We start from the raw sequence: 57,671 nt of genomic DNA, 5'->3' as shown, positions 1-57,671 counted from the left end.
CGGGGAATGGGTTGCCGGCGACGCTTCGGCGAACATAAACCCGTCCAACACCCATGACGTCGTCGGCGAATTTGCCCGCGCCAATGCCGATGACGTCAGGGCTGCCATCGCGGCCGCAAAGTCGCCTTTGCCAGCCTGGTCCCAAGCGCCGATCCTGATCCGCCATGCCATTCTGAAGAAGACCGGCGACGAGATATTGGCGCGCAAGGAGGAGCTCGGACGCCTGCTGGCCCGCGAGGAAGGCAAGACCTTGCCCGAGGCAATCGGCGAAGTCACCCGCGCCGGCCAGATCTTCGATTTCTTTGCGGGCGAGGTTCTCAGGCTGTCGGGAGAAACGCTGCCCTCGGTTCGCCCCGGCGTCGGCATCGACATCACCCGCGAACCGGTCGGCGTCGTCGGGGTGATCACGCCCTGGAACTTTCCGATCGCCATCCCCGCCTGGAAGATCGCGCCTGCCCTTGCCTATGGCAATACGGTCGTCCTGAAACCCGCCGATCTCGTGCCGGGCTCGGCCTGGTCCCTCGTCGAGATCCTTCATCGGGCGGGCGCGCCGGCCGGTGTCGTCAATCTCGTCATGGGACGCGGCAGCGTGGTCGGCCAGACGATGCTCGACAGCCCCGATATCAACGCCCTGACCTTTACCGGGTCGGCAGCGACAGGAAAGCGTGTCGCGCTCGCGTCGATCGAGCATAATCGCAAGTTCCAGCTGGAGATGGGCGGCAAGAACCCCTTCGTGGTCCTTGACGATGCCGATCTCGAGGTCGCCGTCGAGGCGGCCGCCAATTCGTCCTTCTTCTCCACCGGCCAGCGTTGCACGGCATCCTCACGGCTGATCGTGACGGAAGGCATTCACGACCGCTTCGTGGCGGCACTTACCAGACGTCTTGAGGGGCTTGTCGTCGACGATGCTCTGAAGAGCGGCACGCATATCGGTCCCGTCGTCGACGAAGGCCAGTTGAGGCAGGACACCGACTATATCGATATCGGCCAACAGGAAGGCGCAAGGCTCGCCTTCGGCGGCAACAGGCTGGAACGGGCGACACCCGGCTTCTATCTCGAACCCGCGCTTTTCACCGAAGCGACGAACCAGATGCGGATCGCGCGGGAGGAAATCTTCGGCCCGGTCGCCGCCGTCATCCGGGTGAAGCATTACGACGAGGCCCTCGCCGTCGCCAATGATACCAGCTTCGGCCTCTCCTCCGGGATCGCCACCACCAGCTTGAAACATGCGACGCATTTCAAGCGCAATGCCGAAGCCGGCATGGTCATGGTCAATCTGCCGACGGCCGGTGTCGATTTCCACGTGCCGTTCGGCGGCCGCAAGGGCTCGTCCTTCGGCCCGCGCGAACAGGGCCGATATGCCGCGGAATTCTACACCTCGGTCAAAACCGCCTATACGCTTGCATAGGGAAAACCCATGAAGATACTCGTCCCAGTCAAACGGGTTGTCGACTACAACGTGAAGATCCGGGTTCGTCCGGATGGCACGGGTGTCGAGCTTGCCAATGTGAAGATGTCGATGAACCCGTTCGACGAGATCTCGGTGGAAGAGGCGCTGCGGCTGAAGGAAGCCGGCAAGGCCGAGGAGGTTGTCGTGGTGTCGATCGGTCCTGCCAAGGCCGAGGAGACGCTGAGGACGGCCCTTGCCATGGGTGCCGACCGGGCAATCCTGGTCGAGACCGACGATGCGGTCGAGCCGCTGGCGGTTGCCAAGATCCTCAAGGCGGTCGCCGATGCCGAACAGCCCGGCCTTGTTATCGTCGGCAAGCAGGCGATCGACGACGATTCGAACCAGACCGGCCAGATGCTGGCGGCACTGCTTGGTTCGGCCCAGGCGACCTTCGCCTCGAAGATCGAGATCGGCGATGGCAAGGCGACCGTCACCCGCGAAGTCGATGGCGGCCTGCAGACGATCGAGATCAAGCTGCCGGCAGTGGTCACCTCGGACCTGCGCCTGAACGAACCGCGTTATGCCTCGCTGCCGAATATCATGAAGGCGAAGAAGAAGCCGCTCGACAAGAAGTCTCCTGCCGATTTCGGCGTCTCCACCACACCGCGCCTCAAGGTGTTGAAGACCGAGGAGCCGTCCGGCCGCAAGGCCGGCGTCAAGGTCAAGTCGGTCGCCGAGCTGGTCGACAAGCTCAAGAACGAAGCCGGCGTGCTTTAAGCCAGAACCAGGGAGCCCTCATCATGACCATTCTTCTTCTGGCTGACCACGACAATGCAAGCCTCTCCGACCAGACCGCCAAGGCGTTGACGGCCGCAACCAAGATCGGCGGCGACGTGCATGTGCTGGTCGCCGGCAAGGGCGCAAAGGCTGCTGCCGATGCGGCTGCCAAGCTTGCCGGCGTCTCCAAGGTGCTGCTGGCCGAAAGCGATGCGCTGGCCAACAATCTGGCCGAACCGCTGGCCGACCTGATCGTCTCGCTGGCCGGCAGCTATGACACGATCCTCTCGGCTGCGACGTCGGTCGGCAAGAATGTGCTGCCGCGCGTCGCTGCCCTGCTCGATGTCGCCCAGGTCTCCGAGATCATCGAGGTGATCTCTGCCGATACCTTCAAACGGCCGATCTATGCCGGCAATGCCATCCAGACGGTGCAGGCAACCGATGCCAAGAAGGTGATCACCGTGCGCACCGCCTCCTTCGCCTCTGCAGCCGAAGGCGGCTCCGCGCCGATCGAGACGGTTGCAGCGGTTTCCGATCCCGCTCTGTCGCGCTTCGTCGCCGATGCGCTGTCGGCCTCCGACCGTCCGGAACTGACCTCGGCGAAGATCATCATCTCCAGGCGGCCGGGCGCTGGGTTCGGCGGAAAAATTCCGGGAGGTCATCCTGCCGCTCGCCGACAAGCTCGGGGCTGCCGTCGGGGCAAGCCGCGCGGCCGTCGATGCCGGTTATGCGCCGAACGACTGGCAGGTCGGCCAGACCGGCAAGGTGGTGGCGCCGCAGCTCTATATCGCCTGCGGCATATCAGGCGCCATCCAGCATCTGGCCGGGATGAAGGATAGTAAGGTGATCGTCGCCATCAACAAGGACGAGGAGGCGCCGATCTTCCAGGTCGCCGACTACGGACTGGTCGCCGATCTCTTCGACGTCCTGCCGGAATTGCAAAAGGCGCTCTGAACAGCGTGGAGGCGCGGCAAGCCAAACACAACGTCGCGCTCACCTCCGCATGATCCGCCTCCGACCACAGGGGAGCGCCGGCTGGTCGCAGGCTGCATTCGAACACTGTCGGCGACAACCTATGCCGCAACAGAAAACAGGCGACTTGGAGGCGCTAAACTGCACTTGGGCCTGACATTTTGATCAACGTGGCGATACGGCGGATCGCCAGCTGGTACCCCTCCGTGCCGAGACCGGCGATAACGCCGTCGGCGCGTAGCGACACGTAGGAATGGTGCCGGAAGCTCTCGCGTTTATGGACGTTCGAAATGTGCACCTCGATCACCGGCTGCTCGAACGCGTTGAGCGCATCGAGGATGGCGACCGAGGTTTGGGTGAAGGCCGCGGGATTGATGACGATACCGGCGCCATCCTCACGCGCCTCATGGATCCAGTCGATAATCTCGTATTCGCGATTGCTCTGGTGAAAGCGGATCTGGTGCCCGAGTTCGTCCGCCACCCGGCGGCAATCCCTCTCCACGTCGGCAAGCGTCTCATGCCCGTAGATATGCGGCTGGCGCTTGCCGAGGAGGTTCAGATTCGGTCCGTTGAGAACGTAGATAGTGCTCATGCTCGAGTCCTTGTCATGTTTGGAGCCGTGTCATCGCCGGGCGCTCGAAGCAGGTTCAGGCCAGCATTTCCGAAACGGCGATGGTGCGGTTCTCCCGGCCGGCCCGGGCGATTGCCAGCACGGTGGCAAGTGTCATCGCGCCATCCCGGGCGGAAATGAGCGGCTCGGCCTTGCTTTCGATGACATCGACGAAATGGTTGAGCTGGTTTTCGTAAGCGCGGCTGCCGTCGAGCGTGATGTGCTGGCGCACCAGGGGATGCTGCCAGTGGCCGGCTTCGGTCTCGTGTCGCCAGACATCCATGCACGGGATCGACAATGCGGCCTTCGTGCCGGCGAGATGGTAGGAATTTTCCGGCTGGTGCGGGAAATAGAGCGCCTGTCCGGCCGCTGTATCCCAATTGAACGGCGACACCGCCGTGTCGCTCATCAGAAGCGTCCCGAGGGCGCCGCCTGCGAAGCGGACGCTGACGCTCGCCGTATCCTCAACCTCGAACGATCGAACGGCGTTGGAGGTAAACGCCATGACCTCGTCGATATCGCCGCAGATGAAGCGCAGGCAATCGATGTCGTGGATGAGGTTGATGAGCAGCGGCCCGCCGCCTGGCTCACGGCGCCATGCCGCGTCGAAATAGGCAGCGGGCTTGTCCGTCATCCACATGGCGTTGACCGCGACCAACCGGCCGAGGATGCCGTCGGCCACGATCTGACGAGCCTTGGCGATATCGGGACTGTGGCGTCGCTGGTGGCCGATCAACACCGGCACATCAGTCTTCTCGGCGGCCGCGACGAGCCGCATCGCAGCATCGAGCGAGTCGGCGATCGGTTTTTCCACAAGGCAGGGAATATTGCGCTCGACGCAGGCGAGCGCCGCTTCCACGTGCAGGGCGTTCGGCAGGGCGATGATGGCGCCGTCCGGTCTCATGCGATCGAGCATTTCGCCCATGTCGGTGAAAAACCGCGCGCCGAACTCGTCGGAAACGGCTTTCGCCGCCTCGGAAACGTCGGCGACGCCGACCAGTTCGACGCGGGGATTGGCGCGCAGCAGCGCGGCATGCTCCCGCCCGATCAGCCCTGCTCCCATCAGCACAATTTTCTGGGACACGAAATTCGCTCCTTGCTTAAGGGCAGACCGCCTCACACCTTGGCGATCGCCCGAAGTTCTTCTGCGGTGGTCGTCGGAAAGCCGAAAAACTCGAGATAGGCGGGGATCTGCTCGAACAGCATGTCGACCCCCACCTGGAATTCACAACCGCGCGCCCGCACCGCGGCCAGGAAGGGCGTTATCTCCTGCTTCAGCACCACCTCCCCCACGAATGCGGAGGGCGAGATGCGCGACACGTCAAGCGGCAGGGGGTCGTTGTCGTTCATCCCGAGCGGCGTCGCATTGACGACGATATCGTAGCCGGCGGGATCGGCCGAACCGGTCGTTACCTTGAGAGTGGGATAGTGGAGACGGAGCCGGTCGGCCAGGCCGTTCATCATCGGCACATGGGCGTCATAGAGCGCGAGTTCGGCAATCTCTGCCTGCGCGAGCGAGGCGGCGATCGCCGAGCCGACGCCGCCCGCGCCGATCATCATCGCCCGGCTGCCGCGGACTTGGCGGCCGCGGCGCAGCACGCCGCGCACGAAGCCTTCGCCGTCGAACATATCGCCGATCAGCGTGCCGTTTGGGCCGAGCCGCACCGCGTTGCAGGCGCCGGCCACCTGGGCGCTCTTCGAGACTTCGCCGAGCAAGGCCATGGTGGAAATCTTGTGCGGCATGGTCACGAGCGCGCCGTGGATGTTGGAAAGCCGGAAGACCAGTTTCAGGAACGCCGGATAGTCTTCCGGCCGGCATCCCATCGGGACCACGACCGCATCGATGTCGTTCTTTTCAAAATAGGGATTGTAGATCAGCGGGGCCTTGAACGAATGCGTGGGATAGCCGAGATGCGCGATGAGCTTCGTGGTGCCGCTGATCATCGGCTTGAACCTTCTGGATTTCGCTTTGGCTGCGGCATGGGAGCACCTTGGGCGGCTTCGAACGCCCGGCCGGCCAACCGGCTGGGCAAAGGCTGTTTTCGTGAGGGCGGCGCGACATGACGCGGCGCCGGCAGGCATTGCGCTGAGATCCGCGACACCTCAGTGCCTGCCGAGGATTTCGCCCAGGAATTTCCGCGTGCGCTCGTGTTTCGGGTTGGAAAAGAACTCGACCGGCGACGCCTCCTCGACGATCGCCCCGCTCGCCATGAAGATGACGCGGTCGGCGACCTGACGGGCAAAACCCATTTCATGGGTGACGCAGATCATCGTCATGCCTTCCCTGGCGAGGTCGATCATCGTGTCCAGCACTTCCTTGACCATTTCCGGATCGAGCGCCGATGTCGGCTCGTCGAAGAGCATCACCTTGGGTCGCATGCAAAGCGCCCGGGCGATTGCGACACGCTGCTGCTGGCCGCCGGAAAGCTGGGCGGGATATTTCTCCGCCTGCTCGGAAATCTTAACACGCTCAAGCAACTGCCGGGCTCTCGCCTCGGCTTCCGCCTTGCCGAGCCTGAGCGCCTTCATCGGCGCCAGCATGCAGTTCTGCAGCACTGTCAGGTGCGGAAAGAGATTGAACTGCTGGAAGACCATGCCCACCTCACGGCGCACCGCATCGATCGTCTTCGACTGATGCCCGAGAAGGATGCCGCCGACGCGGATTTCACCCTTCTCGTATGTCTCCAGGTGATTGATGCAGCGGATCAGCGTCGACTTGCCGCTGCCGGATGGTCCGCACAGGACGATCTTCTCGCCTTTACGCACCGAGATGTCGATGTTGTGAAGCGCCTGGAAGGCGCCATACCACTTCTCGACGCCCGCCATCGTAATCATCATCTCAGCGGCATTTGCCGTAGTCGAGCGGTCGCTCATCGATAAACTCCGTCTTCAGAAATTGTGGGAGGCTTGCGCGTCATGACCGTTGCCTACCGCGCCGATGCCGCAAACCTGCGCTCGAGACGCGCGCCGTAGATCGTCAGGGGGCAGCACATCAGGAAGTACAGGGCGCCGACCACGGCAAAGACCGTCAGCGGCTGGAAGATCTGGTTGGAAACGATGTTGCCGGCACGGGTCAGCTCCGTGAAACCGACGATCGACGCAAGCGATGTGCCCTTGATGAGCTGGACGAGGAAGCCGATCGTTGCCGGAAGCGAGATGCGCAGCGCCTGCGGCAGGATGACATTCTTCATCCGCCAGACATAGCTGAGGGCAAGCGCCTTGGCCGCCTCCGTCTGGCCGCGCGGAACCGCCTCGATCGAGCCGCGCCAGATCTCGCCGAGATAGGCGCTTGCATGCAGCGTCAACCCGACGGAAACAGCGGCCCAGGCGTCGAGCCTGATGCCGATGAGAGCCAGGCCATAGTAAACGACGAAGAGCTGCATCAGCAGGGGCGTGCCCTGGAAGACGGCGATGTAGCCGGCGGTGATCCGCTCGATCCACCGGATGCCCGACGTCCTCGCCAGCGCTATGCCGAGCCCAGCTATGCCGCCGCAGACGAACCCGACGGCCGACAGGGCGACCGTCCATTTCAGGCCCAGGAGCAGGAAGAAAAATTCATCGCGACCCATGAAGCGCCCTCACTTGACCGGATAGCTGAAGTAGCGGGCCGAGAAGAACGCGAAGAGACGCATCATCAGCCAGGAAATGACGAGGTAGAACGCCGTCACGGTGAAATAGACCTCGAAGCTGCGGAAACTGTCGGACTCGATCCGCTGGGAGACGGAGGTCAGCTCATAGGCCGAGATCGCCGACGCGATGCTGGTGGACAGCGTCAGCAGCACGAACTGGCTGGTCAGCGACGGGAAGATTGCCCGAAGCGCCGGCTTCAGGACGATCAGGCGGAAGACCTGGGCCTTGTGCAGGCCGAGCGCCAGCCCTGCCTCCACCTGTCCTTTGGAGATCGACTGCACGCCGCCGCGAATGATCTCAATCGCGTAGGCACCGCCATTGATGCCGAGCGCTATGATTGCCGTCGGCGTCGGATCCAGCCGCACGCCTGCCAGCGGCAGGGCGAAATAGATGAAGAAGATCTGCACCAGGAACGGCGTGTTGCGGATGATCTCGATGAAAGCGATCACCAGCCAGCGGACCGGCTTGAAACGGGACTGGCGGAGCACCACGCCGCCGATGCCGATGATGATCGCCAGGATCATGCCTGAGATGGCAAGCAGGAAGGTGCCGAGACAGGCGGCCAGGAGATCGGGCAGGCCATCGATAACGGGGGTGAAATCCAATGTGTAGTTCATGGTTCTTCCCTGGAGATCAGGATACCCTCGCCATTCCGGCCATCGCCTCGATGGCCAACTCGTAGCCTCGGGCGCCGAAGCCGATCATGATGCCGGTCGCGGTGCGGGAGATCAGCGAATTGTGATAAATGCTTTCGCGGGCATGCACGTTCGAGATATGGAGCTCGATCTTCGGCCCATCGAATGTCTTCAGCGCATCCAGCAGGGCGACCGACGTGAAGGTGTATCCGGCGGGATTGATGATGATGCCACAGGCGTCCTTGCGCGCCTGATGCACGGACTCGACCAGTTCGCCCTCGAAATTGGTCTGTCGAAAATCCACGACAAAACCGAGCGCGCCGGCCTTGGCATGGCACCGGTCCCGGATGTCGGCAAGTGTGGTCGTGCCGTAGACCGAAGGTTCGCGCTCGCCGAGAAGGTTGAGATTCGGCCCGTTCAGGACAAAGATCGTGTTGCTCATTTTCAAGCTCCAGGTGCACCGGTACCGTGCATTGCACAGCACCGGCGCAGGCATCGCGTCGTGCGGATGCCGCCTTGCAAGTGGTCAGTGCGGCCGAGAACCGCGGATCAGTTCACGGTAAACGGAATGCCTTCCAGGCTCGCCGGGAATTCGGGAACCGGGACCTTCATCCACTTGTCGTAGACCTTCTTGAGTTCGCCATTGGCCTTGATCTTGTCGATGAAGGTGTTCAGCTCGGCGTTGAGCTCTTTCTCGCCGAGACGGGTGCAGGCGCCGTTGTAGAGCTTCTGGAATTCGAGCTTGTTCTCGAACTTGCCGGGAACGGCTTTCTCCACGCGGTCCATATAGAAAATATTGCCCCCCAGAGCCTCGACCTGGCCGGATGCGAGAGCCTGGATGCTCGGCGCATCACCGTCGTAACGGCGGATGGTTGCCGTCGCCGGCGCGTTCTTGGTGACCTGGGTGTCCTGGGCTGCGCCCTTGGCGACGCCGATCGTCAGATTAGCCATATCTTCATTGGTCTTGATCGACTTGTCCTTCGGACCGATCAACACGATCGCATTGGCAGCGTAAGGCTTGCTGAACTGCACGGCCTTGGCGCGATCGGGCAGCATGGCCATGGTCGCGAAGAGCACGTCGACGCGGCCCGTGGTCAGCGCCGGAATGCGGTTATTGACTTCGAGCGGGACGAATTCAACTTCAACGCCGAGCTCCTTGGCGAACAGCGTCGCGATGTCGGCGTCGAGGCCATCCTGCTTGCCGGCGCTGGTGACGAAGCCCCACGGCGGGTTGTCGCCCTGGATACCGACGACCAGCTTGCCCTTTGCCTTGATCTCGGCGGGCGTGACGGCGGCAGCGGGCTGCGCCATGGAAAACGCGGCCACAAGCGCTGCCGCTCCAAACAACGCGTGACGGCGCTTCACTTTCAATTCGAACATTTCGTGCTCCTCCTCTCATGATCCCATGGGGACCCTGTCAGCACTCCGTTTGCTGACGACAATGCAAAACTGCCATGGGAGCATCTTTAAATCAACAGAGTTTTTCGATAATATATGATAAAATCGATTTCGACATGGAAATCTAGGCTTAAATTATGAAATCAATCTGCACCAGCAGGTGTGGAAACGGCTTTCCAAAAAGGAGGAAGACTGGGATGAAGACTTCGATAGCGACGGTTTCAATCAGCGGCGAGCTGCCCGAAAAATTGGAGGCAATCGCCAAGGCCGGTTTCGGCGGTGTCGAAATCTTCGAGAACGACTTCCTAGCCTTCGATGGCAGTCCTGCCGATGTGGGAAAGATGGTGCGCGATCACGGGCTGGAAATCACCCTGTTCCAACCTTTCCGCGATTTCGAGGGCATGCCGGCCTCCCACCGGCAGAGAACCTTCGACAGGGCGGAGCGCAAGTTCGATGTGATGCAGGAACTCGGCACCGATCTTGTGCTGGTCTGCTCCAACGTCTCGCCGGTCTCCCTCGGCGGCGTCGATCGCGCTGCGGCGGATTTTTACGACCTCGGAGAGCGGGCGGCGAAGCGCGGCCTGAGGATCGGTTACGAAGCGCTCGCCTGGGGCCGCCATGTCAACGACCATCGCGACGCGTGGGAGATCGTCCGGCGGGCCGACCATCCGAATGTCGGCCTGATCCTCGACAGCTTTCACACGCTGTCACGGAAGATCGACATCAATTCGATCCGCTCCATCCCGAAGGACAAGATCTTCATCGTGCAACTCGCCGATGCGCCGTTGATCGACATGGACCTGCTCTACTGGAGCCGGCATTTCCGCAATATGCCGGGCGAAGGCGACCTGCCGGTCACGGCCTTTACTGCCGCCGTCGCCGCGACCGGTTATGACGGCTATTTCTCGCTGGAAATCTTCAACGACCAGTTCCGCGGCGGGCAGGCGCGCTCGATCGCGGCAGACGGCCATCGCTCGCTGATTTATCTCGGCGACCAGGTACGCCGAGCTCCCGGCACGGAAACTCTCAGTGTTGCCTCCATGCCGGACCGGGCGACGGTCAGGGGCGTCGGTTTCGTGGAATTCTCCACCGACGAGGAAGATGCTGCCGACCTCATCGGGATCCTGCGCACGCTCGGCTTCCGCAAGACGGCGGCGCATCGTTCGAAGAAAGTCAGCATTTTCCAGCAGGGCGACATCCGCCTCATCGTCAATACCGAGGAAAAGGGTTTCACCAACGCGTCGTTTGCCGTCCACGGCACCTCGGCCTATGCGATGGCGCTGATCGTGGACGATGCGAAACAGGCTTTCGCGCGGGCCGTGGCGCTTGACGCCGAGCCATTCAGCCAGCCGGTCGCCGCCGGTGAAGTCGAAATCCCGGCGATACGCGGTGTCGGCGGTGGATTGATCTATCTGCTTGATGACCAAAGCGATCTCGGCCGCTTCTCCGAAATCGACTTCATGCCCGTCGAAGACGAAGCTGAAATTGTGCCTGCGCATCTGCTCAGGATCGACCACGTCGCCCAGACCGTGGCCTATGACGAAATGCTGACCTGGCTGCTTTTCTATAGTTCGATCTTCGAGACCCATAAAACGCCGATGGTCGATATTATCGATCCGGCCGGCGTGGTCCGCAGCCAGGTGGTCGAGAACGCATCGGGTTCGCTGCGCATCACCCTGAACGGCGCGGAAAACCGCCGGACACTCGCCGGGCATTTCATCGCGGAAACATTCGGATCGGGCATCCAGCATCTCGCTTTCGATACCGATGATATCTTCGCCACCGCCGAAGCACTTCGCAAAAACGGCTTCCGGCCGCTGCACATCTCGCCGAACTATTATGGTGATGTCGAAGCCCGCTTCGGCCTGGACCCCGAGCTGACCGAGCGGCTGAAGGCGGAAAACATTCTCTACGACCGCGACGAACACGGCGAATATTTCCAGCTTTACAGCGGCACCTATGGCGAGGGCTTCTTCTTCGAGATCGTCGAGCGGCGGAACTATCGCGGCTACGGCGCACCGAACGCCATCTTCCGTATTGCCGCCCTGAAGAAGCTGATGCGGCCGGAAGGATTGCCGAAAATGTAAATAACTCGCGTTACCGCGATCCTATGAGAAAAATTAGTTTCCGCAGGCATTCACGCGCGATTGAATGTGACGAGAATAGCCAATTATATAGGAGGATCGAAAAAATGTCAGAGAAGAATCGAAGTTGCTGAATACAACCAATGAAACCGTCGCGGAAAGCAGCTACCGGCGCATTCGTGCGGATATCATATTCGGCCGCCTGGCGCCGGCGCAGAAGCTGAAACTGGAAAGCCTCAAAGAAACATACGAAACCAGCGTCAGCACCCTGCGGGAAATTCTGAACCGGCTCTCGTCCGAAGGCCTGGTGGTTGCCGAAGGGCAGCGCGGCTTCGAGGTTTCGCCCGTGTCGGCCACCGATCTCAGGGAGATTGCGGCGCTTCGTCTGCTGCTGGAAACCCACGCGCTCGAACAGTCCTTCGAATACGGCGACGTGGAATGGGAAGCCCGCTTGGTTTCCGCTCACTACAAGCTGTCGCGCATGGAGCGGGTGATGGCCACCGGCGATACCGGCCAGGCGGAAGACTGGAAGCGATATGATTGGGAATTCCATCAGGCGCTGATCTCCGCCTGCGGGTCGAAGCTTCTGATGGAAATGCATTCCGTCGTGTTCGACAAATATCTGCGCTATCAGATGGTCGCATTGTCCTATCGCGGCGAAATCGCGGCTAAGGAACACCAGCAGCTTCTGGATGCTGCCTTGAGGCGGGACCAGCAGATGGCGAAGCAGGTCCTGACCGTCCACATCGAGGACGGCGTGGAGCATGCACTCGCCCGCAACGCATTGCGGTAGTGACGGCTCGAACCATGAATCGCGGAGAACGGAAGTGAAATCAGGAGAAGCCGTGCTCGAGCGATCGGGCGAAACAGGCGAAACCATCAGTGACGTGGTCTTTCGCCAGGTGAGGCAGGATATCATCGTCGGCATATTGCCGCCCGGCACCAAGATAAAGCTCGAGCAGGCCAAGGAGCGTTATTCGATCAGCGTGTCGTCGCTGCGCGAGATCCTGAGCCGCCTCACGACAGAAAATCTGGTAATCGCCGAAGGGCAACGGGGCTTCGAGGTCAGTCCCGCCTCACGCCAGGAATTGATGGAACTCGCCGATCTGCGCATCGTGCTGGAGACCCATGCGATGGACCTTGCATTTGCGGCCGGCGATCTGGAATGGGAAGGCCGGATCGTCGCCGCGCATCACAAGCTCGCGGCTGCGGAGCGCCGGCTGCTCTCTGGTGATGCCTCGCGCACGATCGATTGGGTGCGCTACGACTGGGAATTTCACCAGGCGATCGTTTCTGCCTGCAATTCGGCGACGTTGATGGCGAGCCTTTCCTCGGTCTTCGACCGCTTCCTTCGCTATCACCTGCTGGCCGAGAGCTTCCGCGGCAAGGCGGTGGTCGACGATCACAAGCTGCTGTTCGAGCTCGCGCTGGGCAGGGATGGCGAAGGTGCAAAGGCTGTTCTCAGGCAGCACGTTCAAAGCGGCGTGGAGCATGTCCTGAAGAGCAGCAAGATTTTCTAAAGCCGCTTACAACCCGGTACCGGCCTTGGAGATGACCAAGAGCGATGTGTGCCACATCGATGCAAACCGATCATTTCGACAACTTTGGGGCGCAAGGAAACACGGTCTGAAGCTTCATTGTTCTTGCCTGCGGGAGATGCTCCACTAAATCCGCTCAGATGGACGTTCAGGAGAACGCAGTTTCGGTGAACCCGGCGAGCGCATCCACGCGGACGCCGCTTCAGGTGCGAAGTCCAGCTGTCATGGCGGAGGTCGAGCGCCTCCTGGCGGGCCGCACACGCGACATCCGCCTAGAAGGCGAGCTTCACGGACTTTTTCGGAAACGTTCGTGGTCGCAGGCGGCCAAGATCATTCGCGCCTGGATGATCTGGGTCGCTTTGCTTGATGGCGTGACCTTGGGCCTCAACGCCATCCTGCTTCCACTGCCGATCGTGCTGTCGATGCTCTTGCCCGCCTGCATCCTTCCGCCCGCAGCCCTGGCCACCGCCTTCGTCTGGCGAAAACCGCGCGCATCCTGGCTGCAGGGGCTCTCTCTGATCGCCGGCATGTTCTTCATCCTGCTCTCGGTCGCCCTGGTGGGCGTCAGCGCCGGTGGCGCGTTTTATGAGCGGCATTTGAACATCATGCTGGTCGTGGCGATTACCGCGATGATCATCTTCGCCGTCCCGATGGCCTGGACGGTGATGATCGCAGCATCGGCGCTCGGTCTCTATCTGTTTTTCCAGCTTCATAATCCGGGGCTTGACTTGGGAAGCGCCGTGGCTGCGACGCTGTTTTTTGCAAGTGGTGTCGTCGCAACCGTCGTGGCGCGACGCACGATGACGATCCTGGCCCAGAAGGCCTTCCTTCTCGAACTTCGGGACCGAAGCCGCGTGGCGGAACTGGCCGACGCAAATGCGCGCCTCGAGTTGCTTGCGAGAACCGATCCCCTGACCGGCATCGCCAACCGGCGCTGGATGATGGAGATGCTCAATCGCCTCTGGGGCATCGACGAGCCCTGTCCCGAAGGCGCTTCCTTGCTGATGTGCGACATCGATCAGTTCAAGAACCTGAATGACAGCCTTGGGCACGCCGAGGGTGATCGCTGTCTGGTGAAGGTCGCCGGCATTATTCAGAGCAGCGTGAGGCACGGTCGCGATCACGTGGCCCGTTATGGCGGCGAAGAATTTCTTGTCCTGCTTCCTGGACTGGATGGCGAGGAGGCGGTTGCCGTCGCCGACAATATTCGCAAGCGGGTTGAAGCCGCCTCCCTTCCCAACCCCGCATCCCGCGTCGCTCCCTACGTCACCCTCAGCATCGGAGTGGCCACTCACGCGCCGAACAGTCAGGCAATTTCGGTAGAGGAACTCCAGCGCCAGGCCGATGCGGCGCTTTATCTCGCCAAACAGGCGGGCCGCAATCGGGTGGCGCGGCATAAAGCGGATTTGCCAGGCGCGTAATGCCGGCGCATGACGCCGACGGCTTTCTCAGGCCACAACCGGAACCGGCGCGCTGTCGTTCGGCAGCAATCGCGCCACGGCGCTCAGGAGATCCGTCTGCGATATCAGGCCGAGGATTCGGTAATCGTCATCAACGACGATGACGGCATGTGTGCGCCCGTCGGTCAGCACAGGCAACAGTGAAAGAGCGGCATCCGAAGGTCTCGCCACCGCCGGCCTCGAGATCGCGTGTGCGATCGTCTCGGTACTTCCGGACAATTCCCGCAGGCCGACGGTGCCGATGAGACGGCCCCCCGGGTCCTTCACCGGCAGGGTGCGGATATTATGCTTCAAGAGAAGGTGACGCGCAGCATCCGGTTCCGACGTTTCCCCGATGGCGATCACGTCACGCGACATGATATCGGCACAGCTGATCTTGCCGTTCGAGCGGATGGCCGCCTGCAGCTCGACCTGCTGCAGCAGTCGGCCGAGGTCTGCCCGGTCGATATCGAAGGTTTCGTCGAGCGCTTCGAGAGCCGCATCGACGTCCTCCTCGCGGAACCCTACCCGCGCGGCCGACGGCAGGTCGATCGTCTGATGGGTGTTCTCCGCCTTGAGAACGACGTGCGGATAATTCCGCTTGGAAAGCTTGTGGAACAGCAGGCCAAGGCCGACGAGAATGCAGGAGTTCAAAGCGACGGGCACGAAGGGAAAGAGGAAGCCCCAGCCGGCAACGACAGGACCACCGAGCACGGCGGTCAGGGCCGCGGCTCCTCCCGGAGGGTGAAGGCAGCGCGTGAAGGACATTGCGCCGATCGCAAGCGAAACGCCGACACCGGTCGCGATGATCGGATCACGAATGAAATAGGCGGCCACAATCCCCATCAGCGCTGAAATCGTATTGCCGCCGATGATCGACCATGGCTGCGCCAGCGGGCTTGCCGGCACCGCGAAAAGAAGCACCGCGGACGCCCCCATCGGCGCGACGATCAGTGGCAGATGCGGCCCCTGCCCGAACAGATAGCCGCTGATGACGCCGGTCAGACCAATGGCCAGCAAAGCGCCGAGGCATGCGATCAATCGCTCCCGCAAGGTCGCACCGGCCAGGATCGGTGAGAACAGACGGAAGCGGCGGAAGCGGCTCGGTCCCACCTTCGGGGAAACGGGAAACTGCATGACAAGACCAATTTCGAACGAGGATTATCTGGCGGATGAAGGAAGAGCAGGTGCGAGTTAGTTTGCTGCCAGTCTGATATCTCTGCCCTTTGTCGCGCTGAGCACTTCGTGGAACGCATTGAACGCGCTCGGGCGGTCATTCCTGCGGTAGACGAGCAGCGTCTCGACAGGTCCCAGCTGGTAAGTCTGGGCAGACGTCGGCCAGTGCATCAGATCGAGAACGGATCTCGGCATGACGCCGGCCGTATTGCCGGTCGCAACGCTTGCCAGAATCGCGTGGTAGGAGCCGAGCTCGCTGGTCGGCAGGGCGCTCGATTTGCGCACCCAGTTTTCGGCGATCCGGCGATAGGTGCAGCCGGGCTCCAAAGCGGCGAGCGCCCCGACACGCAGGTCGGCGGCGGATTTGATGGCGGGATGGCCGGACGGCAGTACGATCAACAGGTCCTCGACAAAGACCGGCTCCATCTCCAGGGCCTTGAGTTCGGCATCGAAGCCCGAGTCTTCCTCACGCATCGCCTTCGGCAGGCGGGCAATCAGCGCGCAATCGAGCACATCGGAGAGAACATCGCGGGTCAGATCGCGGGACGCCCCCATCGTCAGATGCAGCGATACATCGGGCCACATCTGGTTGAATTGCGTCAGTGCCGCCGGCAGCCTGCTTGCCGCCGTGCTCTCCATGGTGCCGACCCGCAACGTCCCCGATGGGGCGAGAGGCCGCACAGCCTGGCGCGCTTCCAGCGCCAGCGCCTTGAGCCGGTTGGCATAGGAAAGAAACGTCTCGCCCTCCCGCGTCAGGGTCATCTTCTTGCCATCGCGGCTGAAGAGGGAAACGCCGAGGTCCTCCTCCAATTGCTGGATGCGCGTCGTCACGTTCGACGGCACCCGCCCCACAGCCTTGGCGGCCTTGGTAACGCTGCGGTCGCTGGCGACGGCGAGGAATATGTCGATCGACGAAAGGTCCAATGAAAAGATCTCGTTTTCGGAATTAAGGCTAGAGATAATTCTCTATATAAAAATCATCGACATTGCTCAAGCCGGTTTCGGCACCGGACAAAAAAACGCAAGCCGGCAGGCAGGCGATTGCCGAAAAAAGGGTCGGGTCGCCGCGGAAATAGCCATGCAACCTACGACATTGCCTCTGTCGGACGACGTTTTGAGGGTTTGAGCTTGGCACACGGTTTGCATCCGCAAACCTATCTGCAGATCGATCGGCGACGACCTCATGTTGCACCTTGTCTTGACCTGTCTTCTTCTGAGCGTCGCTTCAGGCTTGAGCATGCGGCGTTTTCTGCTGCCGTATTTCGCCGGCGGCGATCTCGCCGAGAAGTCCGCCCCTGTGACAGTCGTCGCAAGTGCCGTCTTTCTGGCAGCGATCGCTTTCACCGTCTCCGACCAGGATCTTTGGGCAAAATCCGTCATTCTGATGCTCGGCCTTTTACTGTCCGCAATGTTTGACGACGCGAGACCCAAGCTGACGATCGCCCTTTCCGCCGTCAGTCTGGCGGCCTATCTCGGGCTGCGTTCGATCGGCTGAGCATCCAACCATCACCCAAACAGATCAGGGGTCACGGAACACGGCGACTCATCACCGGTGTCGACGCCCAATCGAGCTTGCATCCATCGACGAAAATCATTCGTCAACGCAGCCACATCCTGCAACCTGAAACATCTCCCGACGGGCGATAAGGAAGACTTCGCGCAATACGGGAAAATGATCTCTATTGAAGAATATTTCCTCACTGTTATTCTCCATCATAGAACATTTTCCGAGGCACGCTGGATCGCAGGATGCAGAAATCAGACCTCTCACGATCGGTGTCGATCTCGACTCCAGGAAATCGAGACCAGCGGCTCCCATGCCGTGAGGATGTTCGAATTGCGTCGGTGAGGAGGCGAGCGGCGATCATGGACAGCGATCCGACAGGAAAAATTTGGTCGGAATGGTATGCGTGGCATCCCGTCTTGCCGATCGACGATACGATATTCTGGCTCGAAACCGTGTACCGGAGGCAAGGCCCAGAGGGTCTCTGGCAATATCGTTCGTTCCGGCCGGAATTCGAACGCCGGCAGGCTCTGACCGACATGCCCGTCTGTCCCGGCGCTTAGAGCCTTTCCGGGTTAGATTGCAGCATTCTGCCGGAGCAGGTTTTCGTCAGGGCAAAGGCGATCGGCTCACCGGCCGCACCGCTTCGCCATGCGAAGCAATAGGTGCGTCCGGCGATTCTAAAGTCTTGCAGATTTGCCTGGCAAATCTGCGGGAGGGTTGGCTGAAACGGGCCGGCTGATCGACCGGCCGGCTTGGCCGTAGAGTTGAGCTACGACGCGCGCCGGCCGGTCGACCATCCGACTCCGTTTGAGCCAACAGAATGCTGCAATCTAACCCGGAAAGGCTCTAAATCACCCGAGCGCCTGGCTGACGAGCGCATAGGTTTTAGGCGCATGCGCTGCCTGATGCTCCGGATGCGGGAGCCATGGGCCACCGAACGACATGGTCGTGACGATGTCGTAGACCGAAAGACCGCAGCGGGAGAGGAAATCGGAAAACGTTCCGCCCTTTTCGCGTGTGTCGAGGCGCAAGAACGCCCCCCTATGCTCGCCTGCGTGCGGACGGATGACGGCGATCGCGTCCGCATCGTTGCCCGCCACGACCGGACCGATGACATGGCCGCGCCCGAACCGCCGGCAAAGCGAGAAAGCCTCGATCCTGCCGGCGCGGCTCAACACGATACCCTTGGAATTAGCCATGAGCCGGGCCAGGAGCAGCTTGCGTTCCGTGCCGAAGGCCACGCAATCCAATTGCGCAATCGCGTCCAGATCTCCAGCCTCGACTGCCCGTATCACGGCGCCGGGCGGCGGCTCCACATCCGGCGGCGATATCGCTTCGCCCTGGCATTGGAAGACAGATGCCTCCCGAATGAAATTCAGGGAACGATAGAGACGTCGCGCGGCACGCGTCGCGTTCAGCCCTAGGTGGCGCCCGGCGACCTGATCCAGCACGTGGCCCATCAGCCATTGCCCGGCACCGTTGGTTTGCAGGCGCGGCGAGGTGATGACCATACCGACCGTGGCAAATTGCGCATCATAGGGAAACCACATCGCGGAGCCGAGAATGCGGCCGATTTCATCGATCGCCACGACGCCCTCGCCGAACTCACGCATGAATTGCCAGTCTTCGGCGCGATGCGGCCAGGCGACGGTCATCGAAAGCGCATGCAGTTTGTCGAGATCGACGCTGTCGATCCCGGCAAGGCGCATCTCGAAACTGTCGACGATCCTGGATTCGGATGTCAGTTCACTCACCCGGCCCTCCTGCCGCATTGTCTCGCCCAGCCTGCGCTCGGAAACTTCTGTGACCAGACTAGAACAGATCGTTCGATACAATTCACTGGGGAAGCGCGCGCAAACACAACAATCGACCAAATCCCGATGCGCATTCGGCAAATAACGCCTGCGCCTGCCTTTAGAGTCATTGACCAGGCCCGGATCGGCCGCCAATCGCCGTTCACCGTGAGGACCCGGAATGTCGCCTCCCGTCAGCCCAGTTACAAGCACCCCAAAAATCCCGCCGCGCTGTGAAGAATCCCATGCAGGCAATTGAAATTCTCGAAAGGCTCGTCGGCTTTCCCTCGGTCGTCGGCACGCCGAACACCGAGATCGTCGCATGGATCCGGCACTACCTGCAAAGCCACGGCGTTGTTGTCACGGAGCTTCCCGGTCCGGAGGGCGACCGGTCGAACCTCTTCGCCACGATCGGCCCGAAGGAAACGCCGGGCTATATCCTCTCGGGCCATATGGACGTGGTCCCCGCCGCCGAAGGCGGCTGGACCAGCGATCCGTTCCGCCTGCGGGCCGAAGCGGACCGCTTCTACGGTCGCGGCGCCACCGACATGAAGGGCTTCCTGGCCGCCGTGCTCGCCGCCGTCCCGGCGTTTGCGGCCATGCCGCTTCGCCGGCCCATCCACCTTGCCTTTTCGTATGACGAGGAGGCCGGCTGCCGCGGCGCGCCGCATATGATCGCCCGCCTGCCGGAGCTCTGCGCAACTCCGCTTGGAGCGATCATCGGCGAGCCGAGCGGCATGCGGGCAATCCGCGCCCATAAGGGCAAGGCCGCCGCCCGGCTGACGGTCAGAGGCCGGGCAGGCCACTCCTCGCGCCCGGATCAGGGGCTGAATGCGATCCATGCCATCACCAGCGTTTTGGTTTACGCCAGCGCCGAAGCCGACCGGCTGACCTCCGGGCCGTTCGAAGATGTTTTCGAACCGCCCTACTCCTCCCTTCAGGTCGGCACGCTGAAGGGCGGCCAGGCGGTCAATATCATTCCCGACATTTGCGAGGCCGAGTTCGAAGCGCGGGCCATTTCCGGCGTCGATCCGGCAACGCTGCTAGCGCCGTTGCGAGCATCGGCCGAGACGCTGTCGCAGCGTGGTTTCCAAGTAGAATGGCGCGAACTCAGCGCCTATCCGGCGTTGTCGCTTGCCGCCGACGCGCCGCTTGCGGCGCTGCTTGGCGAACTGACCGGCATCGAGCCGCTCGCCGCCGTCAGCTACGGCACGGAGGCCGGGCTTTTCCAGCGCGCCGGCATCGATGCGATCATCTGCGGACCGGGCGACATCGGCCGCGCCCACAAGCCGGATGAATTCATCCGTGCTGGTGAACTGCTCGCCTGCCAGGCGATGGTCGAGGCGCTCGGTCGCCGCTGCGCCTGAAGCACGAGATCAAGGAGCCGACGCAATGACCTTTCTCTTCAATTCGGACGCGAAGCGCGGCGCCATCTTCGCCGAAGCCTTCGCGCGCGAACTACCGGACATCGCCTTCTCCATGGATCCCAAGTCGGTCGAAGCCGAGGCCGTGCGCTATCTCATCACCTGGACCCTGCCGGATGATCTCGCGCGCTACCGCAATCTCGAAATCCTCTTTTCGATTGGTGCCGGGATCGACCAGTTCCGCATCGATGCCGTGCCTACGTCGGTGAAGGTGGTGCGCATGGTCGAGGACGGCATCATCAGGATGATGCAGGAATATGTGACGCTTTCCGTACTTGCGCTCCATCGCGACCTGCCGACCTATCTCGACCAGCAGCGGCGCCGGACCTGGCAGGCGGTCGCGCCGGTGCAGGCCTCGAACCGCCGCATCGGCGTGCTCGGGCTCGGCATGCTCGGAACCGCCGTGCTCGAACGCTTGCTACCCTTCGGCTTTCCACTTTCGGGCTGGAGCCGCAGCCCGCGCGAGATCGACGGCATCCGATGCCTGAGCGGTCGGGACGGCCTCGATACTCTGCTTGATACCACCGATATTCTTGTCTGCCTGCTACCGCTGACGGACGAGACGCGCGGCTTCCTGAATGCCGGCCTCTTCGCCAGGATGCCGGCTGGTGCGGCGCTCGTCCATGCCGGTCGCGGCGCTCAGCTCGACCATCGGGCACTCGTCGCCGCACTCGACGCCGGGCATCTTTCCGGCGCCGTTATCGACGTCACCGAGCCGGAGCCGCTTCCCGCGGACCACGCCTTCTGGAGCCACCCGAAGATCCTGCTGACGCCGCACATTGCGAGCGTCACCCAAGCTGAAACCGCCGCAGCAGCCGTGATCGGCAACATCAAACGCTATCAGGCGGGCCTCGACCCGATCGGACTGATCGATCGCAGCCGCGGCTACTGAATTCTTAACCCAGGAAAGCAAAATCATGTCCCTTCTCAAGACGATCGACACCAACCCGACCTCCACGCCGCGCGAGTCCGGCCCGCTGCCCGAACGGCTGATCTCCGGTAACCCGGCCTTCAAGACCTGGGCGCAGGACGTCGCCCGCGGCGAGACGGTTCATAGCGGCGTGTGGGAAGCCACCCCCGGCGAGACGCGCTCGATCAAGGGGGAGACGTTCGAGTTCTGCCATATCCTTTCCGGCCTGATCGAGATCACCCCGGAAGGTGGCGAACCGGTGGTCTACAGAGCCGGCGACAGCTTCGTCATGAAGCCCGGCTTCGTCGGCGTCTGGAAGACGATCGAGACGGTGCGCAAAATCTACGTGACCGTGTCGTAATGCCAACGCCGTAGATTTGACTGGCCGCAGCGGCGAAAACGCAATTTTTCGCCGCTGCGGCATCGCCGGTCGATGAATGCTGCTCGCTTTCCCCGGTTAGGCTTGCCTCAGCCCACCCCGAGGACATGCGATGACACTCAGCTTCGATCCGAACACGATTTCCCTGCCCGTCGGGCATTTCATCGGCGGCCGGCTGATTCCGGCCGAAGCCGTGATCGACATGCATCGTCCCTCCGACGGCAAGGCCTATGCGGGCTGCCCGCTGGCTGACGCAGCAGTTGTCGACCACGCTGTCGAAACCGCCAAGAAGGCGTTGAGGACGAGCAACTGGGGCGGCGTGCGGCCGCGCGAGCGCACCGTGGCGTTGCAGCGCTGGGCGGATCTGATCGAGGCGGAGGCAGAGACCCTCGCCAGGCTTGAAGCGCTCTCGTCGACACGGCCCATCGGTCATCTCGTCGCCGGCGACATCGCCGTCACTGCCGAGCAGATCCGTTTCTTTGCCGAATTCGCCGACAAGGAAGGCGGCGACCTCGTTCCGACCGACGATACCAATTTCGGCATGATCATGACCGAACCCTACGGTGTCGTCGGCGCCATCACGCCCTGGAATTTTCCCCTGTCCATGGCGGGCTGGAAGCTCGGCCCGGCGCTGGCGGCGGGCAATGCGGTGGTGTTGAAACCATCGGAGATGACGCCGTTCTCGACACTCTATCTCGCCGAACTTTCGGTGCGGGCCGGTCTGCCGGCCGGTCTCGTCAACATCGTGCTCGGTGACGGCCCGACCACCGGAAATGCGATCACCGGACATCCCGGCATCGCCAAGGTCAGCTTTACCGGCTCGACTGCGGCCGGCTCGGCGATCATGACCAATATCGCTCGCACCGGCGTCAAGCCGATGACGCTCGAACTTGGCGGCAAAAGTCCGCAGTTGGTCTTTGCCGATGCCGATCTCGAGCTTGCTGCGGGCGCAATCGCCGGCAGCATTCTCTCCAACGCCGGTCAGGCCTGCGTCTGCGGTTCCCGCCTGATTGTCGAGGCGAAGGTGGCGGACGCGCTCGCGGCCGCACTTGTCGAGAGGTTGGCGGTCATCCGCCCCGGCCCCACCTGGGATGAAGCAACCGATTATTCGCCCGTCATCTCCGAACGCCAGATCGCCCGCATGGACGGTATCATCCGCGCCGCGATCGACGGCGGGGCCGAGTGCCTCACCGGTGGCCGCCGCCTCGACCGCGAAGGCTATTTCTACGCCCCAACGCTGATGTCGGGCGTGACGGCAACATCGCCGGCGGTTCTCGAGGAAATCTTCGGACCGGTGCTGACCATTCAGACTTTCGAGGACGAGGAGGAGGCGCTGAGCCTCGCCGACCATCCGGCTTACGGGCTCGCCGCCGGCCTCTTCACCCGGGATCTGTCGCGTGCCATCCGCGTGACGCGCCGCCTGCAGGCCGGCACCGTCTGGGTCAATCGCTACGGCCGCTCGCGCGACCATATCCTGCCGACCGGCGGCTACAAGCAGTCCGGTATCGGCAAGGATCTCGGTCGCGAAGCCTATCTCGCCAACCGCAAGAGCAAGAGTGTGCTCATCAGCCTGTGAGGACCTGCGATGAAGACCTACAAGATCGCCCTTCTGCCCGGAGACGGCATCGGCCGTGACGTGACGGCAGCAGCCTGGGCCGTACTCGAAAAGGCAGCTCGCCTGAACGGATTTTCTCTGGATGCAACCAGCTATCCCTGGTCCTGCGACTACTATCTGGAGAACGGCAGCATGATGCCCGCCGACGGCATCGAAACGCTCCGGTCCTTCGATGCTATCCTGCTCGGCGCCGTCGGCTGGCCCCACAAGGTGCCGGATTCCGCCTCGCTGCACGGGCTTCTGCTGCCGATCCGCAAGGCTTTCGTGCAATATGCCAATATCCGCCCGCACCGGCTGCTGCCCGGCGTGCAGGGACCGTTGCGGTCCGACGGTTTCGACATCCTCTGCATTCGTGAAAACACCGAGGGCGAATATTCCGGGGCCGGCGGCCGCGTCCACCAGGGCACCGACAGCGAGGTGGCTGTGGAGACCTCGATCTTCACCCGCAAGGGGGTCGAGCGCATCCTGCGTTTCGGCTTTGAGCAAGCGCGTGCGCGCAGCGGCAAGCTTGCCTCGGTGACCAAGTCCAACGCCCAGAAATATTCGATGGTCTTCTGGGACGAGATCACCCAGAGGCTTTCTGCCGAATATCCCGATGTCGACGTGACCAGCTACCATATCGACGCCATGGCCGCCCGCATGGTCATGGCGCCCGATAGTCTCGACGTCGTGGTCGCCTCCAACCTGTTCGGCGATATCCTGACCGATCTCGGCGCCGCCATCCAGGGCGGGCTCGGCTTTGCAGCCTCCGCCAATATCAATCCCGATCGCTCCGCGCCATCGATGTTCGAACCGGTCCACGGATCCGCCCCCGATATCGCCCATCTCGGCATCGCCAATCCGATCGCCGCCATCTGGTCGGGCGCGATGATGCTGGAGCATTTGGGAGAAACGGCCGCTGCCGCAAAGGTGATGGCATCAATCGAGGCGACGACCGCACGCGGCATCGGCGCCATTCCCGGCAAGGACAAGACCGACGCGATCACCGCATCGGTGCTTTCGGCACTTGACTGATCAATGGAGAACAGAATGAACGGATTGAGGGATAGCAGCCTGCTTCGCCAGCAAGGGCTTATCGACGGAGAATGGCGTGGGGCCGCCGCCGGGAATACGATCCAAGTGATCGACCCGGCGACGCAGCATGTGCTGGGCACGGTGCCCGACATGGACGGAGCCGATACGAGGGCGGCAATCGCCGCGGCGGAAAGGGCCTTCGGTCCATGGCGGGCAAAGACCAATGCCGAGCGCGCAGCATTGCTGGAAGCCTGGCACGATCTGATGCTCGACAATATCGAGGATCTGGCGCTGATCCTCACTCGTGAGCAGGGCAAGCCGCTGACGGAAGCGCGCGGCGAAATCCGCTACGGCGCCTCGTTCATCAAATGGTTTTCCGAGGAGGCGCGCCGCATCGGCGGAACGACCATTCCCTCGCCGACGGCGGACCGGCGGATCGTCGTTCTGAAGGAGCCGGTCGGCGTGTCGGCGATCATCACGCCGTGGAATTTTCCAAATGCGATGATCACCCGTAAGGTCGGGCCTGCACTCGCCGCAGGCTGCACCGTCGTCATCAAGCCATCGGACCTCACCCCTTATTCGGCCCTCGCGCTCGGCGTCCTGGCTGAGCGCGCCGGCATCCCGAAGGGCGTCATCAATATCGTCACCGGCCTGCCCACCCGGATCGGCGACGAACTGATGGCGAACCAGACCGTCCGCAAGATTTCTTTCACCGGCTCGACCCGCGTCGGCTCGCTGCTGATGCGCGGCGCAGCCGACAGCGTCAAGCGACTTAGCCTCGAACTCGGTGGCAATGCGCCCTTCATCGTCTTCGACGACGCCGATCTCGATCTTGCCGTGGAAGGCGCGATCGCATCGAAATTCCGCAATGGCGGGCAGACCTGCGTCTGCGCCAACCGCCTTCTCGTCCAGTCCGGTGTCTACGAGGCCTTTGCCGCCAAACTTTCCGCACGCGTATCGGCCATGAAGGTCGGGGCCGGCACGGCGGCCGGCACGGATATTGGCCCGATGATCAACAAGGCGGCGATCGAGAAGATCAAGCGTCATGTCGACGATGCGGTGGAAAAGGGAGCGAGGATCCTCGCCACCGCAGGTTTCGTGCCTGAAGGCGATCAATATGCCGTGCCGATGGTGCTCGGCGGTGCGACCACCGACATGCAGCTTGCCAGCGAAGAGACCTTCGGGCCCGTTGCCCCGCTTTTCCGTTTCGACACTGAGCAAGAGGCGATCGGCATCGCCAACGCCACGCCCTTCGGCCTAGCCGCCTATTTCTACACCGAGAGCCTGAAACGCTCCTGGCGTGTCGCCGAAGCGCTCGAATTCGGGATGCTCGGCCTGAACACCGGGGCCATCTCCACCGAGGTCGCGCCCTTCGGCGGCGTCAAGCAGTCCGGCCTCGGCCGTGAAGGCGCTCAATGCGGCATCGATGAATATCTGGAAATGAAGAGCTTCCACATCGGCGGCCTCGCCTGACCGACAGAACGCAAAGGGCGCCGGGACATGATCCCGGCGCCCTTTTTGCTGATCCATTTCTGCCTTACTGGAAGCGGTCGAGCGTCTTGTAGTAAAGCCCGACCAGCGGCAGGAACCACGGTTTGCCGAAGTGGCCGGGGACGGCCGGCCAATCGAGACCCTTGATTGGGTTACGGTCGGCCTTGCCGAGGATGGCGTCGGCCATGATCATGCCGAGATGGGTGGAGAGTTGGGCGCCGTGGCCGGAATAGCCCATGGCATACCAGACACCATCAACATAGCCGGCGCGCGGATAGCGGTCCTTGGTCATGTCGACGAGCCCGCCCCAGCAATAGTCGATCTCGACGCCGGCAAGCTGCGGAAAGATCTCAGCCAGGCTGGCGCGCAGAATATCGCCGCTCCTTGCGTCCGATCGCTGATCCGACGTGGCGGAAAAGCGGGCGCGACCGCCGAAGATCAGCCGATTGTCCGGCGACAACCGGAAATAATTGCCGATGTTCATCGACGTCACGCAGGTGCGGTTGCCCGGCATCGTCGCGGCAATTTCGGCGTCGGTCAGCGGACGGGTGGCGATCAGGAAGCTGCCGACGGAAACGATCCGGCGACGGAAATAACTGAAGAGCGACGGCGTATAGGCGCCTGTCGCGACCAGCACGTGGTCGGCGGTGACGGTGCCGCGTCCAGTCGTAAGGCTGTGGCGGCCGTTGCCCTGCCGATGTGCCGTCACCGCCGCCTTTTCGAAAATGGTGGCGCCGCGGCGAGCAGCGGCGGTGGCGAGCCCGGCGACATAGCGGCCCATATGCATCATCGCGCTCTTCTTCGAGAGCATGGCGCCATGGAAGGGCGAGCCGACCTCGCCTTTCAGCTCATTGGCGGTCAGAAGTGCGGTATCCGGATCGACCTCTTTGTGGACAGCCTCGAAATTGCGGGCAATGGCATCGAAATGCTGCGGCTTGGAAGCAAGCTTCAGCTTGCCGGCGCGGCGGAAATTGCAGTCGATCCCCTCCTCGGCGATAACAGCCTCGATCGTGTCGATGGAATCGTCGAGTGCCCTGTAAAGCGCGACAGCTCGCTCCGCGCCGAGTGCTGACTTGGCGGAGAGGAAACTGTGGGCGAGCCCATTGTTGAGGTGTCCACCATTGCGTCCCGATGCCCCCCAGCCGACCCGTTCGGCCTCCAGCACCACGACCTTGACGCCGGCCCTTGCAAGCTGGCGCGCCGCGGCAAGCCCGGTAAAGCCGGCGCCGATGACGGCGACATCGTAATGTCCTTCGACGGGGCCTTGTGCGCCGCCGGCAAAGGCTGGTGCCGTGTCGTGCCAGTAGGATTCGAACTGCATCCGCGTGCCTCCGTCAGAGCCCGACGAAGCCAGGCAGGCCCGAGATGTCAGGAATTTCGACATAGCCGTAATAGGGATTGGCCGGCTCGTGGCCGCGATTGACCCAGACCTTGTTCTTGATGCCGAGATCGTGGGCCGACATCAGGTCATAGCGGAAGGAGGACGAGCAGTGCAGCACGTCCTCCGGCCCGCAGCCGAGCATATCAAGCATATATTCAAAGCCCTTGAAGCGTGGCTTATAGGACTGCGCCTGCTCGGCGGTATAGACCGCATGGAAGGGCGCGCCGAGTTTTTCAACGTTCGACATGATCTGCGAATTCATCGCGTTGGAGAGGATTACCAAAGGGATTTCCTTGGCGACCTTGGCGAGCCCGGCCGGCACGTCCGGATGCGGCCCCCAGGTCGGAACCCGCTCATAGATCATCTTTGCCGCTTCATCGCGAAAGGTCACGCCATTGCGCTTGCATGTCCGCTCGAGTGAATTGTGCACCACCTCGGCATAGGGTTTCCAGTCGCCCAGGATCTCGTCGAGCCGATAGGCGGCGAAATTCTTGATGAACTCCGCCATGCGCCGCTCGTCGAGCTCTTCGCCGTAGAGATCACGGGCCGCTTCCGCCATCTGAAAGTTGGTCAGCGTGCCGTAGCAGTCGAAGGTGATGTATTTCGGACGGAACGTCGTCATCTGCGTATCCTTGAATGACCGGAACTGGGGACGTGTCACAATCATAAGCACCGCTTCCCCCGCAGCTCGCCTGAATTGGCAGCATCGGAAGCAGAATCTATCGTATCGAAAGCGGGGTTTGGCAGAAGGTTGCGCGCATTCGCCCGCAGTCAACGGCCGGCGGAGTGACGCCTTCAATCACCGTCGTGATCATGATCGTGATGCGACGGAAGATCGAGGCCGAAGGTTTTGACGAGATCGGCCACCTGAGCCGGGCTGAGGAAACGGGGATTGAGGTTGCGCAACAGCAGATAGAGCTTTGCGGTTTCCTCCAGTTCCTCAGTGGCGAAGACCGCTGCTTCCAAGCTGTCGCCGGCGACAACAGGTCCGTGATTGGCCAGAAGCACCGACGAATACTTGCCCGCCAGCCCGCGGATGGCATCGGCCACATCAGGATCGCCCGGACGATAATAGGGCACCAGCGCGGTTTCGCCGGCGCGCATCAGATAATATGGCGTCATCGGCGGCAGGGCGGCGCGCGGATCGACCTCCGGCAGCATGGTCAGCGCCACCGCATGGGTGGAGTGAAGATGGACGATGGCGCGGGCGCTGCCGCGCGTGTCGTAGAGGGCCGTGTGCAGCGGGATTTCCTTGGTCGGCTTGTCGCCGGACAGGAGCCGGCCTTCGGCATCGAGCCTGGAGATCCGTGCCGGGTCGAGAAAGCCGAGCGAGGCATTGGTCGGCGTGACCAGCCAGCCGCCGTCCTCAAGCCGCAACGATATGTTGCCCGACGAACCGGGCGTCAGCCCGCGCTCGAACAGCGAGCGGCCGTATCGGCAGATTTCCTCACGCAGGCGCGCGTCGGACATGACAGTTCCTCCAATATTACGCAGTTGCCCCTTCGATCAGTTCAAAGCCGAGATCGACGGCCTGCGGCGGCGCGTTGGCGACGACCATCTGGGCGGCTATCTGTCCCGTCGCCACGCGCGGCGTTCGGATGGTCGACAGTGGTTGCGGTGTTACCCGGCCGATATCGAGGCCGTTATAGCCGAAAATGGCGAGCTTCGAGGGGATCGCGATCCCTTGAGCCAGACAGTGAAAATAACCACCCAGCGCCATGTCGTCGTTGGAGAAATAAACCGCATCGAGATCGGTCGTCCGGGCAAGCAGCCGCTCCAATCCCAGCCTGCCGTTTTCCACGGACGAGGCGCCGGCGAGAATTTCACGGGCGACGAGCGGTGCGTCATGCGCATCGAGCGTCTCGCAAAAGCTGGAAAACCTCTTGCCGGCACGGGTATCGCGGTTGAGGTCGTGACCGACATAGCCGATCCGGCGGTAACCCCGCCTCAGCAGGAAGGCCGCGCTCTCCCGCCCGGCCGCGCGGTTCGAGAAACCGACGGCGATATCGAGAGCATCGCCATCCAGATCGAGCAGCTCCACGATCCGGCAGCCGCTGGCGCGCAGCATCTTCACCGTGCCCTCGGTATGCTCGTATCCCGCCAGCATGACCGCCGCCGGCCGCCAGGCAAGCATCGCGGCGGCGAGCGCCTCCTCCTTGCCCGGATCGTAATCGGTCACGGAGAAAACCGCCTGGTACCGGTTCTCCTCCAGAACGGCGCTGGCGCCGCGCAGCACATCGGGAAAGACGATGTTGGAGAGCGACGGAATGACGAACGCGACAAGACGCGACCCGGTGGAGGCGAGCGTTCCGGCGATCCGGTTCGGCACATAACCCAGCCGCTCGACGGCGGCCATCACCCGCTCCCGCGTCTTGCCGGAAAACGAACCATGGTTGCGCAGCACGCGCGACACCGTGCTCTCGCCGACACCGGCCGCCTCCGCGACCTCGGCAAGCGTGACCGTCGCCTGATGTTTGAATTCCATCGTTACGTTTGAACCCGGCTTTCGAGGTGGTCGTTCAGCCTGTCGGCCGATGACCCGCGTTATCCCCATTTTTCACTGCTCCCGCCAAGAAGCAAGGTTTTTTTGGCAGCGCTACCAATTTGCTGTTGGCAGCGCTGCCAAAATGGATTAATGAAAATGGCAGCGCTGCCAAAAATGGCTCGGCGTGCCGCGGGAGGATCGACAGGGACCGCGGCAACAATCGGAGGAGAAAATCATGACGCTGCAGACGCAGGCGCCAATCGCTGGCGCATATACCGCTGAAGCCGCGGAAGACCGTGCCTATGGCAAGGTCTTCTGGCGCATCGTACCCTTTTTGATGCTGTGCTACGTGGTCGCCTATCTCGACCGCGTCAATGTCGGCTTCGCCAAGCTGCAAATGTCGAGTGAACTCGGCCTTTCGGAAGCCGCCTACGGCATCGGTGCAGGCATTTTCTTCATCGGCTATTTTCTGTTTGAAGTGCCGAGCAATATCATCATGAACAAGGTCGGCGCGCGGGTGTGGATCGCCCGCATCATGGTCACCTGGGGTATCATTTCCGCCGCCTTCATGTTCACCTCGTCGGAAACCGTCTTCTATGTCCTTCGTTTCCTGCTGGGCGTGGCCGAAGCCGGATTTTTCCCCGGCATCATTCTTTATCTGACCGCGTGGTATCCGGCCCACCGCCGCGCCAGGATTATCACCACCTTCATGTCGGCGATCCCGATATCCGCCATTTTCGGCAATCCGCTTTCGGGTCTCCTGATGGACAGCTTTCACGGCACGCATGGTCTTTCCGGCTGGCAGTGGATGTTCCTGATCGAAGCCATTCCGGCCATTCTTTTCGGTGTCGCGACGTTCTTCTATCTTGATGATACGATCCAGGGCGCGAAATGGCTGAACGATGAGGAAAAGCGCGTGCTGACGGCCAATATCGAGGCGGAGAACCGGGGCAAGACGGCAAGCCCGCACAGTATCGGTGCAACGCTGACCGACCGTCGCGTCTGGCTGATGTGCCTGATCTATTTCTGCTTCGTGCTCGGGCAATATGGGCTGAATTTCTGGATGCCGACCATCGTCAAGGCCTCGGGCGTCAGCGGAAACCTGAATATTGGCCTGATTTCGGCGATCCCCTATATCTGCACATTCGTCGCGATGCTGGCACTCGGACGTTCCGCCGACAGGCTGCGTGAACGCCGCTGGCACCTCGTCGTCCCGGCTCTGATTGCCGCCGGTGGTTTTGTCGCGGCGACCATGGCGACGAGCACGACGGTGTCGATTGTCTGCCTCTCGCTGGCGGCAGCGGGCGCGATCAGCTGCGCACCGCTCTTCTGGTCGCTTCCGACAGCTTTTCTTGCCGGCACCGGCGCTGCGGCCGGCATCGCCTGGATCAATTCGGTCGGCAACCTCGCCGGGTTTCTCGGGCCGTTTCTGGTCGGCTATCTCAAAGACTTCACCGGCACCAACAGCGCCGGCATGTATCTGCTGGCGGCCGCGCTGGTCATTGGTTCGCTGGCCGTGTTGACGGTTCCGGCGAAAACCGTCAATCGCTGAACTCGCGCACAACCCCGAAAATCGGAATCGATTTTCGGAAAGGATTATGCGCAAATTCAAAATGTTAGAGCGTCATTAGCGCGTCTTGTAGACGCACGGCGCTCTAGAGCCCCTCCGGGACGCTACCCGGAGGGCACAGACCTTCCTCAGGAGATGGAGAACCTCCTCATGTCACCGCTTGCTGAAAATCCGGGCTCCGCCGTTGTCGCAGCCGTCATCGGTCTTGGTTCCATGGGGCTCGGAATGGCCCGGTCGATGAAGCGCGCAGGTCTCGACGTCATTGGATATGACATCACGCCGGCGGCGGTGGACCGCTTCATCGCCGAGGGCGGGCGCGGCGCGGCGACCCCCGCCGATGCGGCAAAGGGCGCCGACATTGTCGTCTCCGTGGTCGTCAACGGCGCGCAGACCGAGGCCGTACTGTTCGGACCAGAAGGTGTCGCGCATGCGATGAAGGCCGGTGCGGTCTTCATCTCGTCGGCCACCATGGATCCCGCCATTGCACGCAACCTGGCGCAAAGGGTGGAGGCTCTCGGCCTGCATTATCTCGACGCGCCGATTTCGGGCGGCGCCGCCAAGGCGGCGCAAGGCGCACTGACGATCATGGCTTCCGGCTCCAGACAGGCCTTCGACACGGCGCGCCCCGGACTCGAGGCCATGGCCGGCAAGGTCTACGAGCTAGGCGATGCGGCCGGGAAAGGTGCTGCCTTCAAGATGATCAACCAGCTTCTCGCCGGCGTGCACATCGCCGCCGCCTGCGAGGCCATTACCTTCGCCGCCAAGCAGGGCCTCGACCTCGACAAAGTCTATGAGGTGATCACGGCTTCGGCCGGCAATTCATGGATGTTCGAAAACCGCGTGCCGCATGTGCTGGCCGGAGACTATACTCCGCTGAGCAGCATCGAGATTTTCGTCAAGGATCTCGGTATCGTCCAGGACATGGCCCGCTCCGAGCGCTACCCGGTGCCGCTCGCGGCAGCGGCCTTGCAGATGTATCTGGCCGCCGCTGGAGCGGGCATGGGCCGCGACGACGATTCCTCGCTGGCGCGGCTCTATGCCCAGCTTTCCGGCGCAGAATTGCCCAGCTCCGCCAAAGAGCCGCAGAGCCTGTAGAGGGAACACGAGACATGCCGGTTTTCGCCGCCAACCTGACGATGATGTTCAACGAATGGGCGTTCCTCGACCGCTTCGACGCCGCAGCCGATGCTGGCTTTACCGCCGTCGAATATCTCTTCCCCTATGAAGCCCCGCCGGAGGCAATCGCCGAGCGGCTTGCCCGCAACAATCTGCAGCAAGCCTTGTTCAACCTGCCGCCGGGCGACTGGGCAGCCGGCGAGCGTGGCATCGCCGCTCTTCCCGGACGCTTCGATGCGCTGAAAGCCGATGTCGAACGGGCGCTGGACTATGCGGCGGCGACGAGTGTCAAGCGATTGCACTTGATGGCCGGCATCGCCGACCCTGATGACCAAGACGCCTCTTCCTCTTACCGGCGCTCCGTCACCTATGCTGCCGAGCGGCTTGCGGAAAAGGGCATCGATCTGCTGCTCGAGCCGATCAACGGGCGAAACATGCCGGGATACTTCCTCAGCGACTTCGGCGCGGCCGAGCGGCTGATTGCCGAATCCGGCCTGCCAAACCTGAAACTCCAGTTCGACATCTATCACCGACAGATCATCCATGGCGACGTCGTCATGGCGTTGCGACGCCTGCTGTCGATCACCGGTCATATCCAGATCGCCAGCGTGCCGTCCCGCAACGAACCGGACGGGGAGGAACTGAATTATCCCTATCTGTTCGGCGAAATCGACCGCCTGGGATATGGCGGTTTCATCGGTTGCGAATACATCCCACGCGGCCACACGCTGGACGGTCTTGGCTGGTTCAAACCTTTTGCACGGAGCTAGACGATGGCTATTTTGCTCGGATCAATCGCCGACGACTATACCGGCGCCTCCGACCTCGCCAACACGCTGACGAAGAACGGCCTGCGCACGGTGCAGACGGTCGGCATCCCCGATCCGACACTCGCGTTGCCGGATGTCGACGCCGTGGTCGTTTCCCTGAAAATCCGCTCCGTCCCCGCCCCGGACGCCGTGACGGCCGCGACCCGCGCCGAGCGATGGCTACGCCAGCGGGGCGCCGGCCATGTGCTTTACAAGATCTGTTCGACCTTCGATTCCACCGATGCCGGCAATATCGGTCCGGTCACCGAGGCGTTGAGCGAGGCGGCCGGCGGCGGCTCCGTGCTGGTGACGCCTGCCTTTCCGGAAACGGGACGCACCGTCTATCTTGGCCATCTCTTCGTCGGCAGCCAGCCGCTAAACGAAAGCCCGCTCAAGGACCATCCCCTCAATCCGATGCATGACGCCAATCTCGTGCGGGTGCTCGCCCGGCAATCGCGCAACGCCGTCGGACTGGTCGATCTCACCGCCATCGCGGCCGGGCCTGATGCCGTCAAGGCGAAGCTCGATGCCCTACGCACGGCAGGCGTCACCATCGCCATCGCCGATGCGATTTTCGAACGGGATCTTGAAACGCTCGGCGAGATCGCATTGGAAACACCGGTATCGACAGGTGCGTCCGGCCTCGGCCTCGGCCTTGCCCGCGCCCTCGTCCGCTCCGGCCGGATATCCTCCGGCGGTGCAACGACGGCGGACGCCATTCGCCCCGTCGGCGGGCTGTCCGCGATCGTTGCCGGCAGTTGTTCCAAGGCGACGCTGCGCCAACTCGACGTCGCCGAACGGTCGATGCCCGTGCTGCGGCTCGATCCGGAGCGGCTGCTTGCCGGCCCGGATGAGGTCGCCACGGCGATTTCCTGGGCCGGAGACAGAATCTCCGCCGGTCCTGTGGTGATCGCCGCAAGTGCCGCGCCGGAGACCGTGTCCCGGCTGCAATCGCTCTATGGACGAGAAGCCTCCGGCCACGCGATCGAGACCGCGACCTCGATCATCACAGCCGAACTGGTGCAGAGAGGCGTGCGGCGCCTTGTGATCGCAGGCGGTGAAACCTCAGGGGCGGCGGTCGATAGGCTCGCCATTCCGGCATTTCTGATCGGCCCGGAGATTGCGCCCGGCGTGCCGGTGTTGCGCACGGTCGGCAATGCCCAGGGCGATATGCTTCTGGCGTTGAAATCAGGAAACTTCGGAGGCGAAGATTTCTTTACGGCAGCGCTGGCGATGATGCACTGACGGGATCTGGGGTCGACGAATATCGATCGGCTCTAGCATAAGATGCGGTGGTCCATGGCAGCAAAGCCATAAGATACTGCTTGAACCATGGCCTTCAGACGATCTGCCCGCCGGCGCTCCGGCAGACTGGCGGGCACGACATGAAGGACGCCCCCATGCAAGCAAGTCAGATCGAAATCGTCCCATTCGGCCCCGACCATCTGGAAGCCGCCGTCGCGCTCTCAAGACAGGCGGGCTGGCCGCACCGGACGGAAGACTGGCAGCTGGCGCTCGCTCTAAGCGAGGGGATGGTCGCGATCGAGAACGGCAAGGTCGTCGGCACCGTGCTCGTCACGCCATACAAGGGCGATTGTGCAACTATTAACATGGTCATCGTCGACGAGACGATGCGCGGCCGCGGCCTTGGCCGCAGACTGATGGACGCCGCACTGTTGACCGCCGGTGACCGACCGCTGAGGCTGGTGGCGACGACGGCAGGCCTGCCGCTTTACCAGAAGCTTGGCTTCCGCGAGACGGGAACCGTGCTGCAGCACCAAGGCCTTGCCGGAGAAATCGCTGCCCCGGCGGAAACGGAAGCAGCCACCGCCGCCGATCTCCCTGCCATCGCGACACTCGATCGCCTGGCCTTCGGCGCCGATCGAGAAGGACTGCTCTCTTATTTCGCCGGGATCGGCGAATTCGCCGTCATTCGCAGCGACAGCCGCATTTCCGGCTTCGCCTGCCTGCGTCCTTTCGGCCGCGGCGAAGTGATCGGACCCGTGGTGGCCGCCGACCTTAGCAAAGCCAAGACACTCATCGAACATTTCATCGCCAGGCGGCCCGGACGGTTCCTCAGGGTCGACACCACTGACGAGACCGGGCTCTCCCCATGGCTCGCCGAACAGGGGCTGGTCCATGTCGGCGGCGGCATCACGATGAGACAGCCGTTGGCCAAAGACGCCGCCGATCCAACCGCCACCACCTTTGCCCTCGCCAGCCAGGCACTCGGCTGATCCGGAGATCTTCATGTACAGCAATTCCCTCATCGAACTCGATCGCGCCCACCTCATTCATCCGGTCGCTTCCTATCGCGGCCATGAAAAGCTTGGCGTGCGCGTGTTGGCTTCGGCCAAGGGCGCCACGGTCACCGACGCATCGGGCAAGCAGCTGATCGACGGCTTCGCCGGCCTCTGGTGCGTCAATGCCGGTTACGGCCACGAAAGCATCGTCGAGGCGGCGGCCCGGCAGATGCGCGAGCTTCCCTATGCGACGGCCTATTTCGGCCTCGGCTCCGAGCCCGCGATCCGGCTTGCCGGTGAACTCGCCGACCGCGCGCCGGGCGATCTCAACCATGTCTATTTCACGCTCGGCGGCTCCGATGCGGTGGACAGCACGGTCCGCTTCATCCGCTACTATTGGAATGCCCGAGGACAGCCTCAGCGCGATCAGTTCATCTCGGTCGAACAGGGCTATCACGGCTCCTCGACGGTCGGCGCGGGTTTGACCGCGCTGCCCGCCTTCCATGCCGGCTTCGGCCTTCCCTTCGACTGGCAGCATAAAATTCCGTCTCACTACGCCTATCGCAACCCGGCGGGCGACAGTCCGCAGGCAATCATCGACGCCTCGCTTACCGCGCTGAGAAGCAAGGTCGAGGCGATCGGGCCGGACCGCGTCGCCGCCTTCTATGTCGAGCCGATCCAGGGCTCGGGCGGCGTGCTGGTGCCGCCGAAAGGCTGGATGAAGGCCATGCGCGAATTCTGCCGCCAGCACGACATCCTGTTCGTGGCGGACGAGGTGATCACCGGCTTTGGCCGCACCGGCCCGCTTTTTGCCTGCAGCGAGGATGGGATTGTTCCCGATTTCATGACGACCGCCAAGGGCCTCACCTCCGGCTACGTCCCCATGGGCGCCGTCTTCATGTCCGATCACGTCTATGAAACGATTGCCGAGGGCGCGGGCGCTGCCGCCGTCGGCCACGGCTACACCTATTCGGCCCATCCCGTCAGCGCCGCGGTCGGGCTCGAAGTCCTGAAGCTTTACGAAAACGGCCTTCTCGAAAACGGCGTCAGGGCCGGCGCACGGCTGATGCAGGGCCTGGAGTCGCTGAGGGATCATCCGCTCGTCGGCGACGTCCGCGGCCGCGGCATGCTGGCCGCCGTCGAACTGGTGGTCGACAAGGTGAACAAGACGCCGTTGCCGGCATCCGCCGAACCGGCCCGCCGCATCTTCGACCGCGCCTGGGAGAACGGCCTCGTCATCCGCGCCTTCGGCAATGGCGTGCTGGGCTATGCGCCGCCGCTCTGCTGCACCGAAACGGAGATAGACGCGATCGTCGAGCGCACTCGCGTCACGCTGGACGAGACGCTGGAGGACCCGGATGTGCGCCGGGTGCTGCAGGCCTGAGAATATCGCGAAACGGTCAGATTCGGTATTTTCTGCCGCCTCATGACGCCTTTTCGGAGAATCCGGCGCGGTGCAGGTGACACACTGAAATCAACGAAAGGCCCGGATCCCGGCAATACGGGCCTTCGACACAAGAGCGGGACAACGATCCCGCCGACGGGAACAGAATATTCTTCTTCGACAAGCCGCGCTCCCACCGGAGCCGAACACTGGGGAATTCACGTGAGCAAGAGCCTTCCGGAATTCAAATATATGACCTTCGACGTCGTCGGCACGCTCATCGACTTCGAAGGCGGTCTCAAGACCTGCTTCGCCGAGATTGCGGCTGAGGTGGGAGGCGCAGTCGACGGCGAGCAGGCGCTCAGCCTCTACCGCGCGGCCCGCTACTCCGAGAATGCCGACCTCTTTCCCGACGACCTCGTGCGCGTCTACCTCGCGATCGCGCCGAAGCTCGGCCTGCCCGCCGACAAGAAGTACGGCGAACGGCTGCGGGACTCGGCCAAGGGCTGGAAAGGTTTCGCAGACAGCGCCGCTGCGCTGGCAAAACTTTCGAAGGATTATCGCCTCGTGGCGATGACCAACGCCCGGCGCTGGGCATTCGATTTCTTCGAGAAGGAACTCGGCAATCCTTTTTATGCCGCCTTCACCGCGGATGATACGGGGACCGAGAAACCCGATCCCGAATTCTTCGAGAAGGTATTCGCCTACGTCGCCTCGGAAGGACATTCGAAGGACGACATCCTGCATGTCGCCCAGAGCCAGTACCACGATATCGGGATTTCCCGGAAACTCGGGCTGACCAATTGCTGGATCGAGCGGCGCCATGCCGAGAAGGGTTATGGCGGCACGATCGAGCCGGCCGAGTTCACCAAACCCGATTACCATTTCACGTCCATGGCAGGCCTTGCCGATGCCGTGGCCGCCGCGCGCGCCTAACTTTGAAAGCAGATCGGGCCTGCCCGCAACGGGCAGCCCGCCACACAAGAAAAGGGGAATGAGATGAACGACAAGATCACCAATTGGACCAGATCCGACGACGTCATGATCGAGACCGCCATCCGTCGTGGCGCGACCCGCCGCGAGCTGCTGCATATGATGCTCGCGGGCGGCGTGGCCATGTCAGCCGGCGGGCTCGTGCTTGGCCGCGCCGGCAAGGCGCTCGCCGCCACGCCCGTTTCCGGCGGCTCGCTCAAGGCGGCCGGCTGGTCGTCCTCCACGGCCGATACACTCGACCCCGCCAAGGCGTCGCTCTCCACCGATTATGTCCGGTGCTGCTCCTTCTATAACCGCCTGACTTTCCTCGACAAATCAGGCACGCCGCAGATGGAGCTTGCTGAAGCGATCGAATCCAAGGATGCGAAGACCTGGACGGTCAAGCTGAAGAAGGGCGTCACCTTCCACGACGGCAAGCCGCTGACTGCCGACGACGTGGTCTTCTCGCTGAAGCGTCATCTCGACCCATCCGTCGGCTCGAAGGTCGCCAAGATCGCCGCCCAGATGACCGGCTTCAAGGTCGTGGACAAACAGACCGTCGAGATCACCCTTGCAGATCCGAATGCCGACCTGCCGACCATCCTGTCGATGCATCACTTCATGATCGTTTCCGACGGCACGACCGATTTCACCAAGGCCAACGGCACCGGCGCTTTTGTCAAGGAAGTGTTCGAGCCGGGCGTTCGCTCGGTCGGGATCAAGAACAAGAACTACTGGAAATCCGGCCCGAACGTCGATTCCTTCGAATATTTCGCGATCAGCGACGACAATGCCCGCGTCAACGCGCTGTTGTCGGGCGACATCCACCTTGCAGCGTCGATCAATCCGCGCTCTATGCGGCTCGTCGAGGCCCAGGGAGAGGGCTTCTTCCTGTCGAAAACCACCTCGGGCAACTATACCAACCTCAATATGCGGCTGGACATGGATCCCGGCAGCAAGCGCGACTTCGTCGAGGGCATGAAGTACCTCGTCAACCGCGAGCAGATCGTCAAGTCGGTGCTGCGCGGCCTCGGTGAAGTCGGCAACGACCAGCCGGTCTCCCCCGCCAACTTCTACCGCAATGCCGACCTGAAGCCGCGGGCCTTCGATCCCGACAAGGCGAAGTTCCATTTCGACAAGGCCGGCGTCCTTGGTCAGTCCATTCCGGTGATCGCTTCCGAGGCGGCCAACTCCTCGATCGACATGGCGATGATCATTCAGGCTTCAGGCGCCGAGATCGGACTGAAGCTCGATGTCCAGCGCGTTCCCTCCGACGGCTACTGGGACAATTACTGGCTCAAGGCGCCGATCCACTTCGGCAATATCAATCCCCGTCCGACGCCGGATATCCTGTTCTCGCTGCTCTACTCCTCTCAAGCCCCCTGGAACGAGAGCCAGTACAAGTCGGAGAAGTTCGACAAGATGCTGATCGAAGCACGAGGCTCGCTCGACCAGGAGAAGCGCAGGGCGATCTACGACGAGATGCAGGTGATGATTGCCAACGAAGCCGGCACGATCATCCCGGCCTATCTCTCGAACGTCGATGCCACCGCCGCCAAGCTCAAGGGTCTGGAGCCCAACCCGCTCGGCGGCCAGATGGGATACGCCTTCGCGGAATACGTCTGGCTCGAAGCCTGATAAAATGAAGGGACCGGGGCTGCAGCCCAAGCCCCGGTTCTTCCGGAATTGAACTCGAAACGCAACAAGGAGGCGTCCGTGAACAACCAGGTCTTGTCCCTGGTGCTGAGCCGATTGCTCATCGCCCTGATCACCCTGGTGATCGTCTCCTTCGCCGTCTTCTTCGCGACAACGCTGCTGCCCGGAGATACAGCGACCATACTGCTCGGTCAGGCCGCCACGCCGGAAGCCGTCGAAGGCCTGCGCAAGGCCATGCATCTCGACGAGCCGGCCCTCTTCCGCTTCCTGCGCTGGGTCGTCGGGTTGCTGCAAGGCGATCTCGGCACGTCCTACGCCAACGAAATGCCGGTTACTGCGCTCATTGCCGGCCGCTTCGTCAACACGCTGAAACTTGCCGGCGTCACCGCGCTCTTCTCCGTGCCGATCGCGCTCACGCTCGGGATTACCTCAGCCATGCTGCGCGGTACGGTTTACGACCGGATCGTCACGGTGATCACCATCGGCGTCATCTCCGTGCCGGAGTTCATGGTCGCGACCTCTGCCGCGCTGATCTTCGCCGTCTATCTGAAATGGCTGCCGGCGCTCTCCCTGGCCAATGAGGTCCATAGCCTGAGCGACATCTTGCGCGTCTATGCCATGCCGGTGATCACACTGACCTTCGTCGTCTCAGCCCAGATGATCCGCATGACCCGCGCGGCTGTGATCGAGACGCTCGCCACGCCCTATGTCGAGATGGCACTGCTCAAGGGCGCTTCGCGGCCGCGCATCGTCTTTCGCCATGCATTGCCGAATGCGCTCGGCCCGATCGTCAATGCCGTCGCACTTTCGCTGTCCTATCTGCTTGGAGGCGTCATCATCGTCGAGACCATTTTCAATTATCCCGGCATCGCCAAGCTGATGCTGGATGGCGTAGCCACCCGCGACCTGCCGCTGATCCAAAGCTGCGCGATGATCTTCTGCCTTGGCTATCTGCTCTTGATCACCATCGCCGATATCATCGCCATCCTTTCCAACCCGAGGCTCCGATGACAATGACCAACTCCGAGACCACGTCCGACCGGCTGTCCGGAACCCGGCTTGGCTATCGCTTCAACATCGTCGGCGCGATCGGCCTGACCGTGATCCTTTCCTGGGCGCTCGTCGCGATCTTCGCGCCTTGGATCATCCCCTACCCCGTCGGCGAGATCGTCGATCTCGACTATTTCGGCCCGATGAGCCGGGAACTCTGGCTCGGCTCCGATTATCTCGGCCGCGACATGCTCTCGCGGATCCTGATGGGCGCGCGTTATACGGTCGGCATCTCGCTGGCGGCGGTCACGATCGCCTGTTTCAGCGGCGTGGTGCTCGGCATGATCGCAGCGGTCGCCGGCGGCTGGCTCGACACGATCCTCAGCCGCTTCCTCGACGCCCTCAATTCCATTCCGAGCAAGCTGTTCGGCCTGGTGGTCGTTGCTGCCGTCGGCTCTTCGGTCCCGGTTCTGATCCTGACGCTGTCGGTGATCTACATCCCCGGCGCCTACCGCTTCGCCCGGGCGCTCGCCGTCAACATCAATGCGATGGATTTCATCACCGTCGCGCGCATCCGCGGCGAAAGCACCCTCTATCTCATTCGCTCCGAAATCCTGCCCAACATTGTCGGGCCGGTGCTTGCCGATCTCGGCATCCGCTTCGTCTTCATCGTTCTGCTGCTCTCCGGGCTTTCCTTCCTCGGCCTCGGCGTCCAGCCGCCCTATGCCGATTGGGGCGCTCTCGTGCGCGAAAACATCGGCGGCCTGCCCTTCGGTGCGCCGGCGGTGATGTTTCCCTCGCTTGCCATCGCCAGCCTGACGATCAGCATCAACCTGCTGATCGACAACCTGCCGCAGAAGATCCGCGACCGGAGTGCGTCATGAGCAATTTCATCGAAATCCGTGACCTGAAAGTCGAGGCCACCACCGATTCCGGCCGGCGCGTCGAGATCATCAAGGGTGTCAGCCTCGACGTTGCCGAGGGTGAGATCGTCGCGCTGATCGGCGAGAGCGGCTCGGGCAAGACAACCATCGCGCTCACCCTGATGGGCCATACCCGCGCGGGCTGTCGCATCTCCGGCGGCAGCGTTTCGGTCGGCGGCAAGGATATGGTCAGGCTCAGCGAAAAGCAGCGCGCCAAGGTGCGCGGCACCGAAGTCGCCTATGTCCCGCAATCGGCCGCCGCCGCCTTCAACCCAGCCACGACGATCATGGATCAGGTGATCGAAGTCACGCGTATTCATCAGCTGATGTCGCCGGACGAGGCGCGTGCCCGGGCCGTCGAGCTCTTCCGGGCGCTGTCGCTGCCGGAACCCGAAACGATCGGCAGCCGTTACCCGCACCAGGTTTCCGGCGGCCAGCTGCAGCGTCTGGCCGCCGCCATGGCGCTGATCGGCGACCCGACCCTCGTCATCTTCGACGAGCCGACGACGGCGCTCGACGTGACCACCCAGATCGAAGTGCTGCGCGCGTTCAAATCGGTGATGAAAAAGGGCGGCATATCGGGCGTCTATGTCTCGCACGACCTTGCCGTCGTCGCCCAGATCGCCGACCGCATCGTGGTCTTGAAAGGCGGGGAGACCCAGGAAACCGGCACCACCGAAGAGATCCTCAACCATGCGAAGCACCCCTATACCAGAGAGCTGCTCGCAGCCTTCGAACCGAAACTGCGCGCCGCAGCAGCCCCCATCGAGCGCGAGACGGCGCCGCTTCTGAAGATCGAAGATCTCGTCGCGGGCTACGGGCAGCGCCAGGCCGATGGCCTCCCGCTCGTTCGTGCGGTCGAGCATGTGAGCTTGAAGGTGGAGAAAGGCCGCAATCTCGGCATCATCGGAGAATCCGGTTGCGGCAAGTCGACGCTCGCCCGCACCATCGCCGGCATCCTGCCGGCCGCGGTCGGCAAGATCGTCTTCGACGGCACGGAGCTGCGCCGCAACGCCCGCGAGCGCTCACGCGATCAGTTGCGCGAGATGCAGATCGTCTTCCAATATGCCGATACCGCCCTCAACCCGGCAAAATCGGTGGAGGACATCCTTGCCCGGCCGCTGGTCTTTTACCACCGCATGGATCGACAAGCGCGACACGCCCGGATCGATCAATTGCTCGACATGGTGCGCCTGCCCCGCAATCTGCGCCATCGCCGGCCGGGAGAACTTTCGGGCGGGCAGAAGCAGCGCGTCAACTTCGCCCGGGCGCTTGCCGCCGATCCGAAGCTGATCCTCTGCGACGAGATCACCTCGGCGCTCGACACGGTGGTCGCCGCCGCGGTCATCGACCTGCTCAAGGAGTTGCAGCGCGAACTCGGCCTTTCCTACATCTTCATCAGCCACGATCTCTCGGTGGTGGAGGCGATCTGCGACGAGATCGTCGTGATGTATGGAGGCCGGAAGGTCGAGCAAATCACGTCCTCAACAGTGAACGCGCCGCAACATCCCTATTCGCAACTGCTCTTCTCATCGGTGCCGACGCTCGATCCGGCCTGGCTCGACGGGCTTCAGCAGGATCCGGAACTGGTGCGTGCCTATTGCCGGCACTGAGCGCCGATTCTGCTTCGAGAGGACGTGCCGGCCACATCCAGCGCCCACCCGGTCAGGTCGTGTTGAAACGCCTGGGATCCAAGGCACGAGATCTGCAAGTGGCAGCGAATATGGCTTTGGAAACCAAGCCCGAAATTCTGTCGCAAGTCCTTCCAACCAGTATGAAGCTTTTCATTATGGGGAGAACAACCTGCGACAGAGAGACTCGGCAGCTGCGCAGGACCGATGGATCGGATAGATGATGCAGTTGTGTGAGGTCGGTCCGGAACCCTGAAAGATTGCGTTGGGACACTCGGCCAAGGGGAGTTTGCGAACCACAGAACATGCAGTCGTCATTCAGGAGCATAGCTCCGCCGCGGTCCTTCTCGCCGGCTAAAGCGGAAACAAGGTGGTGAGCGGCATGTGGGCCTTGATAATCGGTGACTTCAGCACGACGAAGCTGAAATATTTGTCGATGCCGACGTCCAAGTCGGTGAGGCGCTCCATGATCGTCTGGTATTCGTCGATCCCGGCGGTGACGAATTTCAAGAGATAATCGTAGCCGCCTGAAACCAGATGGCATTCGATCACCTGATCGACCTTCTCGATCGCCGCCAGGAAGCGGGCAAAGTCGATCTGCCGGTGGTTCTTCAGGGTGATCTCGGTGAACACGGTCAGCGTCTGCCCCAGTTTGCTGACGTTGATCTGGGCCGAATAGCCTTCGATATAGCCTTCCGACTGCAGCTTCTTCACCCGCATCAGGCAGGGGCTCGGCGACAGATTGACCAGTTCGGCGAGTTCTACATTGGTGACGCGGCCATTTTTCTGCAGCTCGTAGAGAATTTTTACGTCGATCCGGTCGAGTTTCATCGCACGCCTTCGCTGCTTGAGATCGCCAACGACGCAGCAGATTATGCCGCGACTTTCAATACCGACCTTAACACATAGGGAAGAGCTGTCGACCATGTTGCGGGACAGGCCGAAGCACAAACGGCTGCAGGTCTCCCCACAAGACGGAATCTTCTGCTGCCGCCGGCTGATCTCCGGCAAAGGCGTGGCGGCGGATCCGCTAGACTAGCGCATAACCCCGAAAATCGATTCCGAATTTCGGAAAGGATTATGCGCAGATCCAGGTGATAGAGCGTCCTTTGCGCGTCTGAAAAGAAGCGCGGCGCTTTAATGCCTGAAACGGAGACCATCCCATGCCCGCACCGCTCAATCGCGTCGACACCACGCCGGAACTGCCCGCTGCTGCCGATGCGGTGGTGATCGGCGGCGGCATCGTCGGCGTTTTCGCGGCCTATTATCTCGCCCGGCGGGGATTGAAGGTCGCCCTCGTCGAGAAGGGCCTTATCGGCGCCGAGCAATCGAGCCGCAACTGGGGCTGGTGCCGCCAGCAGAACCGCGACGCCCGAGAATTGCCGATGTCGACCAAGAGCCTCGACCTGTGGGAGCGCTTCGCCACTGAGACCGGGGAGGAGACGGGCTTCCGTCGCTGCGGTCTCTTTTATCTGAGCAATAACGACGAGGAACTGTCCGGCTGGGCACGCTGGCGCGATTTCGCCCGCTCGGTCGGCGTCACAACGCACATGCTGAGCAGCGCCGAGGCGAGCGAACGCGGGCGTGCCACCGGCGTCTCATGGAAAGGCGGAGTGTTTTCGCCGACCGACGGCACGGCCGATCCGGCGAGCGCTGCGCCGGCCGTCGCGCGTGCGATCCTGAATCTCGGCGGCACGGTGCATCAGTCCTGTGCGGCCCGCGGCCTCGACGTCGAAGGCGGCAGGCTTTCCGGCGTCGTCACCGAGCATGGCACGATCCGGACTAAAATCGCGATCCTGGCCGGCGGCGCTTGGGCCTCCTCCTTCTGCCGCCAACTCGGCATTCGATTTCCGCAAGCCTCGATACGCTCCTCGATCCTCTCCGTATCCCCGGGCGCTAGCGGCCTGCCGGATGCCCTGCATACATCAGCGGTGTCGGTGACGCGACGCCGCGATGGCGGCCATACGCTGGCGATCAGCGGCCGCGCCCGCGTCGATCCGACGCCACAGCAGTTCCGCTTCGCGCGGCAGTTCCTGCCGATGTTCGCCCGACGCTGGCGCAGTCTCAAACCAGGCGGGTTGGAGGGCTTTCGCTCGGGTCACGAATCTCTGGCACGCTGGCGGCTCGACAGACCGACGCCGATGGAGCGCATGCGCATCCTCGATCCGCTGGTCGACGAGGCGACCGTTGCGCTGACGCATGCACGGGCGCTTGAGCTTCTGCCTGCTTTGAAGGAGACCAAGATCGCAGCGGCCTGGGCGGGCTATATCGACAGCACGCCGGACGGCGTGCCGGGGATCGGCGAGATCGCCAGCTTGCCCGGCTTCATCCTTGCTGCGGGCTTCAGCGGCCACGGCTTCGGCATCGGGCCGGGCGCCGGCCATCTGATTGCCGATATCGTCACAGGCGACGAGCCGATCGTCGATCCCAGGCCCTACCATCCCGACCGCTTCGGGGGATCCGCCTGGGGCAAAGTGGCCGATTTCTAAACGGCTCGGCCACCCCGGCTCGGACCTCGGCGGTGGCAGAAATGATCCCTGTCCGGATCGCAGCATATACAGGAACCATAACCATTGGCCTGAAAGCGGCGATGGCAGGCACGCGTTACGCTTGGGCAATCACCTCCGGCGAGATTCCCGAAGTCATCCCTCACGAGACCAGCGACATCGGCCGGCGGGCGGCGGGCGACGCCCTCCCGCCATCGGCAGTCTGAAAGTGCGAAATTCTTTCGTTCAAGACTTCGACCTGTTGCCGAAGCCGGTGAATCTCCGCGGTGTTTTCCTCCACCATCGCAGCATTGTGCTGGGTAATGTGCTCGACATCACGAACGGCGTTGTTGACCTCGTCGATGCCCTTGTATTGCGTGGTCGTGGAAGCTGAGATGACCTGCACCAGCCCGTTGATCGAGGTGAAGTGTTCCATGATGGCCGACAGCGCCTGGCCGGTCTCCTCGACGAGCGTGACGCCCGCGCCGACCTGCGATGCGCTGGTGGAGATGAGATCCTTGATCTCGCGGGCAGCCTTGGCGCAACGCTGAGCAAGCTCGCGCACTTCCTGAGCAACCACGGCAAAGCCTCTGCCGGCCTCTCCTGCGCGTGCCGCCTCGACGCCGGCATTGAGGGCGAGGAGATTGGTCTGGAAGGCGATCTCGTCAATCACGCCGATGATGCTGCTCACTTTTTTGGAGGACCGGTTGATAGCGCCCATGGCATCGACGGCCTTGGCGACGACGGCCGCGGAATGCTCCGCCTGGCGGTGCGCCTCGGCGACCGAAAGCGACGTCTGACGCGCGTTTTCGGCTGTCGTCCGCACGCTGGCTGTGAGTTCGCCGAGCACCCGCGAACTCTCCTCGAGGGAGGCCGCCTGCTGTTCCGTGCGGCGGGCCAGATCGTCGGCGGCGCCGGAAAGATTGGTGCTGCCCTCGGCGATCTCGTAGGTCGAGTTGCGAACCTCGGCGACCGTCAGGCGCAACGCGTCGATGGCGTGATTGTAGGTGCGGGCCATGGCGACATAATCGGCGGCCAGATCCTCGCTCATCTCTGCGGCGAGATTGCCATTGGCGAGCTTGCCGAGCATATCGGACAGAGCGTTCAAAGCCTCGCTCTGTTCCGCCTCGATGCGCGCCTGTTCGGCGGCGCGGCGGGCCTGCTCCAATTCGTCCCGCGCCCTGTTTGCTTCGGCAAGCTCTTCCAGCCTGGTCTTCTCAAGCGCCTGGTCGCGGAAGACAGTCACGGACCGGATCATGTCGCCGATCTCGTCGCCGCGCTTGCCGTCACCGATGGAGATGTTCAGATCGCCGTCGGCAAGTCTCATCATCGTCTGGGTGATCCGCTTCAGCGGCCCGCGCAGCGTTTCGATCAGCATGAGGCCGCCGATGATCGCAAGCACCGTGCCCGCAATCATTGCCGCAAGTGACATTGTCGCCGAACGCTGGCTGATTTGCTTGCCGCTCTCCTGTGCCGTGCTGACGAACTGCTCGAGCGTGTGGCTCGCATCGGCCACCAGTGCGGTCGCCGCCTCCTTGTCCGCGCGCCACCGGTCGGCGATCGATATCAGAAGCGAACTATCCTTTTCGATCGAGGCAAGGGACGGCTCGATCTTCTTGGCAAGATCCTGCAAGGCGGCGTTTTTCCCGCTCAAGGGTACGAGTTGAGCAGCGCTTTCACGCAGCGCCTTGAGATCGGCGAGAACGGCATCCCGCGCCTCGGCATCGACTCGCCTGTTCAGTTCGCTTAAGTGCAGCCGCAGATCGTCAATCGATTTGAATGCGGTATTGACGATCGCCACCATCGAGCGAAGGGTGGCGATGCTCGCATCCATGCCGACAAAACGCTCGATCGCAGTATCCGCATTCCCAGAGGCAAGCTTTCCAAACTTCTCCTCGAAGCCCTGCAGTTCCTGGTCGACAGGAGCGTAGCTGTCGAGCGTAAGGCTGGCGCTGTCCTTGGCTATCGCGGCGAGCTTGTCCAATACCGGCTTAAGCGCGGCAAGCTGGCTTCTGGCCTTGTCGGAGGCGAGCGCGGCGCTGCCGCCGGCCTCCTTGACGAGCGGCGGCAGGAGGCTGCCGAGAGCGCCGGTGATATCCGCGGGGGCATTGGCCTGCGCGGTGGCCTTACGCAACTTTGCAATGCGTTGCGCGAGATTCTTGTAGACTGAAGCATCGAGAAGAAGCGCCCGGACGAAGGTCTCCTTGCCATTCGCCTGATCTTGGAGAACGTCGAGCTGTTTGCGCGCCGTCTGGCTTTCCTTGAACAGCCCGGCCACCGCGTCGTCGATCGCCTGTTCGGTATTCACACGCTCCTGTGACACGGCCCAAAGCGCATCGGCGCCGCCCTGCATCTTAGCCCCGAGTTCGCGCACGGCAGCAATCTGCTGCTTCTGCGCCGGATCGATCAACATGGCATCAAGCGTCGCCGCTCCCTTCTGCTGCTCGGAGATGCTGGCGATCAATCGTTCGCGCGTGGCCGATATCGGGAGATCGGTAAAGGCCGTCAGAGAGGATCGCAGCTGTTGAAAACTGGAAAGGGTTTCGATCGTCTGCCGGGTCAGGGTCATCTGGCCATTGAGCGTACCGGCGGTGAAATAACCGAAAAGACCGATGCCGGCGATGAGGATGACCAGAGGCACCACGAAGAAGAGGACCTTGGTCACGATCCGCATACGCTGCAACAGTCGATCAATCAGCGCCATAAACTAGCCCCCGCCCCAGTAAATTGGCTCATTCTCCGGCGCGACCCCTCCCCTTGGCCTGCAGCAGTCGTTGATCGCGCCAGGCCATCACAGTAGTCACAACTGTTAAAAAAATGGTCAATGGTGTCGAGTTCAATCGAAGCCTGCGATATGCGGACGAGGGCGCATTTTCCGCGCTCCCGTCTTGCCGCTCAGCCGATGGCCATCGGGCTTTCATTGCCGCCGGAAGCCGTCGTCGCTCACGCCACCCTTGAAGAGGTTAGGCTAACTCCGGTTCTCCAAGCGATTTGTTTTGCGCCACTCTTCGTATTCTCCGCGGGCATCGTCATGCAGAGGATAGTAGCGCTGCAACGACCCTCCCTCCATAAGCTTCACGCGTGAGAACTCCTCCCAATCGTGATGCTTTTGCGACTCTTCGATGACCTTCGAGGCCATTGCGACGGGAAGCACCACCACCCCGTCATCGTCGGCGACGATGATGTCGCCGGGGATTACCGTGACACCGCCGCAGGCAATCGGAACGTTGACGGCATTGGGATAGATGCTGGTCTGCACATGGTAGTTGGGAGTCCAGCCACGCAGCCATAGGGGGAGGTCTAGCTTCTCGACATTGGGCCGATCGCGCATGCACCCGTCGATTACGATGCCAGCGCCGCCCCTGCCTTTGAAATACGTCGACATCATATCGCCAAAGACCCCCGAACTCATGTCGCCGCGCGCGTCGACCACGACAACATCGCCCTCCTGCGCGTGATAGAGCACGTGCCGGTGCAACTGCGTCTCCGGATCGGCATATTCTCCCTCGGTGAAGAGGTCCGGCCGCTGCGGCATGAACTGGAGCGTCAGCGCCGGCCCGACGATCGACTTCCCGTGGTTCTGCGCCACGGGACCCACCATGTGCGGATTGCGGAAACCCATGTGGCCAAGCGTGCCGGCAACCGTCGCGGCGCCGATTTCCTTCAGTGCGTCGATCAGCTCTTTGGGCGGACGGGTAATGTCGGGAGTATGCGTCATTTCAATCTCCGCTGGATGAAACTACCAGTTCGTAACCGAACCGTCGCGGCGCTTCAGGTGAGGCGCTTCCCAGAAACGAAAGCTCTCCGCCTTGACCGCCTCTTCGTTGACCTCGACGCCGAGCCCCGGCAGATCGCTGACCGGATAGTCAGGTCCGTCGAGCCGTGGCTGCACGGGGAAGAAGTCGGAATTGTCGAAGCCCAGCTTTGTTTCGGGCACCCTGGTCTCAAGCCAAGCGAAATTCGGCACCGCGGCGGCGAGATGGATGGTCGCGGCCGTGCAGACTGGGCCAAGAGGATTGTGCGGCATCAGGTCCACATAGTGCGCCTCGCTCCAGCCAGCCACCTTCATCGCTTCGGTGAGCCCGCCAACATTGCAAACATCGAGCCGGTTGAACTGATGGATGCCGCGCTCGATGTAGGGCAGGAACTGCCACTTGCTGGCAAATTCCTCGCCGATGGCGAACGGGATGTCGGTCATCGTGCGCAGGGATTCGTAGGCCTCCGGTGTCTCGTCCCGTATCGGCTCCTCGAGAAAATCAAGCACGCCACGGCCGAGTTTGTTGCAGAAGCTGGCCGCCTCTGCCACCGACAACCGGTGGTGATAGTCGATGCCGAGGACGACGTCGTCGCCCAGCGCCTCGCGCGCCTTGTTCAGCATCGTTGCGGTAACGCCGATCGATTCGCGCGGCTCGAAGATGTCCTTGCTGTTTTGCCCGATGGGAAAGAAGCGGATCGCCTGCCACCCCTGTGCGCGTAGTTCGCGGGCTCGTTCGATCGCAACGTCGCCCTCAGCCTCGTCACCGGTCGAGGCGAAGGTAGGAATTCGGTCGCGCTGCTTGCCGCCCAGCAGTTCGTAGGCCGGCACCCCCAGCGCCTTGCCCTTGATGTCGTGAAGGGCGATGTCGATGGCGGAAATCGCCGCCTGCAGAACGCGCCCGCCTTCGAAATATTGGCTGCGATAGGCTTCTTGCCAGATCCGACCAATCTGCATCGGATCGCGGCCGATGAGAAACTCCCGATAGTGCTCGATCGCGCCAACCACGGCCTTCTCGCGACCGCTCAAGCCGCTCTCGCCCCATCCGAAGACGCCCTCGTCGGTCTCGACCTTGACGAGCATCTGGTTGCGTGTTCCCACCCATACTGGATAGGGCTTGATAGCGGTGATTTTAAGCTTCGTGGTCATCCACACCCTCATTCCGGACGTATCGACTCTGTCTCAGTGGGCCTTGAGGGCCATTTCTGTTTCGCCGTCGAACAAATGCATTCGCTCCTGGTCGAACTCGAGCCAAATCATTTCGTCCGGCGCGACGGCAATGGTCGGCGGCACGCTGACGTTGACGATTGCGCCGGACAGGAACGCTTGTACGAAGGTGACGTCTCCCGTTGGCTCCACCGTGTAGGCCTTGGCGGGTATGCTTCCAGGCACTGCACTCTTGTGCAGTTTGATCGTCGAGTGACGTGCGCCGAGCACGACTTTCTTGGTGGTCGCCCTCGCGACCTTCTGGGCATTGTGTGGCGAGAGCTCGAGGCTCCAGCCCTCCGCGCTGGTCAACACAGTATTGCCGCCCACCGTGGATGCCTCCAGCGGAACAAGGCTCATCGCCGGGCTGCCGACGAAGCTGGCGACGAACATGTTCACCGGATGGGCAAAGACCTGCGCCGGTGAATCGTATTGCTGCAGGTAGCCGCCGTTCATCACCGCCATCCTGTCCGCCATGGTCACGGCTTCGAGTTGGTCGTGCGTCACATAAATGATCGTTGCCTTGAGGTCCTGGTGGAAGCGCTTGATCTCCGACCGCATCTGCACGCGCAGCTTTGCATCGAGGTTGGAAAGTGGTTCATCCATCAGGAAGACCGCCGGATCGCGAACGAGAGCGCGGCCCAGGGCCACGCGCTGCTGTTGTCCGCCCGAAAGTTCGCGCGGCTTTCGCTCGAGCAGCTGCGTCATGTCGAGCACTCGCGCTGCTTCCTTGACCTTCCTGTCGATCTCGTCCCTTGGCAGTTTGCGCATCTGCAGCGGGAACGCCAGATTTTTATAGACCGATTTTTGCGGATAGAGCGCGTAGTTCTGGAACACCATTGCGATGTCCCGGTCCTTGGGGTCCAGGTCATTGACCACCCGGTCGCCGATGACGATGTCGCCCGATGTGATGGGGATCAGCCCCGCTACAAGATTGAGCGTGGTTGTTTTGCCGCAGCCTGAAGGGCCGACGAGCGCAACGAATTCGCCGTCGTTGACCGTCAGCGAAACGTCGTTGACAGCTTTGAAGCTGCCATAGGTCTTGACAAGATCTTTGAGGACCACGTGGGCCACCGGCAACTCCCTAGTGCTTGACTGCGCCTTCCGTGAGGGCGCGTACGAAGTATCGTTGCAGGACGAGGAACAGGACCACGACGGGCACGCTCATCATGAAGCTGGCGGCCATCAGGCCCGGAAAGTCCGTCGTATTTTCAGAGAAGAAGCGCTGGATGCCGACCGGCAGGGTCAACTGCTCGTTCTTGGAGAGGAAGGTGTAGGCGTAGATGTACTCGTTCCAAGCGCCGATGAAGGAGTAGATCGCCGTGGCGATGATTCCTGGCGCCGAGAGCGGCATCACGATCAGGAGAAAGGCCTGGAACCGCGTCGCTCCATCGATGCGCGCCGCCTGCTCGAGCTGCACCGGGATGTTGTCGTAGAAGCCCTTGAGGAGCCAGATTGCCAGCGGCAGGCCGAATGTGAGGTAGGTGAGAACGAGCGACCCATGCGTGTTCACCAGCCCGATCGCCCGCATCAGGATGAAGAGCGGTACGAGAAAGATCACCGCGGGGAACATGTTGCGAAGCAGGACGGCGAAGAACAGAAAGTTCCGGCCCGGGAAGGTGAAGCGCGAAAACGCATAGGCCGCAGGAACCGCCACGATCACCGAAAGGATGGTCGTAGCCATGGAGACGAAAAGGCTGTTCCAGAAGAAACGCAGGAAGTCCTGGCCGACGCTGTTTTGCGGATCGAGCAGCTTCTGGTAGCTTGCCAGCGTGGGCTGGTCCGGCCACCACTGTGGCGGGAATTGCATGGCCGCGAAGCCGGACTTGATCGAGGTGATCAGCATCCAGATCATTGGCAATGCGGTGTAAAGCAGCATGAACACCAGGAAGATGCGTCCGCCCCACCGCCACCCATCGAAGCGCCTATGGCGACGCGCCTGGCCTTGACGAGCAGTCTGCGCAATTGTGCTCATTGGCTCGCGTCCTTCTGCTCATTGCCGCTCAGCGCCCGGACATAGAAGTAGCCAAGCGACATCAGGATCAGGAACAGCAGCACCGAATAGGCTGATGCCACCCCCCAGCGCTGACGTCCGAAGGCGAGCTCATAGATGTGGGTGATCCAGATATGCGATGCGTTCGACGGCCCGCCGCCGGTCATGATCCAGGGGATGATGAAAGAATTGAAGTTGGCCACGGCCAGCAGAAGGATCGTCACCGTCGAGACGTTTCTCAAGTGCGGAAAGGTGACGTGCCAGAATCGCTGCCATGCATTGGCTCCGTCGACCTTTGCGGCGCGCAGCAACTGGTCGGGAACCGTCTGCAGACCAGCCATCATCATGATCATGGCAAACGGAAACTCCCGCCAGATATTGACGACGATCAGCGAGGGCAGCACCGTGCTGACGCTGTCGATGAAATTCGGCGGCCGATCGGCCCATCCGAGGCCGACCAGCACCGCGCCGATGATCCCGAAGTCCGAATGGTAGATCCACTTCCAGATATAGGACGCGGCGACCGCGCTGATGACCCAGGGAATGATCAGGATGGCGCGCAGGATGCCGCGGCCGACAAAATCCCGATGGAGCGCCAGGGCGCAGGCAAACCCCAGGACAAATGCGATGAAGGTGGATCCCAGTGTCCAGATTAGAGTGTTGGAGGTGACCTTCCAGAACACCGGACTTGTGAGGATGGCAGTGTAATTGTCGAAGCCGATAAAAATCTTGTCGCGGAGCTGCAGGCCGGGCGGTGTATTGAAGAACGACAGCTCGATCGTGTAGTAGATCGGATAGGCTATGACGATGAGCATCACGGCGATTGCAGGAAGCACGTACGCGTAGTCAGCGCGATGCTCCCAAATCTTTCGCAGGATGCCGGACCTATCGGGTTGAAGTCTTCGGCGAGCCTCTGCCTTGCCGATCAAGATCGTCACTGTGGCGTGCCCTTATTCTTGGGAACAACCGGCTGCACTCTCGGCGCAGCCGGTCAGGTCGTGGTCAGGCCTGGACTAGAGTCCGCCGTCCATCAGCTCTTTTACCTTCTTGGCCGCGTCGTCCGCTGCCTGGTCGACGGTCATGGCTCCGGTCAGGGCATTCTGCAGCATGTCCGGGACAATGATATTCATGATCTCGGGGGACTGTGGCAGCGCCGGGAACGGAATGCCGTATGGCAGCATCGAGGTCGTGACATCGAGGAACTTGATGTTATCAAGACGTTCCTTCATCCATTTGGTCTTGAAGCCGTTGAGGTTTCCCGGGTTCGAGCCGGCATAGGCCATCTTCAGCGACCATTCGGGGCTCGTCCACATGCAGATGATCGCCTTTGCAGCCGGCTCGTCCACCTTGCCGCCCTCGACATATTCGGGCTTCAGGATGTGAATGTTCGAGCCGCCAAACACGACGGCACGCTTGCCATCGGGGCCGGTCGGGATCAGGCCGTAGCGCATGTTGTCGATGACGGTCTGCGCCTTGTCCTTGTCGGTAGCCGTCGCTTTTTTCTGCAGGTCGAGCATGACGTTGTAGTCGGACGGGTGCGAGATCATCATGCCGAGCTGGCCAGCGAGGAAGAGGGGCTGGTTATCTGCCTGCTGGTTGGTGAGTGCCGAAACCGGAACCGACTTGTCGCGAACATACATATCGTAGGAGGCTTGCAGCGCCGCCTTGCTCTGCGGGCTATTGAGCTCGACCTGCTTATAGGTCGGGCTCGCGGTGGCTTCGTCGAAGACGCCGCCGCCATAGGCCCACAGCTGCGGCATGAAGCGATACGGCGTATTGCCGGCATTCTTGCGAGCCACGAGGCCGTAACCGGCAATGCCGAGCTCGTCGTGGATCTGTTTGGAATACTTGACGACATCGTCCCACGTTGCCGGAGCCTTGTCCGGATCGAGGCCTGCCCGCTTGAAGATATCGGCGTTCCAGATGAACGCCATCGTCTCGTTGTTGGTGGGAATGCCGTAGGTCACGTCCTCCCAGGTCACGGCCTTCATTGCGCCCGGCCAGAAGTCCTCGGTCGAATACCCGACATCCTCGGGTTTGAGCGGCTGCAGATAGCCTTTTGAGGCGAACTCGGTGCCGCCCAGGATTTGCAGGCGGACCGCCATGGGCGCTGCATTGCCAAGGAGCGCGGTCCGGAACTTGTCCAGAAGGTCGTTATAGGTGAGGGCTTGTTCCTCAAGCTGGATATTTGGATAGGTTTTGCGGAAGGTCTCGAAGAACTCCTTGTAATACTGGCGCAGGAGGTCGGGGTCGCCCTCGAACACGCCCTGATACCAGAAAGTCAGTCGCCCCTTGTAGTCGAGCGGGGTGACCTTGGCGCAATCGCCCGCCGTGTCAAAATCCTGCGTGCCGGCAATGGAGCGCACATATTCCGGCGACCACTTGCTCAAGTCGACCGGCGCACCCAGCGCAGACGCGGACATCAACGATACCATCAAAGCAGTAGAGACAGTGCCGCGCAGGACGGCACCGCCGAGTGAAATCCTCGTCATAGGTATCCTCCAGGTTCTCTCCCATGCCGCTCTGCGTCGAGGCGAGCGGTCTTTGCTCGCGGCCGCGGGACATTTACGGCCAAATGTATCCTTTCGAGCTTATCATACGTTTTCAGATCATAGATTGCCTGTCAACTAGCGAAATCGTACATTGTTTATGGAAAGATCGCGTGATATCCGAGCAATATGTGTATTTATTGGGGACAGCCTTGGCCGAAACAAGCGATTTTAAAGCGCAGCCGCCCGAAGGGATTGACGCTATCGGGGCCTCCAGCGAGGGTGCCTCGCTTTATCAACTGATCAGGGAAGACATCATCGAGGGGCGGCTCGCTGCCAACGAACGGCTTGTGGTCACCGATCTCGCTCGGCGCCACGGCACTTCGACCAACCCCGTGCGCGAGGCCCTGCAACTGTTGCGCGGAGAGGGCTTCGTCACCTTCGTTCCCAACCGCGGAGCGCGCGTCCGGCCCATCGATCAGGATTTTGTTCGGGACATCTACGAGATCGGAGTCTTGATCGAGCCGGCCCTGACGCGATGGTTCGTGAATATGGCCACCGTCGAGGACATTGCCGAACTCGAACGCATCCAAGGCCTGATTGAAGAGAATGACTTCGCCGACACGTTGAGGCACAGCGAGCTGGACACCGCCTTTCACACCATAATGTACCAAAGGCACTACAACCGCCACGCCGCCGAGCTTTGGTGGAAGCATCGCGAAGTGCTTCGAGCCGTGAGCCGGCGTTTCAACTTCACGCTCGCCCGGCGTGCCGCGATCCTGAGCGAGCATCGCGAACTCATTGCGCATGTAAAAGCGGGAAACGCCAACGAGGCAGGCGAACTCATTGCACGCCATGTCGAAGGCTCCGGCCGGCACATCCTCGAACACATGCGGGCGCGGAACGCGGCTCGGGCAGGATAGACTACAGGGCCCGGGAATATCGTTCTCCCGGCCAATTCAGACAAAGGCAATTGAGATGAAAATCACCAGCGTTCGGCCGTGGTTAATCAGATCCGATGCTTCTTATTGGGGAGAGTTTCTGTTCGTCGAAGTGACAACCGACGACGGGGTGAGCGGCTGGGGAGAGATCACCACCACGACAAGGCTCGCCAACCGCGCCCTCTGCACGATGCTGCGGCAGATCGGTGCCGCGGTAACAGGCGAGGACCCGGCGCGTATCGAATATCTTTGGCACAAGATATTCCGCAGCTTCACCTATATGGGCAGTCGCGGCGCCGCAGTCGAATGCGTAAGCGCCATCGACATCGCCCTTTGGGACATCCGAGGCAAAGTTCTTGGTAAGCCGATTTACGAGCTGTTGGGCGGACCGGTACGCGATGAAATCGCGCTCTACACCCATCCCAACCAGGCTAAATTTACCAGCAAGGAGGCTGTGGTCCGCGAAATTAGAGACATCGTCGAGTCCGGCCACACGGCGCTCAAGTTCGATCCTTTTCCCCACCAGGGCCGCACCGCCGATGGCCAGTCCCGCGAACAGCGGGACGGCTACCTTGATGGCAGCATGACCCGCAAGGACGAGCGCGAAGCCGCCGAACTCACGGCACTCATCCGCGAAACGGCGGGCTCTGATGTCGACATTCTCATCGATGCGCATGGCCGGTTCGACGTTCCCACCGCCATTCGCCTCTGTCGGAGCCTCGAGGAAGCCGGTAAGATCGACTGGTTCGAGGAGCCCTGCCCGCCCGAGAGCCTCAACGCCCTCAAGCAGGTCCGGGAGAAGGTCAGTGCCGCGATCTCGTGGGGCGAGCGCGGCCACACGAAGTGGGATTTCGTGCCGGTGCTCGAAAACAAGCTCGCCGACTACATCATGCCTGACGTCACCTGGACCGGCGGCATTACCGAACTCAAGAAGATTTCTGCCCTGTGCGAAGCCTACTACATCCCGGTCTCGCCGCACGACGCCGCAGGACCGATCAACGTGGTTGCAGGAGCACAGGTGATGATGACCGTTCCCAACTTCTACAAACTCGAAACCTCGGAGTGGAACCTGGGCAAATACGATCACCTCATCGACAGGCCACTCGATGTTTCGAACGGCAGCCTCAAGCTTACGCAGAGACCTGGTCTCGGCGTCGAAATGAACCGCGATTACCTTCAAAGCCACGAGATAGAGCTGGATTAACAACGCTCTATGCCGCGCAGCCGTGCGCGGCGAACCCGCCGACAGAACGAGGATAAATCATGCCAGAGGCAGATGAAGCCGACGAAGCGCTCAATCGGGTGAATACGCATTCCAAGCCGTCCGACCTTCGCATTACCGATATGCGGGTAGCCGAAATTGTCGGCGCGCCGTTCACCTCAGTGCTGCTCAAGATCTACACCAACCAGGGTATCGTCGGGCTTGGCGAGGTGCGCGACGGTGCCAGCGCCACCTACGCGCTGATGCTGAAGAGCCGGTTGCTTGGCGAGAATCCTTGCAACATCGACCGCCTGTTTCGCCGGATCAAGCAGTTCGGCGGGCACGGGCGGCAAGGCGGCGGCGTATCGGCGGTTGAAATCGCCTTGTGGGATCTTGCCGGCAAGGCCTATGGCGTCCCCATCTACCAGATGCTCGGCGGCCGGTTTCGGGAGAAAGTGCGCGTCTATTGCGACACCGACGCCACCGTGCCGAGCGGCACAGAGACCGGCAGGCGCCTCAAGCAACGCATGGAGCTGGGGTTCACCTTCCTCAAGATGGATCTGGGGCTGATGCAGATTGCGGATGTGCCGGGTGCGGTCGTGTCTCCTGCCGGCTCGCTTGAAGGATACCGCGACCACCCCGGCCGCGGCCCGCTGAAG

At 62.0% G+C, this 57,671-nt stretch carries 52 protein-coding genes and 1 pseudogene (2 of these 53 cut by a window edge); 30 read left to right on the top strand and 23 right to left on the bottom strand.

The window, feature by feature from the left end:
• The 3 genes and pseudogenes from NE851_RS34385 to NE851_RS34375 all read left to right on the top strand — a co-directional run.
• Positions 1-1,408: the 3' portion of an aldehyde dehydrogenase family protein gene (locus NE851_RS34385; RefSeq protein WP_254962520.1), read on the top strand. Its footprint begins 23 nt before the window's first position; 1,408 of the gene's 1,431 nt are visible here — the last part of the coding sequence; the start codon falls outside the window, past its left edge; the stop codon is at positions 1,406-1,408.
• A 9-nt stretch (positions 1,409-1,417) separates the two neighbouring features.
• Positions 1,418-2,167: an electron transfer flavoprotein subunit beta/FixA family protein gene (locus tag NE851_RS34380; RefSeq protein WP_168332715.1), complete on the top strand. Its 750-nt coding sequence runs from the start codon at positions 1,418-1,420 to the stop codon at positions 2,165-2,167.
• A 23-nt stretch (positions 2,168-2,190) separates the two neighbouring features.
• A pseudogene (locus tag NE851_RS34375) lies at positions 2,191-3,121 on the top strand (electron transfer flavoprotein subunit alpha/FixB family protein).
• 154 nt (positions 3,122-3,275) lie between these two features.
• Here NE851_RS34375 and aroQ read toward each other — a convergent pair.
• The 8 genes from aroQ to NE851_RS34335 form a co-directional block, all read right to left on the bottom strand.
• The gene (gene aroQ, locus NE851_RS34370; protein ID WP_254962518.1) at positions 3,276-3,731 is read right to left on the bottom strand and encodes a type II 3-dehydroquinate dehydratase; all 456 of its coding nucleotides are present in this window, start codon (positions 3,729-3,731) and stop codon (positions 3,276-3,278) included.
• A gap of 55 nt (positions 3,732-3,786) precedes the next feature.
• The gene (locus NE851_RS34365; protein ID WP_254962516.1) at positions 3,787-4,833 is read right to left on the bottom strand and encodes a Gfo/Idh/MocA family protein; all 1,047 of its coding nucleotides are present in this window, start codon (positions 4,831-4,833) and stop codon (positions 3,787-3,789) included.
• A gap of 32 nt (positions 4,834-4,865) precedes the next feature.
• Positions 4,866-5,693 carry a shikimate dehydrogenase family protein gene (locus tag NE851_RS34360; protein WP_097545034.1) on the bottom strand — a complete coding sequence of 276 codons (828 nt, stop codon included), beginning with the start codon at positions 5,691-5,693 and terminating at the stop codon, positions 4,866-4,868.
• Positions 5,694-5,852: 159 nt separating this feature from the next.
• Positions 5,853-6,584, bottom strand: a complete 732-nt coding sequence (locus NE851_RS34355; protein ID WP_049810853.1) for an amino acid ABC transporter ATP-binding protein — start codon at positions 6,582-6,584, stop codon at positions 5,853-5,855.
• Positions 6,585-6,676: 92 nt separating this feature from the next.
• A complete protein-coding gene (locus NE851_RS34350) occupies positions 6,677-7,318 on the bottom strand; it encodes an amino acid ABC transporter permease (protein WP_254962515.1) in 642 nt (213 codons plus the stop codon).
• Between the two features lie 9 nt (positions 7,319-7,327).
• Positions 7,328-7,996: an amino acid ABC transporter permease gene (locus NE851_RS34345; protein ID WP_028757714.1), complete on the bottom strand. Its 669-nt coding sequence runs from the start codon at positions 7,994-7,996 to the stop codon at positions 7,328-7,330.
• A gap of 16 nt (positions 7,997-8,012) precedes the next feature.
• Positions 8,013-8,456 (bottom strand): type II 3-dehydroquinate dehydratase, encoded by a 444-nt coding sequence (locus tag NE851_RS34340; protein WP_254962514.1) that lies wholly within the window; start codon positions 8,454-8,456, stop codon positions 8,013-8,015.
• A 107-nt stretch (positions 8,457-8,563) separates the two neighbouring features.
• Positions 8,564-9,394: a transporter substrate-binding domain-containing protein gene (locus NE851_RS34335; RefSeq protein ID WP_028755647.1), complete on the bottom strand. Its 831-nt coding sequence runs from the start codon at positions 9,392-9,394 to the stop codon at positions 8,564-8,566.
• Between the two features lie 215 nt (positions 9,395-9,609).
• On the opposite strand from NE851_RS34335, the gene NE851_RS34330 reads away from it, so the two are divergent.
• The 4 genes from NE851_RS34330 (at position 9,610) to NE851_RS34315 (ending at position 14,455) form a co-directional block, all read left to right on the top strand.
• A complete protein-coding gene (locus NE851_RS34330) occupies positions 9,610-11,499 on the top strand; it encodes a bifunctional sugar phosphate isomerase/epimerase/4-hydroxyphenylpyruvate dioxygenase family protein (protein ID WP_047619661.1) in 1,890 nt (629 codons plus the stop codon).
• 124 nt (positions 11,500-11,623) lie between these two features.
• The gene (locus NE851_RS34325) at positions 11,624-12,289 is read left to right on the top strand and encodes a GntR family transcriptional regulator (protein ID WP_028757405.1); all 666 of its coding nucleotides are present in this window, start codon (positions 11,624-11,626) and stop codon (positions 12,287-12,289) included.
• A 34-nt stretch (positions 12,290-12,323) separates the two neighbouring features.
• The gene (locus NE851_RS34320; RefSeq protein WP_373289188.1) at positions 12,324-13,016 is read left to right on the top strand and encodes a GntR family transcriptional regulator; all 693 of its coding nucleotides are present in this window, start codon (positions 12,324-12,326) and stop codon (positions 13,014-13,016) included.
• Positions 13,017-13,174: 158 nt separating this feature from the next.
• A complete protein-coding gene (locus tag NE851_RS34315) occupies positions 13,175-14,455 on the top strand; it encodes a GGDEF domain-containing protein (RefSeq protein WP_047619657.1) in 1,281 nt (426 codons plus the stop codon).
• A gap of 27 nt (positions 14,456-14,482) precedes the next feature.
• On the opposite strand, the gene NE851_RS34310 is transcribed toward NE851_RS34315, so the two are convergent.
• Together NE851_RS34310 and NE851_RS34305 are read right to left on the bottom strand one after the other, a co-directional pair.
• The gene (locus tag NE851_RS34310; protein WP_097545030.1) at positions 14,483-15,610 is read right to left on the bottom strand and encodes an HPP family protein; all 1,128 of its coding nucleotides are present in this window, start codon (positions 15,608-15,610) and stop codon (positions 14,483-14,485) included.
• Positions 15,611-15,667: 57 nt separating this feature from the next.
• The gene (locus NE851_RS34305; RefSeq protein ID WP_028757401.1) at positions 15,668-16,573 is read right to left on the bottom strand and encodes a LysR substrate-binding domain-containing protein; all 906 of its coding nucleotides are present in this window, start codon (positions 16,571-16,573) and stop codon (positions 15,668-15,670) included.
• Between the two features lie 259 nt (positions 16,574-16,832).
• Here NE851_RS34305 and NE851_RS34300 point away from each other — a divergent pair, with 259 nt between their 5' ends.
• Together NE851_RS34300 and NE851_RS34295 are read left to right on the top strand one after the other, a co-directional pair.
• Positions 16,833-17,144 (top strand): hypothetical protein, encoded by a 312-nt coding sequence (locus NE851_RS34300; RefSeq protein ID WP_097545026.1) that lies wholly within the window; start codon positions 16,833-16,835, stop codon positions 17,142-17,144.
• Between the two features lie 371 nt (positions 17,145-17,515).
• Positions 17,516-17,716 carry a hypothetical protein gene (locus tag NE851_RS34295; RefSeq protein ID WP_047619653.1) on the top strand — a complete coding sequence of 67 codons (201 nt, stop codon included), beginning with the start codon at positions 17,516-17,518 and terminating at the stop codon, positions 17,714-17,716.
• 291 nt (positions 17,717-18,007) lie between these two features.
• Here the strand turns inward: NE851_RS34295 and NE851_RS34290 are convergent, their stop codons facing one another.
• The gene (locus NE851_RS34290) at positions 18,008-18,928 is read right to left on the bottom strand and encodes a GNAT family N-acetyltransferase (RefSeq protein WP_097545022.1); all 921 of its coding nucleotides are present in this window, start codon (positions 18,926-18,928) and stop codon (positions 18,008-18,010) included.
• Between the two features lie 266 nt (positions 18,929-19,194).
• Here NE851_RS34290 and argE point away from each other — a divergent pair, with 266 nt between their 5' ends.
• The 6 genes from argE to NE851_RS34260 all read left to right on the top strand — a co-directional run bounded on the left by argE (position 19,195) and on the right by NE851_RS34260 (position 25,764).
• Positions 19,195-20,316, top strand: a complete 1,122-nt coding sequence (gene argE / locus NE851_RS34285; RefSeq protein ID WP_047619650.1) for an acetylornithine deacetylase — start codon at positions 19,195-19,197, stop codon at positions 20,314-20,316.
• Between the two features lie 25 nt (positions 20,317-20,341).
• The gene (locus tag NE851_RS34280; RefSeq protein WP_028755636.1) at positions 20,342-21,265 is read left to right on the top strand and encodes a 2-hydroxyacid dehydrogenase; all 924 of its coding nucleotides are present in this window, start codon (positions 20,342-20,344) and stop codon (positions 21,263-21,265) included.
• A gap of 25 nt (positions 21,266-21,290) precedes the next feature.
• Complete coding sequence (locus NE851_RS34275; protein WP_028755635.1) at positions 21,291-21,644, top strand: cupin domain-containing protein; 354 nt, start codon at positions 21,291-21,293, stop codon at positions 21,642-21,644.
• Positions 21,645-21,774: 130 nt separating this feature from the next.
• Positions 21,775-23,238: an aldehyde dehydrogenase family protein gene (locus NE851_RS34270; RefSeq protein ID WP_097545020.1), complete on the top strand. Its 1,464-nt coding sequence runs from the start codon at positions 21,775-21,777 to the stop codon at positions 23,236-23,238.
• A 9-nt stretch (positions 23,239-23,247) separates the two neighbouring features.
• Complete coding sequence (locus NE851_RS34265; protein ID WP_097545018.1) at positions 23,248-24,291, top strand: tartrate dehydrogenase; 1,044 nt, start codon at positions 23,248-23,250, stop codon at positions 24,289-24,291.
• Positions 24,292-24,306: 15 nt separating this feature from the next.
• Complete coding sequence (locus NE851_RS34260) at positions 24,307-25,764, top strand: NAD-dependent succinate-semialdehyde dehydrogenase (protein WP_097545016.1); 1,458 nt, start codon at positions 24,307-24,309, stop codon at positions 25,762-25,764.
• 64 nt (positions 25,765-25,828) lie between these two features.
• Here the strand turns inward: NE851_RS34260 and NE851_RS34255 are convergent, their stop codons facing one another.
• The 4 genes from NE851_RS34255 to NE851_RS34240 form a co-directional block, all read right to left on the bottom strand.
• Entirely contained in the window at positions 25,829-27,103 is a 1,275-nt protein-coding gene (locus NE851_RS34255) for an NAD(P)/FAD-dependent oxidoreductase (RefSeq protein ID WP_097545015.1), read from the bottom strand.
• Between the two features lie 13 nt (positions 27,104-27,116).
• Complete coding sequence (locus NE851_RS34250) at positions 27,117-27,785, bottom strand: haloacid dehalogenase type II (RefSeq protein ID WP_097545040.1); 669 nt, start codon at positions 27,783-27,785, stop codon at positions 27,117-27,119.
• 173 nt (positions 27,786-27,958) lie between these two features.
• Entirely contained in the window at positions 27,959-28,633 is a 675-nt protein-coding gene (otnC, locus tag NE851_RS34245) for a 3-oxo-tetronate 4-phosphate decarboxylase (RefSeq protein ID WP_097545013.1), read from the bottom strand.
• Positions 28,634-28,649: 16 nt separating this feature from the next.
• Positions 28,650-29,648 carry a LacI family DNA-binding transcriptional regulator gene (locus NE851_RS34240; protein ID WP_097545012.1) on the bottom strand — a complete coding sequence of 333 codons (999 nt, stop codon included), beginning with the start codon at positions 29,646-29,648 and terminating at the stop codon, positions 28,650-28,652.
• 235 nt (positions 29,649-29,883) lie between these two features.
• On the opposite strand from NE851_RS34240, the gene NE851_RS34235 reads away from it, so the two are divergent.
• The 11 genes from NE851_RS34235 to NE851_RS34185 all read left to right on the top strand — a co-directional run bounded on the left by NE851_RS34235 (position 29,884) and on the right by NE851_RS34185 (position 42,924).
• The gene (locus NE851_RS34235; RefSeq protein WP_047619631.1) at positions 29,884-31,200 is read left to right on the top strand and encodes an MFS transporter; all 1,317 of its coding nucleotides are present in this window, start codon (positions 29,884-29,886) and stop codon (positions 31,198-31,200) included.
• Between the two features lie 168 nt (positions 31,201-31,368).
• Positions 31,369-32,313: an L-threonate dehydrogenase gene (gene ltnD / locus NE851_RS34230; RefSeq protein WP_047619673.1), complete on the top strand. Its 945-nt coding sequence runs from the start codon at positions 31,369-31,371 to the stop codon at positions 32,311-32,313.
• A gap of 14 nt (positions 32,314-32,327) precedes the next feature.
• Positions 32,328-33,104 carry a 2-oxo-tetronate isomerase gene (gene otnI / locus NE851_RS34225; protein ID WP_097545010.1) on the top strand — a complete coding sequence of 259 codons (777 nt, stop codon included), beginning with the start codon at positions 32,328-32,330 and terminating at the stop codon, positions 33,102-33,104.
• A 3-nt stretch (positions 33,105-33,107) separates the two neighbouring features.
• Complete coding sequence (gene otnK, locus NE851_RS34220) at positions 33,108-34,388, top strand: 3-oxo-tetronate kinase (protein ID WP_127431803.1); 1,281 nt, start codon at positions 33,108-33,110, stop codon at positions 34,386-34,388.
• A 155-nt stretch (positions 34,389-34,543) separates the two neighbouring features.
• Complete coding sequence (locus NE851_RS34215; RefSeq protein ID WP_127431804.1) at positions 34,544-35,380, top strand: GNAT family N-acetyltransferase; 837 nt, start codon at positions 34,544-34,546, stop codon at positions 35,378-35,380.
• 13 nt (positions 35,381-35,393) lie between these two features.
• The gene (locus NE851_RS34210; protein ID WP_127431805.1) at positions 35,394-36,770 is read left to right on the top strand and encodes an aspartate aminotransferase family protein; all 1,377 of its coding nucleotides are present in this window, start codon (positions 35,394-35,396) and stop codon (positions 36,768-36,770) included.
• 222 nt (positions 36,771-36,992) lie between these two features.
• Positions 36,993-37,706 (top strand): HAD-IA family hydrolase, encoded by a 714-nt coding sequence (locus NE851_RS34205; protein WP_063473483.1) that lies wholly within the window; start codon positions 36,993-36,995, stop codon positions 37,704-37,706.
• A gap of 63 nt (positions 37,707-37,769) precedes the next feature.
• Positions 37,770-39,380, top strand: coding sequence for an ABC transporter substrate-binding protein (locus NE851_RS34200; RefSeq protein WP_127431806.1), 1,611 nt, complete (start codon positions 37,770-37,772; stop codon positions 39,378-39,380).
• A 78-nt stretch (positions 39,381-39,458) separates the two neighbouring features.
• Positions 39,459-40,409: an ABC transporter permease gene (locus NE851_RS34195; protein WP_097545002.1), complete on the top strand. Its 951-nt coding sequence runs from the start codon at positions 39,459-39,461 to the stop codon at positions 40,407-40,409.
• Positions 40,406-41,272 carry an ABC transporter permease gene (locus NE851_RS34190; protein WP_127431807.1) on the top strand — a complete coding sequence of 289 codons (867 nt, stop codon included), beginning with the start codon at positions 40,406-40,408 and terminating at the stop codon, positions 41,270-41,272. Before NE851_RS34195 ends, NE851_RS34190 begins: the two co-directional genes overlap by 4 nt.
• On the top strand, positions 41,269-42,924 hold the full coding sequence (locus tag NE851_RS34185) for an ABC transporter ATP-binding protein (RefSeq protein ID WP_047619617.1): 1,656 nt from the start codon (positions 41,269-41,271) through the stop codon (positions 42,922-42,924). The genes NE851_RS34190 and NE851_RS34185 overlap by 4 nt, the downstream gene beginning before the upstream one ends.
• 372 nt (positions 42,925-43,296) lie before the next feature.
• On the opposite strand, the gene NE851_RS34180 is transcribed toward NE851_RS34185, so the two are convergent.
• A complete protein-coding gene (locus NE851_RS34180) occupies positions 43,297-43,773 on the bottom strand; it encodes an Lrp/AsnC family transcriptional regulator (RefSeq protein ID WP_127431808.1) in 477 nt (158 codons plus the stop codon).
• 332 nt (positions 43,774-44,105) lie between these two features.
• Between NE851_RS34180 and NE851_RS34175 the strand changes: the two genes are divergently transcribed.
• The gene (locus tag NE851_RS34175; protein WP_127431809.1) at positions 44,106-45,431 is read left to right on the top strand and encodes an NAD(P)/FAD-dependent oxidoreductase; all 1,326 of its coding nucleotides are present in this window, start codon (positions 44,106-44,108) and stop codon (positions 45,429-45,431) included.
• A 160-nt stretch (positions 45,432-45,591) separates the two neighbouring features.
• Here the strand turns inward: NE851_RS34175 and NE851_RS34170 are convergent, their stop codons facing one another.
• From NE851_RS34170 to NE851_RS34140, 7 genes are all read right to left on the bottom strand, one after another.
• On the bottom strand, positions 45,592-48,132 hold the full coding sequence (locus NE851_RS34170) for a methyl-accepting chemotaxis protein (RefSeq protein ID WP_254962509.1): 2,541 nt from the start codon (positions 48,130-48,132) through the stop codon (positions 45,592-45,594).
• 264 nt (positions 48,133-48,396) lie between these two features.
• Positions 48,397-49,146: a ribonuclease activity regulator RraA gene (locus NE851_RS34165; protein ID WP_047619610.1), complete on the bottom strand. Its 750-nt coding sequence runs from the start codon at positions 49,144-49,146 to the stop codon at positions 48,397-48,399.
• 21 nt (positions 49,147-49,167) lie between these two features.
• Positions 49,168-50,331 (bottom strand): mandelate racemase/muconate lactonizing enzyme family protein, encoded by a 1,164-nt coding sequence (locus NE851_RS34160; RefSeq protein WP_048338741.1) that lies wholly within the window; start codon positions 50,329-50,331, stop codon positions 49,168-49,170.
• A gap of 33 nt (positions 50,332-50,364) precedes the next feature.
• On the bottom strand, positions 50,365-51,462 hold the full coding sequence (locus NE851_RS34155) for an ABC transporter ATP-binding protein (RefSeq protein WP_047619671.1): 1,098 nt from the start codon (positions 51,460-51,462) through the stop codon (positions 50,365-50,367).
• Between the two features lie 10 nt (positions 51,463-51,472).
• Positions 51,473-52,363 carry a carbohydrate ABC transporter permease gene (locus tag NE851_RS34150; RefSeq protein ID WP_047619606.1) on the bottom strand — a complete coding sequence of 297 codons (891 nt, stop codon included), beginning with the start codon at positions 52,361-52,363 and terminating at the stop codon, positions 51,473-51,475.
• Positions 52,360-53,319 carry a carbohydrate ABC transporter permease gene (locus NE851_RS34145; protein WP_080759980.1) on the bottom strand — a complete coding sequence of 320 codons (960 nt, stop codon included), beginning with the start codon at positions 53,317-53,319 and terminating at the stop codon, positions 52,360-52,362. Before NE851_RS34145 ends, NE851_RS34150 begins: the two co-directional genes overlap by 4 nt.
• Positions 53,320-53,394: 75 nt before the next feature.
• Positions 53,395-54,873 (bottom strand): ABC transporter substrate-binding protein, encoded by a 1,479-nt coding sequence (locus NE851_RS34140; protein ID WP_127431811.1) that lies wholly within the window; start codon positions 54,871-54,873, stop codon positions 53,395-53,397.
• Positions 54,874-55,082: 209 nt separating this feature from the next.
• Between NE851_RS34140 and NE851_RS34135 the strand changes: the two genes are divergently transcribed.
• The 3 genes in view from NE851_RS34135 to NE851_RS34125 are tightly spaced (at most 59 nt apart) and all read left to right on the top strand, a layout consistent with a single transcriptional unit that may run on beyond the window.
• On the top strand, positions 55,083-55,793 hold the full coding sequence (locus tag NE851_RS34135; protein ID WP_028757005.1) for a GntR family transcriptional regulator: 711 nt from the start codon (positions 55,083-55,085) through the stop codon (positions 55,791-55,793).
• 55 nt (positions 55,794-55,848) lie between these two features.
• Entirely contained in the window at positions 55,849-57,015 is a 1,167-nt protein-coding gene (locus NE851_RS34130; protein WP_127431812.1) for a mandelate racemase/muconate lactonizing enzyme family protein, read from the top strand.
• Positions 57,016-57,074: 59 nt separating this feature from the next.
• A protein-coding gene (locus NE851_RS34125; protein WP_048338738.1) for a mandelate racemase/muconate lactonizing enzyme family protein crosses the window boundary here: on the top strand, positions 57,075-57,671 show its beginning. It continues 765 nt past the right edge of the window; only the first 597 of its 1,362 coding nucleotides appear in the window; its start codon is at positions 57,075-57,077; its stop codon lies beyond the right edge, outside the window.

The organism is Rhizobium anhuiense bv. trifolii, assembly GCF_024346605.1.
Taxonomy (GTDB): domain Bacteria; phylum Pseudomonadota; class Alphaproteobacteria; order Rhizobiales; family Rhizobiaceae; genus Rhizobium; species Rhizobium anhuiense.
Note: the sequence above shows the minus strand (reverse complement) of the source record. Positions and strands in the feature narration are given on the sequence as shown.

Coding starts and splice junctions, on each gene's coding strand:
- NE851_RS34295 (WP_047619653.1), top strand. CDS start 17,516: ATGGACAGCGATCCGACAGGAAAAATTTGGTCGGAATGGTATGCGTGG.
- NE851_RS34255 (WP_097545015.1), bottom strand. CDS start 27,103: ATGCAGTTCGAATCCTACTGGCACGACACGGCACCAGCCTTTGCCGGC.
- NE851_RS34250 (WP_097545040.1), bottom strand. CDS start 27,785: ATGACGACGTTCCGTCCGAAATACATCACCTTCGACTGCTACGGCACG.
- NE851_RS34355 (WP_049810853.1), bottom strand. CDS start 6,584: ATGATTACGATGGCGGGCGTCGAGAAGTGGTATGGCGCCTTCCAGGCG.
- NE851_RS34185 (WP_047619617.1), top strand. CDS start 41,269: ATGAGCAATTTCATCGAAATCCGTGACCTGAAAGTCGAGGCCACCACC.
- NE851_RS34170 (WP_254962509.1), bottom strand. CDS start 48,132: ATGGCGCTGATTGATCGACTGTTGCAGCGTATGCGGATCGTGACCAAG.
- otnC (WP_097545013.1), bottom strand. CDS start 28,633: ATGTCCGACGCGCGCCTGCGTGAGGAAATCTGCCGATACGGCCGCTCG.
- NE851_RS34290 (WP_097545022.1), bottom strand. CDS start 18,928: ATGCGGCAGGAGGGCCGGGTGAGTGAACTGACATCCGAATCCAGGATC.
- NE851_RS34235 (WP_047619631.1), top strand. CDS start 29,884: ATGACGCTGCAGACGCAGGCGCCAATCGCTGGCGCATATACCGCTGAA.
- NE851_RS34200 (WP_127431806.1), top strand. CDS start 37,770: ATGAACGACAAGATCACCAATTGGACCAGATCCGACGACGTCATGATC.
- NE851_RS34190 (WP_127431807.1), top strand. CDS start 40,406: ATGACAATGACCAACTCCGAGACCACGTCCGACCGGCTGTCCGGAACC.
- NE851_RS34210 (WP_127431805.1), top strand. CDS start 35,394: ATGTACAGCAATTCCCTCATCGAACTCGATCGCGCCCACCTCATTCAT.
- NE851_RS34240 (WP_097545012.1), bottom strand. CDS start 29,648: ATGGAATTCAAACATCAGGCGACGGTCACGCTTGCCGAGGTCGCGGAG.
- NE851_RS34215 (WP_127431804.1), top strand. CDS start 34,544: ATGCAAGCAAGTCAGATCGAAATCGTCCCATTCGGCCCCGACCATCTG.
- NE851_RS34160 (WP_048338741.1), bottom strand. CDS start 50,331: ATGACCACGAAGCTTAAAATCACCGCTATCAAGCCCTATCCAGTATGG.
- NE851_RS34150 (WP_047619606.1), bottom strand. CDS start 52,363: ATGAGCACAATTGCGCAGACTGCTCGTCAAGGCCAGGCGCGTCGCCAT.
- NE851_RS34335 (WP_028755647.1), bottom strand. CDS start 9,394: ATGTTCGAATTGAAAGTGAAGCGCCGTCACGCGTTGTTTGGAGCGGCA.
- otnI (WP_097545010.1), top strand. CDS start 32,328: ATGCCGGTTTTCGCCGCCAACCTGACGATGATGTTCAACGAATGGGCG.
- NE851_RS34315 (WP_047619657.1), top strand. CDS start 13,175: ATGGACGTTCAGGAGAACGCAGTTTCGGTGAACCCGGCGAGCGCATCC.
- otnK (WP_127431803.1), top strand. CDS start 33,108: ATGGCTATTTTGCTCGGATCAATCGCCGACGACTATACCGGCGCCTCC.
- NE851_RS34330 (WP_047619661.1), top strand. CDS start 9,610: ATGAAGACTTCGATAGCGACGGTTTCAATCAGCGGCGAGCTGCCCGAA.
- NE851_RS34260 (WP_097545016.1), top strand. CDS start 24,307: ATGAACGGATTGAGGGATAGCAGCCTGCTTCGCCAGCAAGGGCTTATC.
- NE851_RS34165 (WP_047619610.1), bottom strand. CDS start 49,146: ATGACGCATACTCCCGACATTACCCGTCCGCCCAAAGAGCTGATCGAC.
- NE851_RS34275 (WP_028755635.1), top strand. CDS start 21,291: ATGTCCCTTCTCAAGACGATCGACACCAACCCGACCTCCACGCCGCGC.
- NE851_RS34270 (WP_097545020.1), top strand. CDS start 21,775: ATGACACTCAGCTTCGATCCGAACACGATTTCCCTGCCCGTCGGGCAT.
- NE851_RS34310 (WP_097545030.1), bottom strand. CDS start 15,610: ATGCAGTTTCCCGTTTCCCCGAAGGTGGGACCGAGCCGCTTCCGCCGC.
- aroQ (WP_254962518.1), bottom strand. CDS start 3,731: ATGAGCACTATCTACGTTCTCAACGGACCGAATCTGAACCTCCTCGGC.
- NE851_RS34130 (WP_127431812.1), top strand. CDS start 55,849: ATGAAAATCACCAGCGTTCGGCCGTGGTTAATCAGATCCGATGCTTCT.
- NE851_RS34350 (WP_254962515.1), bottom strand. CDS start 7,318: ATGGGTCGCGATGAATTTTTCTTCCTGCTCCTGGGCCTGAAATGGACG.
- NE851_RS34265 (WP_097545018.1), top strand. CDS start 23,248: ATGAAGACCTACAAGATCGCCCTTCTGCCCGGAGACGGCATCGGCCGT.
- ltnD (WP_047619673.1), top strand. CDS start 31,369: ATGTCACCGCTTGCTGAAAATCCGGGCTCCGCCGTTGTCGCAGCCGTC.
- NE851_RS34140 (WP_127431811.1), bottom strand. CDS start 54,873: ATGACGAGGATTTCACTCGGCGGTGCCGTCCTGCGCGGCACTGTCTCT.
- NE851_RS34340 (WP_254962514.1), bottom strand. CDS start 8,456: ATGAGCAACACGATCTTTGTCCTGAACGGGCCGAATCTCAACCTTCTC.
- NE851_RS34180 (WP_127431808.1), bottom strand. CDS start 43,773: ATGAAACTCGACCGGATCGACGTAAAAATTCTCTACGAGCTGCAGAAA.
- NE851_RS34175 (WP_127431809.1), top strand. CDS start 44,106: ATGCCCGCACCGCTCAATCGCGTCGACACCACGCCGGAACTGCCCGCT.
- argE (WP_047619650.1), top strand. CDS start 19,195: ATGCAGGCAATTGAAATTCTCGAAAGGCTCGTCGGCTTTCCCTCGGTC.
- NE851_RS34300 (WP_097545026.1), top strand. CDS start 16,833: ATGTTGCACCTTGTCTTGACCTGTCTTCTTCTGAGCGTCGCTTCAGGC.
- NE851_RS34360 (WP_097545034.1), bottom strand. CDS start 5,693: ATGATCAGCGGCACCACGAAGCTCATCGCGCATCTCGGCTATCCCACG.
- NE851_RS34345 (WP_028757714.1), bottom strand. CDS start 7,996: ATGAACTACACATTGGATTTCACCCCCGTTATCGATGGCCTGCCCGAT.
- NE851_RS34380 (WP_168332715.1), top strand. CDS start 1,418: ATGAAGATACTCGTCCCAGTCAAACGGGTTGTCGACTACAACGTGAAG.
- NE851_RS34280 (WP_028755636.1), top strand. CDS start 20,342: ATGACCTTTCTCTTCAATTCGGACGCGAAGCGCGGCGCCATCTTCGCC.